The sequence below is a fragment of the Stutzerimonas stutzeri genome (assembly GCF_024448935.1).
Taxonomy (GTDB): Bacteria; Pseudomonadota; Gammaproteobacteria; order Pseudomonadales; family Pseudomonadaceae; genus Stutzerimonas; species Stutzerimonas stutzeri_AO.
Window position 1 is genome coordinate 1 of the sequence record NZ_JAMOIE010000028.1, and the last position, 50,614, is coordinate 50,614.

The 50,614-nt window shown below is 62.8% G+C and carries 53 protein-coding genes and 4 pseudogenes; 43 read left to right on the forward strand and 14 right to left on the reverse strand.

Annotation, left to right across the window (positions count from 1 at the left end; translation table 11 throughout):
• Positions 1-193 precede the first annotated feature (193 nt).
• From NA637_RS10215 to thiI, 3 genes and pseudogenes are all read right to left on the reverse strand, one after another.
• Positions 194-1,090 (reverse strand): annotated as a pseudogene (locus NA637_RS10215) (IS4 family transposase); the annotation flags it as partial.
• A gap of 194 nt (positions 1,091-1,284) precedes the next feature.
• The gene (gene typA / locus NA637_RS10220) at positions 1,285-3,105 is read right to left on the reverse strand and encodes a translational GTPase TypA (protein WP_256072150.1); all 1,821 of its coding nucleotides are present in this window, start codon (positions 3,103-3,105) and stop codon (positions 1,285-1,287) included.
• Between the two features lie 168 nt (positions 3,106-3,273).
• Entirely contained in the window at positions 3,274-4,728 is a 1,455-nt protein-coding gene (thiI, locus tag NA637_RS10225) for a tRNA uracil 4-sulfurtransferase ThiI (protein ID WP_256072151.1), read from the reverse strand.
• Positions 4,729-5,073: 345 nt separating this feature from the next.
• Here thiI and glnA point away from each other — a divergent pair, with 345 nt between their 5' ends.
• The 5 genes from glnA (at position 5,074) to ntrC (ending at position 10,501) form a co-directional block, all read left to right on the forward strand.
• Positions 5,074-6,480: a glutamate--ammonia ligase gene (gene glnA, locus NA637_RS10230; protein WP_256072152.1), complete on the forward strand. Its 1,407-nt coding sequence runs from the start codon at positions 5,074-5,076 to the stop codon at positions 6,478-6,480.
• Positions 6,481-6,664: 184 nt separating this feature from the next.
• Positions 6,665-7,192 (forward strand): DUF4124 domain-containing protein, encoded by a 528-nt coding sequence (locus NA637_RS10235; protein WP_256072153.1) that lies wholly within the window; start codon positions 6,665-6,667, stop codon positions 7,190-7,192.
• Entirely contained in the window at positions 7,189-7,821 is a 633-nt protein-coding gene (locus tag NA637_RS10240) for a DUF4124 domain-containing protein (RefSeq protein ID WP_256072154.1), read from the forward strand. Before NA637_RS10235 ends, NA637_RS10240 begins: the two co-directional genes overlap by 4 nt.
• A 167-nt stretch (positions 7,822-7,988) precedes the next feature.
• Positions 7,989-9,071 carry a nitrogen regulation protein NR(II) gene (gene glnL, locus NA637_RS10245; RefSeq protein ID WP_256072155.1) on the forward strand — a complete coding sequence of 361 codons (1,083 nt, stop codon included), beginning with the start codon at positions 7,989-7,991 and terminating at the stop codon, positions 9,069-9,071.
• On the forward strand, positions 9,068-10,501 hold the full coding sequence (ntrC, locus tag NA637_RS10250; RefSeq protein WP_256072156.1) for a nitrogen regulation protein NR(I): 1,434 nt from the start codon (positions 9,068-9,070) through the stop codon (positions 10,499-10,501). The genes glnL and ntrC overlap by 4 nt, the downstream gene beginning before the upstream one ends.
• A gap of 29 nt (positions 10,502-10,530) precedes the next feature.
• Here ntrC and NA637_RS10255 read toward each other — a convergent pair whose 3' ends face one another.
• Positions 10,531-10,986 (reverse strand): hypothetical protein, encoded by a 456-nt coding sequence (locus tag NA637_RS10255; RefSeq protein WP_256072157.1) that lies wholly within the window; start codon positions 10,984-10,986, stop codon positions 10,531-10,533.
• Between NA637_RS10255 and trmL the strand changes: the two genes are divergently transcribed.
• From trmL to NA637_RS10325, 14 genes are all read left to right on the forward strand, one after another.
• On the forward strand, positions 10,985-11,446 hold the full coding sequence (trmL, locus tag NA637_RS10260) for a tRNA (uridine(34)/cytosine(34)/5-carboxymethylaminomethyluridine(34)-2'-O)-methyltransferase TrmL (protein WP_256072158.1): 462 nt from the start codon (positions 10,985-10,987) through the stop codon (positions 11,444-11,446). The genes NA637_RS10255 and trmL overlap by 2 nt on opposite strands.
• A gap of 204 nt (positions 11,447-11,650) precedes the next feature.
• Positions 11,651-12,187 (forward strand): ATP-dependent protease subunit HslV, encoded by a 537-nt coding sequence (gene hslV, locus NA637_RS10265; protein WP_256072159.1) that lies wholly within the window; start codon positions 11,651-11,653, stop codon positions 12,185-12,187.
• A 28-nt stretch (positions 12,188-12,215) separates the two neighbouring features.
• Positions 12,216-13,562 (forward strand): ATP-dependent protease ATPase subunit HslU, encoded by a 1,347-nt coding sequence (gene hslU / locus NA637_RS10270; protein ID WP_256072160.1) that lies wholly within the window; start codon positions 12,216-12,218, stop codon positions 13,560-13,562.
• Positions 13,563-13,670: 108 nt separating this feature from the next.
• Entirely contained in the window at positions 13,671-14,045 is a 375-nt protein-coding gene (locus NA637_RS10275; protein ID WP_256072162.1) for a gamma-butyrobetaine hydroxylase-like domain-containing protein, read from the forward strand.
• A gap of 134 nt (positions 14,046-14,179) precedes the next feature.
• Positions 14,180-14,950: a bifunctional demethylmenaquinone methyltransferase/2-methoxy-6-polyprenyl-1,4-benzoquinol methylase UbiE gene (ubiE, locus tag NA637_RS10280; protein ID WP_256072163.1), complete on the forward strand. Its 771-nt coding sequence runs from the start codon at positions 14,180-14,182 to the stop codon at positions 14,948-14,950.
• Entirely contained in the window at positions 14,950-15,573 is a 624-nt protein-coding gene (locus tag NA637_RS10285) for a ubiquinone biosynthesis accessory factor UbiJ (RefSeq protein ID WP_256072164.1), read from the forward strand. The genes ubiE and NA637_RS10285 overlap by 1 nt, the downstream gene beginning before the upstream one ends.
• Positions 15,570-17,180: a ubiquinone biosynthesis regulatory protein kinase UbiB gene (gene ubiB / locus NA637_RS10290; protein ID WP_256072165.1), complete on the forward strand. Its 1,611-nt coding sequence runs from the start codon at positions 15,570-15,572 to the stop codon at positions 17,178-17,180. The genes NA637_RS10285 and ubiB overlap by 4 nt, the downstream gene beginning before the upstream one ends.
• 49 nt (positions 17,181-17,229) lie before the next feature.
• On the forward strand, positions 17,230-17,625 hold the full coding sequence (gene hisI / locus NA637_RS10295; protein ID WP_256072166.1) for a phosphoribosyl-AMP cyclohydrolase: 396 nt from the start codon (positions 17,230-17,232) through the stop codon (positions 17,623-17,625).
• On the forward strand, positions 17,618-17,950 hold the full coding sequence (locus tag NA637_RS10300; protein ID WP_256072167.1) for a phosphoribosyl-ATP diphosphatase: 333 nt from the start codon (positions 17,618-17,620) through the stop codon (positions 17,948-17,950). The genes hisI and NA637_RS10300 overlap by 8 nt, the downstream gene beginning before the upstream one ends.
• Before the next feature lie 24 nt (positions 17,951-17,974).
• A complete protein-coding gene (gene tatA / locus NA637_RS10305; RefSeq protein WP_256072169.1) occupies positions 17,975-18,205 on the forward strand; it encodes a twin-arginine translocase TatA/TatE family subunit in 231 nt (76 codons plus the stop codon).
• Between the two features lie 6 nt (positions 18,206-18,211).
• Entirely contained in the window at positions 18,212-18,601 is a 390-nt protein-coding gene (tatB, locus tag NA637_RS10310; protein ID WP_256072170.1) for a Sec-independent protein translocase protein TatB, read from the forward strand.
• Positions 18,598-19,401, forward strand: a complete 804-nt coding sequence (gene tatC / locus NA637_RS10315) for a twin-arginine translocase subunit TatC (protein WP_256072171.1) — start codon at positions 18,598-18,600, stop codon at positions 19,399-19,401. The genes tatB and tatC overlap by 4 nt, the downstream gene beginning before the upstream one ends.
• Entirely contained in the window at positions 19,398-20,105 is a 708-nt protein-coding gene (locus tag NA637_RS10320; protein WP_256072173.1) for a 16S rRNA (uracil(1498)-N(3))-methyltransferase, read from the forward strand. The genes tatC and NA637_RS10320 overlap by 4 nt, the downstream gene beginning before the upstream one ends.
• A 101-nt stretch (positions 20,106-20,206) precedes the next feature.
• Positions 20,207-20,626 carry a UPF0158 family protein gene (locus NA637_RS10325; protein ID WP_256072174.1) on the forward strand — a complete coding sequence of 140 codons (420 nt, stop codon included), beginning with the start codon at positions 20,207-20,209 and terminating at the stop codon, positions 20,624-20,626.
• Between the two features lie 21 nt (positions 20,627-20,647).
• On the opposite strand, the gene dtd is transcribed toward NA637_RS10325, so the two are convergent.
• The 7 genes and pseudogenes from dtd to NA637_RS10360 form a co-directional block, all read right to left on the reverse strand.
• Positions 20,648-21,085: a D-aminoacyl-tRNA deacylase gene (gene dtd / locus NA637_RS10330; RefSeq protein ID WP_256072175.1), complete on the reverse strand. Its 438-nt coding sequence runs from the start codon at positions 21,083-21,085 to the stop codon at positions 20,648-20,650.
• Positions 21,085-22,056, reverse strand: coding sequence for a prolyl aminopeptidase (pip, locus tag NA637_RS10335; RefSeq protein WP_256072176.1), 972 nt, complete (start codon positions 22,054-22,056; stop codon positions 21,085-21,087). The genes dtd and pip overlap by 1 nt, the downstream gene beginning before the upstream one ends.
• Before the next feature lie 274 nt (positions 22,057-22,330).
• Positions 22,331-22,718, reverse strand: a pseudogene (locus NA637_RS10340) (lipocalin family protein); the annotation flags it as partial.
• A 15-nt stretch (positions 22,719-22,733) separates the two neighbouring features.
• Complete coding sequence (bamE, locus tag NA637_RS10345) at positions 22,734-22,988, reverse strand: outer membrane protein assembly factor BamE domain-containing protein (protein WP_256072177.1); 255 nt, start codon at positions 22,986-22,988, stop codon at positions 22,734-22,736.
• Positions 22,989-23,082: 94 nt separating this feature from the next.
• A complete protein-coding gene (locus NA637_RS10350; protein WP_256072178.1) occupies positions 23,083-23,685 on the reverse strand; it encodes a DUF924 family protein in 603 nt (200 codons plus the stop codon).
• A gap of 3 nt (positions 23,686-23,688) precedes the next feature.
• A complete protein-coding gene (locus tag NA637_RS10355; protein ID WP_256072179.1) occupies positions 23,689-24,699 on the reverse strand; it encodes a class 1 fructose-bisphosphatase in 1,011 nt (336 codons plus the stop codon).
• 206 nt (positions 24,700-24,905) lie between these two features.
• On the reverse strand, positions 24,906-27,365 hold the full coding sequence (locus NA637_RS10360) for a glycogen/starch/alpha-glucan phosphorylase (protein WP_256072180.1): 2,460 nt from the start codon (positions 27,363-27,365) through the stop codon (positions 24,906-24,908).
• 204 nt (positions 27,366-27,569) lie between these two features.
• Between NA637_RS10360 and NA637_RS10365 the strand changes: the two are divergent.
• The 3 genes and pseudogenes from NA637_RS10365 to NA637_RS10375 all read left to right on the forward strand — a co-directional run bounded on the left by NA637_RS10365 (position 27,570) and on the right by NA637_RS10375 (position 29,627).
• A pseudogene (locus NA637_RS10365) lies at positions 27,570-27,968 on the forward strand (YkgJ family cysteine cluster protein).
• A gap of 149 nt (positions 27,969-28,117) precedes the next feature.
• Positions 28,118-28,570 carry a thioesterase domain-containing protein gene (locus NA637_RS10370; protein WP_256072201.1) on the forward strand — a complete coding sequence of 151 codons (453 nt, stop codon included), beginning with the start codon at positions 28,118-28,120 and terminating at the stop codon, positions 28,568-28,570.
• 268 nt (positions 28,571-28,838) lie between these two features.
• Positions 28,839-29,627, forward strand: coding sequence for a substrate-binding periplasmic protein (locus NA637_RS10375; RefSeq protein WP_256072181.1), 789 nt, complete (start codon positions 28,839-28,841; stop codon positions 29,625-29,627).
• A gap of 22 nt (positions 29,628-29,649) precedes the next feature.
• Here NA637_RS10375 and NA637_RS10380 read toward each other — a convergent pair whose 3' ends face one another.
• Positions 29,650-30,345 (reverse strand): carbonic anhydrase, encoded by a 696-nt coding sequence (locus NA637_RS10380; RefSeq protein ID WP_256072182.1) that lies wholly within the window; start codon positions 30,343-30,345, stop codon positions 29,650-29,652.
• A gap of 129 nt (positions 30,346-30,474) precedes the next feature.
• Positions 30,475-30,892: pseudogene (locus NA637_RS10385) on the reverse strand (glutaminase); the annotation flags it as partial.
• 104 nt (positions 30,893-30,996) lie between these two features.
• Between NA637_RS10385 and trxC the strand changes: the two are divergent.
• The 21 genes from trxC (at position 30,997) to NA637_RS10490 (ending at position 49,290) form a co-directional block, all read left to right on the forward strand.
• A complete protein-coding gene (trxC, locus tag NA637_RS10390; RefSeq protein WP_256072183.1) occupies positions 30,997-31,428 on the forward strand; it encodes a thioredoxin TrxC in 432 nt (143 codons plus the stop codon).
• A gap of 314 nt (positions 31,429-31,742) precedes the next feature.
• Positions 31,743-32,462, forward strand: coding sequence for a beta-ketoacyl synthase chain length factor (locus tag NA637_RS10395; protein ID WP_256072184.1), 720 nt, complete (start codon positions 31,743-31,745; stop codon positions 32,460-32,462).
• Entirely contained in the window at positions 32,438-33,247 is an 810-nt protein-coding gene (locus NA637_RS10400; protein WP_256072185.1) for a lysophospholipid acyltransferase family protein, read from the forward strand. The genes NA637_RS10395 and NA637_RS10400 overlap by 25 nt, the downstream gene beginning before the upstream one ends.
• Entirely contained in the window at positions 33,228-33,509 is a 282-nt protein-coding gene (locus NA637_RS10405) for a phosphopantetheine-binding protein (RefSeq protein ID WP_256072186.1), read from the forward strand. The genes NA637_RS10400 and NA637_RS10405 overlap by 20 nt, the downstream gene beginning before the upstream one ends.
• On the forward strand, positions 33,506-33,763 hold the full coding sequence (locus tag NA637_RS10410) for an acyl carrier protein (RefSeq protein ID WP_168426121.1): 258 nt from the start codon (positions 33,506-33,508) through the stop codon (positions 33,761-33,763). The genes NA637_RS10405 and NA637_RS10410 overlap by 4 nt, the downstream gene beginning before the upstream one ends.
• Positions 33,764-33,848: 85 nt before the next feature.
• Positions 33,849-34,427 (forward strand): hypothetical protein, encoded by a 579-nt coding sequence (locus NA637_RS10415; RefSeq protein WP_256072187.1) that lies wholly within the window; start codon positions 33,849-33,851, stop codon positions 34,425-34,427.
• On the forward strand, positions 34,424-36,103 hold the full coding sequence (locus NA637_RS10420) for an acyl-CoA synthetase family protein (protein ID WP_256072188.1): 1,680 nt from the start codon (positions 34,424-34,426) through the stop codon (positions 36,101-36,103). Before NA637_RS10415 ends, NA637_RS10420 begins: the two co-directional genes overlap by 4 nt.
• Positions 36,100-36,927 carry a glycosyltransferase family 2 protein gene (locus NA637_RS10425; protein WP_423836719.1) on the forward strand — a complete coding sequence of 276 codons (828 nt, stop codon included), beginning with the start codon at positions 36,100-36,102 and terminating at the stop codon, positions 36,925-36,927. The genes NA637_RS10420 and NA637_RS10425 overlap by 4 nt, the downstream gene beginning before the upstream one ends.
• Positions 36,924-37,865 carry a glycosyl transferase gene (locus tag NA637_RS10430; RefSeq protein ID WP_256072189.1) on the forward strand — a complete coding sequence of 314 codons (942 nt, stop codon included), beginning with the start codon at positions 36,924-36,926 and terminating at the stop codon, positions 37,863-37,865. The genes NA637_RS10425 and NA637_RS10430 overlap by 4 nt, the downstream gene beginning before the upstream one ends.
• Entirely contained in the window at positions 37,852-39,531 is a 1,680-nt protein-coding gene (locus NA637_RS10435; protein ID WP_256072190.1) for an HAL/PAL/TAL family ammonia-lyase, read from the forward strand. Before NA637_RS10430 ends, NA637_RS10435 begins: the two co-directional genes overlap by 14 nt.
• Positions 39,524-39,949, forward strand: coding sequence for an acyl-CoA thioesterase (locus NA637_RS10440; RefSeq protein ID WP_256072191.1), 426 nt, complete (start codon positions 39,524-39,526; stop codon positions 39,947-39,949). The genes NA637_RS10435 and NA637_RS10440 overlap by 8 nt, the downstream gene beginning before the upstream one ends.
• Positions 39,950-39,978: 29 nt before the next feature.
• On the forward strand, positions 39,979-40,566 hold the full coding sequence (locus NA637_RS10445) for an outer membrane lipoprotein carrier protein LolA (protein WP_256072203.1): 588 nt from the start codon (positions 39,979-39,981) through the stop codon (positions 40,564-40,566).
• Positions 40,550-42,889, forward strand: coding sequence for an MMPL family transporter (locus tag NA637_RS10450; RefSeq protein WP_256072204.1), 2,340 nt, complete (start codon positions 40,550-40,552; stop codon positions 42,887-42,889). Before NA637_RS10445 ends, NA637_RS10450 begins: the two co-directional genes overlap by 17 nt.
• Before the next feature lie 127 nt (positions 42,890-43,016).
• Positions 43,017-44,258, forward strand: a complete 1,242-nt coding sequence (locus NA637_RS10455; RefSeq protein ID WP_256072192.1) for an NAD(P)/FAD-dependent oxidoreductase — start codon at positions 43,017-43,019, stop codon at positions 44,256-44,258.
• Between the two features lie 10 nt (positions 44,259-44,268).
• A complete protein-coding gene (locus NA637_RS10460; protein WP_256072193.1) occupies positions 44,269-44,790 on the forward strand; it encodes a DUF3261 domain-containing protein in 522 nt (173 codons plus the stop codon).
• Complete coding sequence (locus NA637_RS10465; protein WP_256072194.1) at positions 44,787-45,974, forward strand: beta-ketoacyl-[acyl-carrier-protein] synthase family protein; 1,188 nt, start codon at positions 44,787-44,789, stop codon at positions 45,972-45,974. The genes NA637_RS10460 and NA637_RS10465 overlap by 4 nt, the downstream gene beginning before the upstream one ends.
• A complete protein-coding gene (locus tag NA637_RS10470; RefSeq protein ID WP_256072195.1) occupies positions 45,971-46,423 on the forward strand; it encodes a hotdog family protein in 453 nt (150 codons plus the stop codon). The genes NA637_RS10465 and NA637_RS10470 overlap by 4 nt, the downstream gene beginning before the upstream one ends.
• Complete coding sequence (gene fabG, locus NA637_RS10475; protein WP_256072196.1) at positions 46,420-47,148, forward strand: 3-oxoacyl-ACP reductase FabG; 729 nt, start codon at positions 46,420-46,422, stop codon at positions 47,146-47,148. The genes NA637_RS10470 and fabG overlap by 4 nt, the downstream gene beginning before the upstream one ends.
• The gene (locus NA637_RS10480) at positions 47,148-48,374 is read left to right on the forward strand and encodes a beta-ketoacyl-ACP synthase (protein WP_256072197.1); all 1,227 of its coding nucleotides are present in this window, start codon (positions 47,148-47,150) and stop codon (positions 48,372-48,374) included. The genes fabG and NA637_RS10480 overlap by 1 nt, the downstream gene beginning before the upstream one ends.
• 29 nt (positions 48,375-48,403) lie before the next feature.
• The gene (locus tag NA637_RS10485) at positions 48,404-48,844 is read left to right on the forward strand and encodes an excinuclease (protein ID WP_256072198.1); all 441 of its coding nucleotides are present in this window, start codon (positions 48,404-48,406) and stop codon (positions 48,842-48,844) included.
• A gap of 152 nt (positions 48,845-48,996) precedes the next feature.
• Complete coding sequence (locus NA637_RS10490; protein ID WP_256072199.1) at positions 48,997-49,290, forward strand: hypothetical protein; 294 nt, start codon at positions 48,997-48,999, stop codon at positions 49,288-49,290.
• A gap of 125 nt (positions 49,291-49,415) precedes the next feature.
• Here the strand turns inward: NA637_RS10490 and hemE are convergent, their stop codons facing one another.
• Positions 49,416-50,498: a uroporphyrinogen decarboxylase gene (gene hemE, locus NA637_RS10495; protein ID WP_256072200.1), complete on the reverse strand. Its 1,083-nt coding sequence runs from the start codon at positions 50,496-50,498 to the stop codon at positions 49,416-49,418.
• Positions 50,499-50,614: the final 116 nt, after the last annotated feature.

The following is a 50,614-nucleotide window of genomic DNA, read 5'->3' on the forward strand; positions in this document are numbered from 1 at the left end:
GGAATGAAAAAGGTCAGCGGCGAATGGACGCTGGTGTGCCTGGCATGGAACCTGAAACGCATGGCCGTATTACGCCTGCAAATCGGAAATTGAGCAAAAAACAGGCATAAATCCGGGGAATTGGCAAAAAATGCCTGTTTTCCGGAAAATCCAGTGTTCTATCTGCCTGCGGGGCTCAAGTCCGACAGGCTGCTAGTCTCTCGGGAACTTGTTCATAGTGCTCCAGGCTCATCCATGCCGGGCACTTCTGGGGCTTGTCCAGGCCAATCAGGTGATCGCGCGCGCCCAAGCGTTTACCGCGCCGGAAATCGGTATTGCGTCGACGCGCGCCATATTGCTCGAACACACCATCAATGCCTCTACGCTGCAATTCGTACAGCAAAAACCAGGTCGCGTAGCAGGCATCCCCACCAGCACATCGCCGACGTTCAACGTGTCGAGCATTGACCGCAGCAGGGTTTGTTCATCGCCACCCTTACCCCGAAAACGCCCCAACGCGGCGTTCAGTACCGCCCCACTGGACAGGCAGACAATTCCAACCAGCCGGCAGATCGGAAAACCTAAGCCAGGTTTTTGCCCACGCGATTGCGGATAACCCGCCTGATTGGCTGCCGTATCCGGCATCGACACCGTCGTGCCATCCACGAGCCGCACCGGTCTCCCCATTCCATTTTCAGGCCTTGGCTGAGTAAGCACTGATCATAGTGCCGGTACTCCGCACCAAGCTGGAAACCATCTCAACAGGCAACCGCTGGCGGGCTCGGCAGCAGCCACCAGTATGTGTACTGCAAGGTTTCAAGCCGCCGAGCAGTTGCTTGACGGCCATGTCATTGACGGCCTTCTGACAGGAGCGATCAGCACTTAACGCTTGAGCCATGAACATGGAGAGCGTCTACGTGGGTGGAAAAAGCCGCTCCCGATGATCCGGCAGCAGTGACTCGACGCAATCGAATAATTCGGGGCTGGTCAGCAGGTTGAGGAAGACGTAGGCATCGGTATTCAAAGCTTCTCGGCGGGCACGCTGCTGTTGATGAATGACGGCTTGGCGCCTGTGGGCTGCTCCTTGGGCTCGATGTGTGTTCGCAACTATCACCGTAGGCCAAGAGCAGACTTTCTTTTTCCAATCAACCACTAAGCATTAAGTAAATGCCATTCGGGGCAGGTGATTTGTTGACTGTATTCCCGCCTGAATAAGCTTTCCACCGCCTGATCGATTGTAAGGAGGATGTAATGGAAGCATCAAAAAAGGCGCCCTAAGGCGCCTTTTTTGCAACTAAGCCCGAATCAAGCCTTGGCTTTTTTCGCAGCGCGGTTGCGCTCACCTTCGTCGAGGATCTTCTTGCGCAGACGGATCGACTTCGGGGTGACTTCGCACAGCTCGTCGTCCTGGATGAATTCCAGCGCCTGTTCCAGCGTGAACTTCACCGGCGGAACCAGGGCGATGGTTTCGTCCTTGCCCGAAGCGCGCATGTTGTCGAGCTTCTTGCCCTTGGTAGGGTTGACGCCCATGTCGTTGTCACGGCTGTTCAGGCCGACGATCTGACCGTTGTAGATTTCCTGGCCATGCTCGACGAACAGCTTGCCGCGCGCCTGCAGGGTTTCCAGGGAGTAAGTCAGTGCCTTGCCGGTCTCGACCGATACCAGCACGCCGTTCTGACGACCGGACATCTGACCGGACTTCATCACGTCGTAGCGGTCGAAGATGGAAGTCAGGATGCCCGCACCGTTGGTGATGGTCAGGAAGTGGTTACGGAAACCGATCAGGCCACGGGCCGGGATATTGTATTCAAGGCGCACGCGGCCCTTGCCATCCGGCACCATATTGCTCAGGTCGCCCTTACGCAGACCCATCTCTTCCATGACCTTGCCCTGGGCTTCTTCCGGAATATCGATGGTGACGTTCTCGAACGGCTCGTGCTTGGCGCCGTCGACTTCACGAATGATCACTTCCGGACGGCCTACGGCCATTTCGAAGCCTTCGCGACGCATGTTCTCGATCAGGACCGACAGGTGCAGCTCACCACGACCGGAGACCTTGAACTTGTCGGCCGAGTCGCCTTCTTCGACGCGCAGGGCCACGTTGTACAGCAGCTCCTTGTCCAGACGGTCCTTGATGTTACGGCTGGTGACGAACTTGCCTTCCTTGCCGCAGAACGGCGAATCGTTGACCTGGAAGGTCATGGAAACGGTCGGCTCGTCAACGGTCAGCGGCTTCATCGCTTCGACGTGGTTCTGGTCGCACAGGGTGTCAGAGATGAACAATTCATCCATACCGCTGACGCAGACGATGTCGCCAGCGGTGGCTTCTTCGACGTCGACACGGTGCAGACCATGGTGACCCATCAGCTTGAGGATACGGCCGTTACGCTTCTTGCCGTGCATGTCGATGGCAGTGACCGGGGTGTTCGGCCTGACCCGACCGCGGGCGATACGGCCGACACCGATGATGCCGAGGAAGCTGTTGTAGTCCAGCGCCGAGATCTGCATCTGGAACGGGCCGTCCATGTCGACCTTCGGGGCCGGTACGTGGTCGACGATGGCCTGGTACAGCGGGGTCATGTCGTCGGCCATGTCGGCGTGATCCAGACCGGCAATGCCGTTCAGAGCCGAGGCGTAGACGACCTGGAAGTCCAACTGCTCTTCGGTGGCGCCGAGGTTGTCGAACAGGTCGAAGATCTGGTCCAGCACCCAATCAGGACGCGCGCCCGGACGGTCGACCTTGTTGATCACCACGATCGGACGCAGGCCGGCTTCGAAGGCCTTCTTGGTCACAAAGCGGGTTTGCGGCATCGGGCCGTCCTGGGCATCGACCAGCAACAGCACGGAGTCGACCATCGACATCACGCGCTCGACTTCACCGCCGAAATCGGCGTGGCCGGGGGTATCGACGATATTGATGCGGTAGTCGTTCCAACGGATCGCAGTGTTCTTGGCGAGAATGGTGATGCCACGCTCTTTTTCCTGGTCGTTCGAATCCATCACGCGCTCGTCGTTGAGCTCGCCGCGCTCCAGGGTGCCGGACTGACGCAGGAGCTTGTCGACCAGGGTGGTTTTGCCATGGTCAACGTGAGCGATGATGGCGATGTTGCGAAGGTTGTCGATCACAGTAGTGGTCTCGTAGTTGGGTTGGGCTACTCGGCAAATGCTTCAAGCTGCCCAACGCGAAAAAATTGGATAAAGGGAGGCGATCGTTAGCGACGTGTTGCGGCGATTCAGCCGCAAAGCGGGTCGGGAGGGCGGTGGCGGATACTGCCGCCCAGCAGGCCGGGCTGTTTAGCTCGGACGATAAACGCGCACATTGACATGCCCCTCGCTCAGCAAATGATAAGCATGCAGGCGGCTCATGACACCTTTATCGCAATACAGCAGGTACTGGCGATTGTCGTCCAGTTCCTTGAAGCGGTTGTTCAGTGCATAGAACGGCAGTGTTCGTACTTCGATGCCCTGCAGTTGCAGAGGTTCGTCCTCGGCAAGGTCGGGATGGCGAATGTCGATTACCACCTGCCCGGCACTCGCCTCGACGACTTCTTCAACCTGCAAATCCTGGCCCAGCTCGTCGATGACCCTGTCGATCGCAACCTGCCGAGCATTCGCCAGCGCACGCTCGAGGATGGCCATGTCGAACTGCCTCTCTTCGTGCTCGACCCGATAGCGCTTGGCTTTGGTCGTCGGGTTCACCGATATCACACCGCAATACTCCGGCATGTGCTTGGCGAACTCGGCGGTGCCGATCTCGGAAGCGGTGTCGATGATGTCCTGTTTGTGGCTGGCGATCAGCGGGCGCAGCACCAGCATATCGGTGGCCGAATCGATAACCGACAAATTCGGCAGCGTCTGGCTCGAGACCTGAGAGATCGCTTCACCGGTGACCAGCGCGTCGATATGCAAACGTTCGGCGATCTGGGTCGAGACGCGCAGCATCATGCGTTTCAACACCACGCCCATCTGGCTGTTATCGACCTTTTCCAGGATCTCGCCGACCACTTCTTCGAACGGCACGCTGATAAACAGTACGCGATGGGAGCTGCCGTACTTCTTCCATAAATAGTGGGCCACTTCCATCACGCCCAGCTCATGGGCGCGGCCACCCAGGTTGAAGAAGCAGAAATGGGTCATCAACCCGCGGCGCATCATCTGGTAGGCCGCCACGGTCGAGTCGAAACCGCCGGACATCAGCACCAGGGTTTGCTCCAACGCGCCCAGCGGGTAACCGCCAATACCGTCGTGCTGTGCGTGCACGACAAACAGGCGCTGGTCGCGGATCTCCATGCGCACTTCGACTTCCGGTGCCTTCAGCGAGATGCCAGCTGCGCCGCACTGTTGGCGCAGCTGGCTGCCGACATGGCGCTCCACATCCATCGAGCTGAATGGGTGCTTGCCTGCCCGCTTGCAGCGCACGGCGAAGAGCTTGCCCGGCAGACGGTCGGCATAGTGCGCCTTGCACTTGGCGACAATGTCATCCAGATCGCCTAGCGGGTACTCGTGCACTTCCAGGCAATGCGCGATGCCCGGCGTGCAGCGCAGGCGCTCGATCATCTGGTGCAAGGCTTTCGGATCACTGAGCGCAGTTTCCACCCCAACGTTGTCCCACACGCCCTCCACCCGCAGTTCGGGATCGAGGTCGCGCAACACGGTACGGATGTTCTTCGCCAACTGGCGAATGAAGCCCTTGCGTACCGGTGGGCTCTTGATGGTGATTTCGGGAAAGACCTTGACGATCAGCTTCATGGAAACAGCACAGCGCCAGCATGGCGTGAAAAGAGGGGGGCGGAGTATATCCGAATCTGGTCAAGCTTTAGGCAGTTTTATTGGAAAGCCCAACGTGCACCCTAATGGAACAAGATTATCATTTTCCGCACCAGTTTAGAGCGCATCTAGGCGAGCACAGCAGCACTAAACGGCAGCGAATACGCCAGGCCGGCTTAACAAGGGTGCCCGGACCCATCTCGGAGCACTGGCATGTAATTTGCTCCCTTGTGAGGCAGGTCGCCTTGACGGAGTATCGCCCGCTCGGCTTCACCCCCTAGATTCCGGAAGCATATCTGTCAACGCTTCCACCACCTGGAGAGCACCATGTCGAAGTCGCTTCAACTGATCAAAGATTACGATGTGAAGTGGATTGATCTGCGCTTCACCGACACCAAGGGCAAGCAGCACCACGTGACCGTTCCGGCGCGCGATGCTCAGGACGAAGACTTCTTCGAGCAAGGCAAAATGTTCGACGGCTCGTCCATCCATGGCTGGAAGGGCATCGAAGCCTCCGACATGATCCTGATGCCGGTCGATGAAACTGCCGTACTGGATCCGTTCACCGAAGAGCCGACCCTGATCCTGGTCTGCGACATCGTCGAGCCAAGCACCATGCAGGGCTACGACCGTGACCCGCGCTCCATCGCCAAGCGCGCCGAGGAATTCCTCAGGTCCACCGGCATCGGTGACTCCGTATTCGTCGGCCCGGAGCCTGAGTTCTTCATCTTCGACCAGGTGAAGTTCAAGTCCGACATCTCCGGCTCGATGTTCAAGATCTACTCCGAGCAAGGCTCCTGGATGACCGACCAGGATGTCGAAGGCGGCAACAAGGGCCATCGTCCGGCCGTGAAGGGCGGTTACTTCCCGGTTCCGCCGTGCGACCACGACCATGAAATCCGTACTGCCATGTGTAACGCGATGGAAGAGATGGGTCTGGTTGTCGAAGTCCATCACCACGAAGTGGCGACTGCCGGTCAGAACGAAATCGGCGTCAAGTTCAACACCCTGGTCAACAAGGCTGACGAAGTTCAGACCCTGAAGTACTGCGTGCACAACGTGGCCGATGTTTACGGCAAGACCGCGACCTTCATGCCGAAGCCGCTGTATGGCGACAACGGTTCGGGCATGCACGTACACATGTCGATCTCCAAAGACGGCAAGAATACCTTCGCTGGCGAAGGCTATGCCGGCCTGTCCGAGACCGCTCTGTACTTCATCGGCGGCATCATCAAGCACGGCAAGGCGCTGAACGGCTTCACCAACCCGGCCACCAACTCCTACAAGCGTCTGGTTCCGGGCTTCGAGGCCCCAGTCATGCTGGCCTACTCGGCTCGTAACCGTTCCGCCTCGATCCGTATTCCGTACGTTTCCAGCCCGAAAGCCCGCCGTATCGAAGCGCGCTTCCCGGACCCGGCTGCCAACCCCTACCTGTGCTTCGCTGCACTGCTGATGGCTGGCCTGGACGGCATCCAGAACAAGATCCACCCCGGCGATGCGGCTGACAAGAACCTGTACGATCTGCCGCCGGAAGAAGGCAAGCTGATCCCGCAGGTCTGCGGCAGCCTGAAAGAAGCCCTGGAAGAACTCGACAAGGGCCGTGCGTTCCTGACCAAGGGCGGCGTGTTCTCCGACGACTTCATCGATGCCTACATCGAGCTGAAGTCCGAGGAAGAGATCAAGGTGCGCACCTTCGTGCACCCGCTGGAATACGACCTGTACTACAGCGTCTAAGCCAATACGCGTGACAGAAAAGCCTCCTTCGGGAGGCTTTTCCGTTTCTGCGATGTCATTAGTCGCTGATACCGACGTTTTGGCAAACGACCGGAGTGGCGTCGATCCCAAATCGCAACGGTCGCGCTTGCCTCGCCGCCGGCACGGTGCAAGGCTTCTCGCCACCCCTACCGCGGAGCTTCCCATGCGCATTGCATTGTTCAGCCTGCTACTTGCTGTCATGGCCCCCGCCATGGCGCAGATTTACAAATACACCGACGACAAGGGCAACACGGTCTACACCAACCAGCCGCCGGAGGGTGTCACGGCAGACACCGTAGACCTGCCGCCGGCCAATACGGTGAATATCAAGACGCCAGAGCCACCACCGCCGCTGCCAAACGAGCAAAGTGGTCAAGGTCAGCAGCAGTCTTACCGCAGCTTGTCCATCGGAGGCATTCCGGATGAGCAAGCGCTGCGCGCGAACAACGGAACCTTCGTGGTCAATGCGCAACTGGATCCGCCCCTGAGGCAGGGCCATCAGGTTCGCTTTCTGCTGGATGGCGAGCCACAGGGCAAACCGAGCAGCGGCACAGTCATGCAGTTGAACAACGTCGACCGCGGCACGCACGTTCTTGAAGTTGAAGTGCTCGATGGAGACCAAGTCGTGCTACGCGCTCAGGAGCAGTTCACCGTTCAGCGCGTCCACACCTCCAGCCCGGCTCGTCGATGAGCCACGCCCTGCGCTTGGGAGTGTTTGGGCTTCTGCTCGCTCTCACCCTTCCCTCAACCGCTGCGATCTATAGCTACACCGACGCCGATGGCAATCGGGTTTTCACCGATCGCCCCGGCGGCCGCGCGGCGGAGCCGGTCGATACCAAACCGTCCAACAGCATGCCCGCCCAGCCGGTGCCGCTCGCGCCGAGCCGAGTAAAGGTCATAAAAGCCCCAACGCCGGGCTATGTATCGCTCGCCATCGTTCAGCCCGAGCCCGAAGCCACTATCCGCAACAATGCTGGGGAGCTGACCGTAAGCATAACCAGTAACCCGCCGCTGCATCCTGGGCATCAGTACCGCTTGCTTATGGACGGCACGGCCGCAGGCGAGCCTGGCGCAAATACGACCATAGCCCTCGGGAATGTGGATCGCGGCAGCCATCAGCTGGTGGTCGAGGTGATCGACAATGCAGACGTGACGGTGCACAGCAGCGCACCAATAACCGTCCATATGAAGCGCACTTCGCTGGCTCAGCGGCGCATGGTCAATCCCTGCAAGAAGGCCGATTACGGCGTTCGCCCCGAATGCCCGATAAAGGACAAGCCAAAGGAAAAGAGGGATATTCCTTTCGTGCCCTTTCTGTGACCATCTAGCGCACCTGATTGGTGCATTGGTGTAGTCTTCCCGCTCCAGACCTCTTTTTTCTTTCGACGCCCTGCTCTGGAGCGCTAGTGCCCGCGGCGCCGCGCCGAAAAGGAGCGCCTTGGTTTGCTTCTTGCATTTCCCGACGTACACCCCGGATGCAGACTGCCATGATCAACGAAGCCCTACAGCGCCTGCTGATCGAGAATCTCACCACCGCCACCCTTTTGCTTGATTCTCGGTTGCGCCTGGAATACATGAACCCCGCTGCCGAGATGCTGCTGGCCGTCAGCGGCCAGCGCAGCCACGGCCAGTTCATCAGCGAACTGTTCACCGAGTCCTCCGAAGCCCTGGCGGCATTGCGCCTGGCCGTCGAAGAAGCCCATCCCTTCACCAAGCGGGAAGCAACGCTCACCTCGGCCAGCGGGCAGTCGCTGACCGTCGACTACGCCGTGACGCCGGTACTGACGAAGCTGGAGACGATGCTGCTGCTGGAAGTGCTGCCACGCGACCGACTGCTGCGCATCACCAAGGAAGAGGCGCAGCTGTCCAAGCAGGAAACCACCAAGATGCTGGTTCGTGGCCTTGCCCATGAAATCAAGAACCCGCTTGGCGGAATACGCGGCGCCGCCCAACTGCTGGCCCGCGAGCTGCCCGAAGAACACCTCAAGGACTACACCGAAGTCATCATCGAAGAGGCCGACCGCCTGCGCAACCTGGTCGATCGGATGCTCGGCTCAAACAAGTTGCCATCGCTGGTGATGACCAACATTCACGAGGTGCTCGAACATGTCGCCAGCCTGATCGAAGCCGAATGCCAAGGCAGCCTCATTTTGGTGCGTGATTACGACCCCAGTATTCCCGAGGTTCTGATGGACCACGAGCAGATGATTCAGGCCGTGCTCAACATCATGCGTAACGCCATGCAGGCGCTGGCCGGGCAAACCGGACTGGGGCTGGGCCGCCTGACGCTCCGTACTCGCACGCTGCGCCAGTTCACCATTGGCCATATCCGTCATCGGCTGGTCGCCCGGATCGAAATCATCGACAACGGGCCAGGCATTCCCGCCGAATTGCAGAATACGCTTTTCTACCCGATGGTCAGCGGCCGCCCCGATGGCACCGGCCTCGGCCTGGCCATTACCCAGAACATCATCAGCCAGCACCAGGGCCTGATCGAATGCGAGAGCCATCCCGGGCATACCGCGTTTTCGATCTTCCTGCCGCTGGAACAAGGAGTATCCACCCCATGAGCCGCAGCGAAACTGTCTGGATTGTCGACGATGACCGCTCCATCCGCTGGGTCCTGGAGAAAGCGCTGCAACAGGAAGGCATGACCACCCAAAGCTTCGAAAGCGCTGATGGTGTACTGGCGAAACTCGCACGGCAGCAGCCCGATGTGATCATTTCCGACATCCGCATGCCGGGTGTGAGCGGTCTCGACATGCTGGCGCAGATCCGCGACCTCTACCCGCGTCTGCCGGTGATCATCATGACCGCGCATTCGGACCTCGACAGCGCGGTGGCTTCCTATCAGGGCGGCGCGTTCGAATACCTGCCCAAGCCCTTCGATGTGGATGAGGCGGTATCGCTGGTCAAGCGCGCCAACCAGCACGCCCAAGAGCAGCAAGGGCACAAGGCACCCGCCGACCAACGCCACACGGCGGAAATCATCGGCGAAGCACCGGCGATGCAGGAGGTGTTCCGCGCCATTGGCCGCCTCTCCCATTCAAACATTACGGTGTTGATCAACGGGGAGTCCGGCACCGGCAAGGAGCTGGTCGCTCATGCCTTGCACCGGCATAGCCCACGTTCGGCTTCCTCCTTTATTGCGCTGAACATGGCCGCGATTCCAAAGGATCTGATGGAATCGGAGCTGTTCGGCCACGAGAAAGGGGCCTTCACCGGTGCTGCCAACCAGCGTCGCGGCCGCTTCGAGCAGGCCGATGGCGGCACGCTGTTCCTCGACGAGATCGGCGACATGCCCGCCGACACCCAGACCCGCCTCCTGCGCGTACTGGCTGACGGCGAGTTCTATCGGGTCGGCGGTCACACACCGGTCAAGGTCGACGTGCGCATCATTGCCGCTACCCACCAGGACCTGGAAACCCTGGTTCAGGCCGGCAAGTTTCGCGAAGACCTGTTTCATCGGTTGAATGTCATCCGCATCCATATCCCACGGCTGTCCGACCGCCGCGAAGACATCCCGACGCTGGCCTCACATTTTCTTGCCAGTGCCGCCACCGAGCTGGCAGTCGAGACCAAACTGCTCAAGCCCGAAACCGAGGAATACCTGCAAAACCTGTCGTGGCCGGGCAACGTGCGCCAACTGGAGAACACCTGCCGCTGGATCACGGTGATGGCATCCGGGCGCGAAGTGCATGTCAGCGACCTGCCCCCGGAACTGCTCAATCAGCCAGCCGATGCCATGCCATCGAACAACTGGGAGCAGGCGCTACGCCAGTGGGCCGACCTGGCGCTGGCTCGCGGCCAATCGAATCTGCTCGACGAGGCGATACCGGCTTTCGAGCGCATCATGATCGAGACTGCACTCAAGCACACCGCCGGCCGCCGCCGGGATGCGGCCCTGCTACTGGGCTGGGGACGGAACACGCTGACGCGCAAGATCAAGGACCTGGGAATGGGCGACAGCGCGGACGAGGATGAGGGCGACCAAGCCTGACCCGGAGCGGCGCAGCCGGCGGCGGCGCCTTAGCGCGGCCTGACCTCGACCCGCAAGCGCCACTCGCCACCGATTTTTTCAGCCGACCAGCTGGCTACGAGCGGTCGGGTCGCCACGAAATGCAGCAACAACCCCTTCTCTGTCGTCTGCACGCGCCAGCCAGCACTGGTGCTCCCAACCGCTACACGCCCGGCATCGGCGCTGCCCTTGGACTGAAACAGCATGCCCACGGCGCCTTCGACGTCCTGGCTGTAGAGCTCCGGCTCGCGGTTGAACCATAGCTGCAGCCCACTGGCTACAGGCTCGATACGCAACAGCTCGACCGGTCCAGGCCGAAAGACGTAGCCGAGAAAAGAGCCGAACAACAGCCCGAGCAGCACCAACGAGCCGAAAAAGCGCCGGCGTAGGCGAGGTAGCGGATCGTCAGCCGCAGGGTCGCCTGCCGCAGTAGAATGCCGGTCGTTTTCTGAGTCGGTGCCGCGCATGTTTCATGTAATCCTTTTTCAACCGGAGATTCCGCCGAATACCGGCAACATTATCAGGCTCTGCGCCAATGCCGGTTGCAGCCTGCACCTGATCGAACCGCTGGGCTTTGAGCTGGATGACAAACGATTGCGCCGCGCCGGGCTGGATTATCACGAGTACGCGCCGCTCAAGCGACACGCCGATCTCGATAATTGCCTGGAGAGCCTCGGCCGCCCTCGCCTGTTCGCCTTTACCACCAAAGGCTCGCAGCCCTTTCATGAGGTTCGGTTTCAGCGCGGCGATGCCTTCCTGTTCGGCCCTGAAAGTCGCGGTTTACCGCCGCAGATCCGCGACGCGCTGCCCAACGAGCAGCGCCTGCGCCTGCCGATGCGTCCAGACAGCCGCAGTCTGAACCTCTCCAACACCGTGGCCATCGCCGTCTACGAGGCCTGGCGACAGCTGGACTTCGCGCTGCAATAGCGCTGCCTCGCCAACAGCGGGCCGTGGGTGTCGCTTGGCGATCGGTAACGCCCAGCCCTGTCTGCACGGCGAGCCGCCTGCGTCACGTCGGCAGGGTCATAAGGGGCGAGACGCGATTCCCTCGCATCGGTTGAAATGCGCGGCAGCGTCCCCCATATCAAGCCCATTCGGGCGTTCATCGCCCCGCTGCGTGGAGATTTTCCTTTGACCACCATCGTTTCAGTACGCCGCAACGGCAAAGTCGTCATGGGCGGCGACGGCCAGGTTTCCCTCGGCAATACCGTCATGAAAGGCAACGCCAAGAAAGTCCGGCGTCTCTATCACGGCCAGGTCCTGGCGGGCTTCGCTGGCGCCACCGCCGATGCTTTCACCCTGTTCGAGCGTTTCGAAGGTCAACTGGAAAAACACCAGGGTCATTTGGTTCGGGCGGCCGTTGAGCTGGCCAAAGACTGGCGGACCGATCGCTCACTGAGCCGCTTGGAAGCCATGCTGGCGGTAGCCAACAAGGACGCCTCGCTGATCATCACCGGCAACGGCGACGTGGTGCAGCCGGAGAACGACCTGATCGCCATGGGCTCCGGCGGCGGCTTCGCCCAGGCCGCCGCCATGGCACTGATGCAGAAAGGTGACCAGGGCATGTCCGCCCAGGAGATCACCGAAACCGCGTTGAACATTGCCGGCACCATCTGTGTCTTTACCAACCAGAATCTCACCATCGAGGAGCTCGACAGCGCCATCTGATCGCCCTCGAGCCCCGGAGTACCGCACCATGTCCATGACGCCCCGCGAGATCGTCCACGAACTCAACCGCCATATCGTCGGCCAGGACGACGCCAAGCGTGCCGTCGCCATTGCCCTGCGCAACCGCTGGCGGCGAATGCAGCTCTCCGCCGAGCTGCGCGCGGAAGTGACGCCGAAGAATATCCTGATGATCGGCCCCACTGGCGTAGGCAAGACCGAGATCGCCCGGCGCCTGGCGAAGCTGGCCAACGCGCCGTTCATCAAGGTAGAGGCGACCAAGTTCACCGAAGTGGGTTATGTCGGCCGTGATGTCGAGTCGATCATCCGCGACCTCGCCGACGCCGCACTGAAGATGCTCCGCGAGCAGGAAGTAGTGAAGATGCGCCATCGCGCCGAAGATGCCGCCGAAGAGCGCATCCTCGACGCGCTGCTACCTCAGGCGCGCCCGGCCGGCTTCAATGACGAGCAACCGGTGCAGGGCACGGATTCCAATACGCGCCAGCTGTTCCGCAAGCGCCTGCGTGAGGGCCAGCTCGACGACAAGGAAATCGATATCGAAGTGGCCGAGAGCCCAGCCGGCGTCGAGATCATGGCTCCCCCAGGCATGGAGGAGATGACCAATCAGCTACAGAACCTTTTCTCCAACATGGGGAAAGGCAAGAAGAAGAGCCGCAAGCTGAAGATCAAGGACGCACTCAAACTGGTCCGCGATGAAGAAGCCGCGCGCCTGGTCAATGAAGAAGAGCTCAAAGCCCGCGCACTGGAAGCGGTGGAGCAGCACGGCATCGTCTTCATCGACGAGATCGACAAGGTCGCCAAGCGCGGCAACACCAGCGGCGCCGATGTCTCCCGCGAGGGCGTTCAGCGCGACTTGCTGCCGTTGATCGAAGGCAGCACGGTCAACACCAAGCTGGGCATGGTCAAAACCGATCACATCCTGTTCATTGCCTCGGGTGCATTCCACCTGTCCAAGCCCAGCGATCTGGTGCCGGAGCTGCAGGGTCGTCTGCCGATTCGCGTCGAGCTCAAGGCGCTGTCCCCGGAAGACTTCGAGCGCATCCTCACCGAGCCACATGCCTCGCTGACCGAGCAGTATCGTGAGCTGCTGAAGACCGAAGGGCTGGGCATCGAGTTCACCGAGGACGGCATCAAGCGCCTGGCGCAGATCGCCTGGCAGGTCAACGAGAAGACCGAGAACATCGGTGCTCGCCGCCTGCACACGCTGCTTGAGCGCCTGCTGGAAGAGGTCTCGTTCAGCGCTGGCGACCTGGCCGGACAGCAGAATGGCGAGCCGATCCGCATCGATACCGCTTACGTCAACAGCCACCTCGGTGAGCTGGCCGAAGACGAAGACCTGTCGCGCTATATCCTTTAATAACGCAGCCGGAAGCTGGAAGCTTTAAGCCGAAAGTCGAAGCCCTGGCTTCAAGCTTCAAGCTTCAAGCTTCAAGCTTCAAGCTTCAAGCTCATACGGAGTATGCCCATGCGTATCCCCACCGCGATCAAGCTGCACAAAAAGTCGAAAACGCTGGAGTTGGAATATGGCGCCGAGCAGCGCTACGTCCTGCCGGCCGAATTCCTGAGGGTGCACTCCCCATCCGCCGAGGTGCAGGGTCACGGCAATCCGATCCTGCAGACCGGCAAGATCAATGTCGCGCTCGAGGGAATCGAGCCAGCCGGTCAATACGCGCTGAAGTTGACCTTCAGCGACGGCCACGACAGCGGGCTTTTTAGCTGGGATTACCTGTATCAACTGGCCAGCGATCGGCAACGGCTCTGGGACGAGTACCTCGGCGCGCTGGAGAAAGCCGGCAAATCGCGTGACCCGGACATCTCCCCGGTCAAGTTGATGCTTTGAGCGTTTCTCGAAACTGACTGCTCGCCGCTCTGCTCGCAGCTGCTTTTGCGTCCAGCCTCCTGCCTCCCGCGCTCTTATCGGCTATTCAGCTTTTTAGGTTTAGAATGCCGGCACATTCTTCCGGTGACAGTGACATGACCGATCCCCGCAAAGAGCGTGACGCAGAAGCCACCACCCACTTCGGCTACAAGAACGTGCCGGAAAGCGAAAAAGCGCAGAAGGTGGCCGAAGTATTCCATTCCGTAGCCGCCAAGTACGACCTCATGAACGACCTGATGTCCGGCGGCGTGCATCGCCTCTGGAAGCGCTTCACCATCGAGCTGTCCGCTGTCCGCCACGGCAACCGGGTGTTGGACATCGCCGGCGGCACCGGCGATCTGGCGCGCCAGTTCTCACGCATCGTCGGGCCGACCGGCGAAGTGGTGCTGGCCGATATCAACGCGTCCATGCTCAAGGTCGGTCGTGACCGCCTGCTCGACAAGGGCGTAGCCGGCAACGTGAAGTTCGTTCAGGCCGACGCCGAGAAACTGCCGTTCCCGGACAACCACTTCGATGTGGTTACCATCGCCTTCGGCCTGCGCAACGTGACGCACAAGGAAGACGCCATCGCGTCCATGCTGCGGGTACTCAAGCCCGGCGGTCGGCTGCTGGTTCTGGAGTTTTCCAAACCGACCAACCCGCTGTTTTCCAAGGCCTACGACGCCTACTCGTTCAGCCTGCTGCCGATGATGGGCAAGCTGATCACCAACGACTCCGAGAGCTACCGCTACCTGGCCGAGTCGATCCGCATGCATCCGGATCAGGAAACCCTCAAGGGCATGATGGCCAACGCCGGCTTCGAGCGCGTCACCTACCACAACATGACCGGCGGCATCGTCGCCCTGCACCGCGGCATCAAGCCCTGATGCTGCGCGCTGCCCTGCTGGCCGGCGCCGAGCGCGGGCTCAACCGCGTACTGCGCCTGGACCCAACGGCCCTGCCGCGGCTGGCCAGGCTCAGCAGTCGGATCATCGAAGTCGACTGCTCGGCTCCCGCTTGGCGGCTGTTCATCCTCGCCGATGAAGATGGTCTACGGTTGGCCGAGCACTGGGGCTGCGAGCCGGATTGCCGCCTGCGCGCTTCCGCCACGGATCTGCTGCGCCTGGCGACCAGCCGCAACAAGACCGCCATCCTGCATGGCCCGGACGTCGAGATCCAGGGTGACAGCGCAGTACTGATGAGCCTCGCCGAGGTGCTGCAGGATCTCGAGCTGGATTGGGAATATGAGCTCTCGCACTGGCTGGGTCCGGTCGGTGCGCATCTGCTCGGCTCCGGCGTTCGGCGTCAATCCGCCTGGTTGCGACAGACTACCGACAGCCTGCAGCAGAACCTGGCCGAATACCTCAACGAAGAATCACGCACGCTGGTCGGCATAGCCGAGGCTGAAACGCGCTTCGCTGAACTCGACCGCCTCAAGCTCGATCTCGACCGACTCGAAGCCCGCGTCGAGCGGCTTATCCAATTTTTGAAACCAGACCGACCCGAATGAAGCTGTTCGCCGCGGCTCGCCGCCTGTTGCGCATCCTGCTGGTGGTGATCCGCTACCGCCTGGACGACATCATTCTCGACCTGCCGATGCCGTGGTGGCTGCGCGCGACCAGTTACCTGCTGCCATGGCGTTGGCTGCCACGCCGGCGCACCGAACTCTCTCGAGGGGCGCGCCTGCGCCTGGCGCTGGAAGGGCTGGGCCCAGTTTTCATCAAGTTCGGCCAGATCCTCTCGACCCGACGCGACCTCCTGCCGCTCGACATCGCCGAAGAGCTGGCCATGCTTCAGGATCGGGTACCGCCGTTCGACTCGGCAGTCGCCACAGCGCTCATCGAACGTGAGCTGGGCGCGCCAGTGGGCGAAGTGTTCGCCCGGTTCGACAGCAAGCCGTTGGCGTCCGCCTCGGTCGCCCAGGTGCATGCGGCCAAATTGCGCAGCGGCGAAGAGGTGGTGGTCAAGGTAGTGCGACCGCACCTGCGACCGATCATCAGCCAGGACATTGCCTGGTTGTTCCTGCTGGCGAAAACCGCCGAACGCGCCTCCAACGAGGCCCGCCGTCTGCACTTGGTGGAAGTGGTCGACGACTACGCCAGGACCATCTACGACGAACTCGACCTGCTGCGCGAAGCGGCCAACGCCAGCCAACTCAAGCGCAACTTCCAGGGCTCGCCGCTGCTCTACGTTCCTCAGGTTTACTGGGACTACTGCCGTCCGCAGGTACTCGTGATGGAGCGTATCTACGGCGTGCCAGTGACCGACATGAAGCGCCTGGCCGAGCAGCGCACCGACATGAAACAGCTGGCCGAGCGCGGCGTGGAGATCTTCTTCACCCAGGTCTTCCGCGACAGCTTCTTCCATGCCGACATGCACCCCGGCAACATCTTCGTCAGCACGCACCAGCCATGGAACCCGCAGTACATCGCGGTCGACTTCGGCATCGTCGGCAGTCTCACCCCCGAGGATCAGGACTATCTCGCACGCAACTTGATGGCATTCTTCCGACGCGACTACCGCAAGGTGGCACAACTGCACATCGACTCGGGCTGGGTGCCGGCCGAAACCAAGGTCAATGAGTTCGAGGCGGCAATCCGTACCGTCTGCGAGCCAATCTTCGAAAAACCGCTAAAGGACATCTCCTTCGGCCAGCTGCTGGTGCGCCTGTTCCAGGTCGCGCACCGCTTTAACATGGAGGTCCAGCCGCAGCTGGTCCTGCTCCAGAAGACGCTGCTCAACATCGAAGGCCTGGGCCGCGAGCTCTATCCGGAACTGGATCTGTGGGCCACGGGCCAGCCTTACCTCGAGCGCTGGATGCGTGAACGCATGAGCCCGAAACAGCTGTTGAAGAACGCCCAGACGCAGATCGAACAGCTGCCGCACCTGGCGGGCATGACGCGCAAGCTGCTCGAGCGCATGTCGGGGCCCCATGCGAACAACCTGCCCCCACCCTGGCGCGAACATCATCGTGACTGGCCATTGCGTCTGGTCGGCGCCGCGTTGCTAGCCGGAGGCGCCACGCTGGCGGCGGCGGCCGAGAGCAGTTCCGCGCTGGCGACCTGGCCCGCCTGGCTGATGCTGGCGGCCGGCATCTACATCGTGGTGCGCCGATAGCCAGCGGTCGGGCAGGCTGGCACACTGAGCGTACAGAGTGGAGAATCCGATGAACTGGCTGGATCAAATCAACTGGAACGAAGACGGGCTGGTACCGGCGATCGCCCAAGACCATCAAACCGGGCGCATCCTGATGATGGCCTGGATGAATCGCGAAGCGCTGGAGCTGACCACTGCAGAGAACCGCGCCGTCTATTGGTCGCGTTCGCGTGGCAAGCTGTGGCGCAAGGGGGAGGAATCGGGCCACGTGCAGAAGCTGCACGAGCTGCGCCTGGACTGCGATGCCGATGTCATCGTGCTGATGGTCGAGCAGATCGGCGGCATCGCCTGTCATACCGGACGCGAGAGTTGCTTCTACCGCGTCTTCGAGAACGGTGATTGGAAGACTGTCGAGCCGGTCCTCAAGGACCCGCACGCGATATACGCGGAGCACGCACATGAGTGATACCTTTTCCCGTCTGGCCGAGGTGCTGGAAGCCCGCAAGGGCGCCGCGGCGGACAGTTCCTATGTGGCCAGCCTCTACCACAAGGGACTCAACAAGATTCTCGAGAAGGTCGGCGAGGAGTCGGTGGAAACCATACTGGCAGCAAAGGATGCTGCAGCCAGCGGTGACGCCAGCGACCTGATCCACGAAACCGCCGACCTCTGGTTTCACAGTTTGGTGATGCTGGCCGCACTGGATCAGCATCCACAGGCGGTTCTGGACGAACTCGACCGGCGATTCGGTCTCTCCGGGCATGCGGAAAAAGCCGCGCGCCCACATTCCTGATAGACAACTTCGGAGTACTGCAGCATGGGTTTTGGTGGAATCAGCGTCTGGCAACTCCTGATCGTTCTGCTCATCGTGGTCATGCTTTTCGGCACCAAGCGCCTCAAGGGCCTGGGCTCGGACCTTGGCGATGCGATCAAGGGCTTCCGCAAGTCCATGGGCACCGACGAGGAAAAGCCCGGTGTCGATGAGAAACAAAACCATACCATCGATGCCGAGGCCCGCAAGGTCGAAGAACCGACAAAGAAGAACTGAGGCGCCATGTTCGATATCGGTTTCACCGAACTGCTGCTGATCGGCCTGGTTGCGCTGTTCGTTCTCGGCCCTGAGCGCTTGCCTGGTGCGGTGCGCACCGCAGGACTCTGGATTGGGCGCGCCAAGCGAAGCTTTGCCAACATCAAGTCCGAGGTCGAGCGCGAAATTGGCGCCGACGAGATTCGCCGCCAGTTGCACAACGAGCGCATCCTCGACCTTGAGCGGGAAATGAAGCAGAGCATCATGCCCAGCTCGCCCGGCGCCAACAGCACGCCATCCCCGCAATCGGCCACGCCGCCACCGGATGCCGGCCAGCTCGAAGAGGCAGCGTCCACAGAAGCCAAACCCGCCGACACGGCCCCCATACCTCGCCCGGACAAATCGCCTGAGCCATGAGTAATACCTCCATCGACGATCAGGAAATGCCGCTGATTGCCCACCTGACCGAATTGCGCAAGCGGCTACTGCGCTGCGTGGTGGCGATACTGCTGCTGTTTGGCGGATTGTTTTACTTCTCCCAGCAGATTTACGCGCTGGTGGCCGCACCGCTGCGGGCCTACCTGCCCGAAGGCGCGACGATGATCGCCACAGGCGTGGCCTCGCCGTTCCTGACACCGTTCAAGCTGACGATGATGGTGGCGCTGTTCCTGTCGATGCCGGTCATCCTGCATCAGATCTGGAGCTTTATTGCGCCCGGTCTGTACAAGCATGAAAAGCGCGTCGCGGTGCCGTTGCTGATCTCCAGCATCTTCCTCTTCTACGGCGGCATGGCTTTCGCCTACTTCGTGGTCTTCCCGATCATGTTCGGCTTCTTTGCCAGCGTGACGCCCGAAGGCGTGGCGATGATGACCGACATCGGTCAGTACCTCGACTTCGTGCTGACATTGTTCTTCGCCTTTGGCGTGGCATTCGAAATCCCGGTAGCGACCTTCCTGCTGATCTGGGTGGGCATCGTCGACGTAGCCACCCTGCGCAAAAGCCGTCCCTACGTTGTGGTCGGCTGCTTCGTCGTTGGCATGGTGTTGACGCCGCCCGACGTGTTCTCCCAGGCATTGCTCGCTGTGCCTATGTGGATACTGTTCGAGGCCGGTCTGATCTGCGGTCGTATGGTGAAGAAGCGCGAAGAGGAATTTCGCGGTGACGCAGACGGCAGCAAGCCCCACCCCGGCGATCAACCACCCGTTGCACGTCCGTGAATCTGTTGCTGCTGGAGGCAGCCGACTTTGTCGCCACCGATCGGGTAATCCTGCGTGACCGCCGCCTGACACACCTCCACGAGGTTCACCGCGCCGAGGCGGGTGAGTCCCTGCGGGTCGGACTGCTAGGCGGCCAAATGGGCCAGGGACACCTGCTGCGTCTGGACGCCAAGGAGGCCGAACTCGAGATCGAACTGCAGCAAACCCCGCCAGCCAAACTGCCCGTTACTCTGCTATTGGCCTTGCCCCGGCCAAAGATGCTGCGCCGCGTGCTGCAGACGGCAGCCAGCATGGGCGTGCCTAGGCTTGTATTGCTTAACAGCTACCGTGTTGAAAAAAGCTTCTGGCAGACCCCCTTCCTCGAGCCGCAGGCCATCCGCGAACAGCTGCTACTTGGATTGGAGCAGGCACGCGACACCCTGTTGCCTGAGGTCACCATCGAGAAGCGCTTCAAACCCTTCGTAGAAGACCGCCTGCCACAGCTGGCGGCCGGTACCCGCGGCCTGGTAGGCCACCCAGGCGACTACCCGGCCTGCCCTCGTGCACTGAGCGAACCGGTGACGCTGGCCATTGGTCCCGAAGGCGGCTGGATACCCTACGAAGTGGCGAAACTGATCGAGGCCGGGCTTCAGCCAGTGCAGCTTGGGGATCGTATTCTGCGAGTTGAGACCGCCGTCAGCGCCCTGCTGGCGCGCTTGTTCTGAAGATTCATTTAGCCGAGACACGACACGGTACCGATGAACGTAGTGCACGCAAGCGCTGCGCACGGGTCAGAGTCTGTGAACCCCTCAATCACAGTGTAGCCATGCGACCCTTGACCATAGATCTTCACCGCCTGAAATACGCCCTGGAAAACCGCGACGCCAGCGAGCATTACCTGGACCTCGAGTCCGGCCAGATTCAGGCGGTTTTCCCCGGAGAAGCCGCTCCGGGTGCCGATGAAAAATATGACGTGCAAGCAGATCGCTACTTGCACATCGAGCCTCTCGGGCTGGCGCAGTCGATCGCGATGCGAGAAGCGTTCCTGTTCACCCAGCACGACCCCAACGCCCATGCCGTCCTTGCCCATGCCTTGCAGGGACGCAAGCCACTGCGAACGTTCGATTTCAAATTGGAAGACTTTCCGGATGTTCGCCAGGCCTGGCTGGACTATCAGGCGGTGCAGTTGCGTGAATACGCTATAACCTGGCTGCACGAAAACGGGCTCGAATCGTCGAAACGCTGACCTGTCCCCGCCGCCTTATCCTCAGCTTTCCAACAGGAAGGTCACCGGCCCGTCGTGCTGAAGATAGACCTGCATATCGGCACCGAAACGGCCGCAGGCCACATTCGGATACTGCAGACGCGCCTGACCGACCAGGTAATTGTAGAGTTCTTCGCCCAGCCCTGGGGGCGCGGCAGTTGAGAAGCTCGGCCGTAGGCCACTGCTCGTGTCCGCCGCCAGGGTGAATTGAGAAACCAGCAACAGGCCACCGCCGACGTCAGAAAGTGAGCGGTTCATCTTGTCGTTCTCGTCGCTGAACACTCGGTATCGCAGGAGCTTGTGCAGGAGCTTATCGGCACACGCACGATCGTCCTCCCGCTCGACCCCGACCAGCACCAGCAGGCCCTGATCGATCGAGCCGATCACCTCGCCAGCCACCTCGACCCGCGCCTGCCGCACGCGCTGGATCAATGCCTTCATCAGGCTTCCTCTGGCGGTAAATCGAGCAGGCGCTTGGCCACGTCCGCAGCGGCCCGCACCAGGGCATCGCAGATGCCGGGTTCCGACGCTGAATGGCCCGCCTCGCGAATGATCTGCAGCTCGCTGTTGGGCCAGGCCTCATGCAGCGCCCACGCATTGTCCAGCGGGCAGACCGCATCATAACGGCCATGCACGATGATGCCCGGCAGGTGTGCAATCCTGTGCATGTCGCGCAGTATCTGGTTCGGCTCAAGAAATGCCTGGTTGACGAAGTAATGGCACTCGATACGCGCCATTGCCAGCGCACGATGAGTATCGGCGAAACGATCAACTACCTGGGTATTGGGCCGCAGCGTGGCCGTGCGCCCCTCCCAGCAGGACCAGGCCTTGGCCGCATGCATCTGGGCGATCTGGTCGGTACCGGTCAGACGCTTGTAGAACGCCTGCATTAGGTCGCCACGTTCTTCTGGCGGAATCGGAGCGATGAAGTCCTGCCAATAATCCGGAAACAGGCGGCTAGCGCCTTCCTGATAGAACCAGTGGAAGTCCTCCGGCCGACACAGAAAGATGCCCCGCAGGATGAGCGCATGGACACGCTCAGGAAAGGTCTGGGCATACGCGAGCGACAGCGTCGAACCCCAGGAGCCGCCAAACAGCACCCACTTGTCGATGCCGAGAAATTCGCGGATGTGCTCCATGTCCGCGATCAGGTGCGCCGTGGTGTTGTTTTCGAGTCTTGCATGGGGGCTGGAACGACCGCAGCCACGCTGATCGAACGTGATGATTCGGTAAAGGTTGGGGTCGAAGAAGCGACGACTCAGCGCATCACAACCACCGCCTGGGCCACCGTGAACGAACACAACAGACAGGCCCTCCGGCGACCCACTCTCGTCGACGTAAAGCACATGCGGCGCTTCGACCGCCAGCTCATGCCGGACGTAGGGTTTGATCTCCGGATACAAGGTCTGCATGGCACACTCCATGATCGGTACGCGGGTTAGGACCGCCTGACGTTTCCGGCATCATAACGAGGTTCGAGAGGTTAGGCATGCCCGTATGGAAATTAGCCGTCGCGTTCAGGGCGGTAGCGCTGATGCTGGCCGGATGTGGTCGCGATAATCCAGAGGCTGCGCTGCGGGCGGCTGTTGAATCGCTGCAGGACAGCATTGAAAGCAAGGACACCTGCCGGCTCATGGACCTCGTTCACCACGAGTTCAGCGCCAACCGAGAGGCGGGCGGATCGGGACTGTAGTCACCGGCACGATAAAGGATCCAGCACTGTCCCTTGGTCAGGCCCGGGAAGAGATCGCTGGACCAGTTGTCGAAGCGAACCCACAGCTTGTCCGTCTGACCCTGCTGCTGCAGTACCGCCTCCCCCGTGGCCTCCAGCTGTTCGCCATCTTCGGTTTCGCAGCGATTGGTCACCGCCACGCTGCCGTCATCCTGCAGCCGGTAATTCGCCTGCGAGCGCATGCAGTTGCGCTGAAAAAAACATCGGCAGGCGCGCCTGCTCGTACCAGGTGCCTTGATAGCGTTCCAGATCCACCTGCCCGGCGGTCTCAGGCCCGTTCACGTTACGGCCGGAAGCTGCACATCCGGCGACCGGTAGTGCAGTGAAAAGCGCAACGAACAGGCGCGTACGAGCTCCTTATTTCAGACCTTGGCCGGAAAACATCATGACTTTGTCACCCGCAAACTGGATGCTGATAAAGCGATTTTTCTGCCCCCAGGTGCAGCTCGACATGCCCAGCGCGCCGGCGCACTCGCCTGGCTTGCCCAAGAGCTTTTCGACCTCTGCACGGGACATCCCCGCCTGCAGTTTGGCGAAGTTTTCCTGCGTCACCGGACTGCACGCAGCCAACAGCACGACAGCGACGATCAGCGATACATAGCGCAACGACATGTCGGATTCCTTTTTTTCGAGTCAACAGCTGGCCTTGCTTGGCCTTGTGGTAACAGATAGAAAACAAGCCGCCCAGGATGGTTCCGGAGCAGGCCTAGAAGCCTGAGCCAGGCCCGGCGAGAAACGTCTGTTCAGCCTCGCTCGAGCTGCGACCCAGGATGGCATTGCGATGAGGAAAGCGGCCGAAGCGAGCAATGACCTGCCGATGGCGTTCAGCAAAGTCGAGGAAATCGGCAAACAGCTTTTGCTCGCCCGCATCGGCAATCCCGAGGAGCTGCTCGAACTGCTGCACGGCCTGATCCTGCACGCTGAGATTTTCCGCGTGTTCCAGCACAAAATAGATGAATACACGCTGTATAGGCGTCAGCAGGACGTCGCCGCCGTGGGCCATGCCGTCCCGCACAAGCTGCAGCGCGCGTTCATCGCCGGCGAATGCCTTCGGTGTGCCGCGATAGATCATGCGCGGAAGCTGATCGAGGAGAAGGACAAGCGCGAGCCAGCCATGTGGCGACCCGGCCCACTCGTTCAGCTCGCCTGCGAGCGCGCGCTCGGTGAGATCACCGAAACGCTCGCGGGCTTCTGCATCCTGTTCGGGTTTGTAGCCGAACCAGACACCATTCTTTGCACCCGCTATCTCAGTAGCGGTAGTGCCCTCACCGAACCACCAGTTCAGCAATTCCTGGGAGGGCGAGGTCATCTTTCAGGCCCTGTGGTAACCAGTGACGCGCTCGACTTCTTCCTTCGATCCCAGGAACACTGGCACACGCTGGTGCAGCGACTCGGGTTGAACGTCGAGAATGCGCTGAGTGCCGGTGGTTGCCGCGCCGCCGGCCTGCTCGATGATAAAGGACATGGGGTTGGCTTCGTACATCAGCCGCAGCTTGCCGGCCTTGCCAGGCCCGCGCGAATCGCGTGGGTACATGAACATGCCGCCGCGGGTCAGGATGCGGTGCACGTCGGCGACCATCGAAGCGATCCAGCGCATGTTGTAGTTCTTGTTCAGCGGGCCTTCATCGCCGGCCAGCAATTCGCTGACGTAGCGCTGTACCGGTGCTTCCCAGTGGCGCTGATTGGACATGTTGATAGCGAACTCAGCGGTGCTTTCCGGCACGCGGACGTTTTCATGAGTCAGCACGAAGCTACCCAGTTCGCGGTCCAGGGTGAAGCCCATGACACCGTTGCCGAGCGTCAGCATCAGCATGGTTTGCGGGCCATAGATCGCGTAACCCGCGGCGACCTGCTTGGTGCCCGGCTGAAGGAACGCTTCTTCACCGAGCGCGTCGTTCTGGGTGAAGCATTCACCCGGGCAGCGCAGTACGGAGAAGATGGTGCCGACCGACACGTTGACATCGATATTGCTGGAGCCGTCCAGCGGGTCGAAGACCAGCAGGTAGGCGCCTTTCGGATACTTGCCAGGAATCTGGTAGGCGTTGTCCATTTCTTCCGAGGCCATACCGGCCAGGTGGCCGCCCCACTCGTTGGCTTCGAGCAGGATCTCGTTGGACAGGACGTCGAGTTTCTTCTGCACTTCGCCCTGGATGTTCTCGGTTTCGGTCGCCCCGAGAATACCGCCCAGCGCGCCCTTGGAGACGGCGTGGCTGATCTCCTTGCACGCTCGAGCCACTACTTCGATAAGGAAGCGCAGATCTGCAGGGGTGTTGTTGCTGCGGGTCTGCTCAATCAAGTAGCGACTCAGGGTTACGCGTGACATGGAATGGCTCCGGAGGGATGGATAAGCCCGCGCAGTTTAGCAGGCCTCTGAGGAAACTGACCCTCCTCAGACCTGTCGACAGGGCACAGAGTTCAGCAAAGCGGCAAAGTGCCTGCACCAGCCATATCATCCGCCTACGCGCTCCCGTCATGCGGAAGCGGCGGCGGTCCGATCCATCAACCCGCCAAGCCGCTCCACCTAAGCCATCAGAGCACCTTCCAGATCTCCTGGGCATATTCGCGAATGGTACGGTCCGACGAGAACCAGCCGGTGCGTGCCGTGTTGAGCACCGCCGAGCGCCACCAGCTGTCCGCATCGCACCAGCGCGCCTCGACTTCCAGCTGCGCCTGCCAATAGGCCTCGAAGTCGGCACACACCATGAAGATATCGTGCCATTTCAAGCCGTCGATCAAGGCGGTGTAGCGACCCGTATCTTCAGGCGAGAAGGCACCATCGCGGATCGCCATCAGCACCTCGTTGAGCCGCGGCGAGCCGATGATGGTGGCTTCGGCGTTGTATTCGTTGGCCTGTTTGCGCGCCTCGACCTCCTGCGCAGTCATGCCGAAGATGAACATATGCTCGGCACCGATCTGCTCGCACATTTCGACGTTGGCGCCATCCAGCGTGCCGATAGTCAGCGCGCCGTTCAGGGCAAATTTCATGTTGCTGGTGCCCGACGCCTCGAGCCCGGCCGTGGATATCTGCTCGGACAGGTCGGCGGCCGGGATGATGCGTTCGGCCAGACTGACGTTGTAGTTCGGCAGGAACACGACCTTCAGCAGCCCACGCACGGTCGGATCGTCGTTGATGGTCCGGGCGATATCGTTGGTCAGCTTGATGATCAGTTTGGCCGTGTGATAACTGGCCGCCGCCTTGCCGGCGAAGATCTTCACACGCGGGACCCAAGTGCCGCCCGGGTCGGAGCGAATCGCCTGGTACAGCGCGACGGTATGCAGCAGGTTCAGCAATTGACGCTTGTATTCGTGGATGCGTTTGACGTGCACATCGAACAACGCATTCGAATCGACGCTGATCCCCAGTCGCTCCTGAATCATGCGCGCCAGCAACTGCTTGTTGCCCTGGCGCTGGGCGGCGAAGCGGGCGCGGAAATCCGGCTGATCGGCGAAAGGCTCCAGCTGGCGCAGCAGCGTCTCCGGTGAATCAAGCAGTTCTTCACCCACATGATCGACCAGCAGGCGGGTCAGCTGCGGGTTGGCCTGATACAGCCAACGGCGGAAAGTGATACCGTTGGTCTTGTTGCTGATCCGCTTGGGATAGAGCGAATGCAGGTCGGTAAACACCGTCTCGCGCATCAGACCGGTGTGCAGTGCTGAAACACCGTTAACACAGTGCGAACCGAGAAACGCGAGGTTGCCCATGCGTACGCGGCGGCCGTGGCCTTCCTCGATCAGGGACACCGAGCGCAGCAGGTTGACGTCGTGGATACCCCGCTCCCGCAACGCATCGAGGTGCTGGGCATTGATCAGGTAGATGATCTGCATGTGCCGCGGCAACAGGCGTTCCATCAGCCCTACGGGCCAGGTTTCAAGCGCCTCGGGCAGCAGCGTGTGGTTGGTGTAGGACAGGGTGCCGACGGTCAGCTCCCAGGCCTTGCGCCACGGCACTTCATGCACGTCCACCAGCAGGCGCATCAACTCGGCAACGGCGATGGCCGGGTGCGTGTCGTTGAGCTGGATGGCGGCGAATTCCGGCAGGTTCAGCAGCGTGCCGCGCTGATCCAGATGCCGGCGCAGCAGGTCCTGCAAGGACGCCGCGACGAAGAAATACTCCTGGCGCAGGCGCAATTCGTGCCCTGCTTCGGTGCTATCGGCGGGATACAGAACACGGGAGATACTTTCGGCGCGCGCTTCCTCGGCGACCGCACCGACGTGGTCACCCGCATTGAAGCGCTCCAGATGGAAGTCCGCCTCAGCCCGCGCACGCCACAGGCGCAGCGTATTGACGCTCGCACCGCGCCAGCCCACCACTGGCGTGTCGTAGGCAATCGCACGAACCACTTCGGCCCAGTGCCAGAAATGCTTGGGCTGAGCAGAGCTGCTGCCATCCGACGGCATCGCCGCCACGCTGCCGCCGAAACCGATCAGGTAGCTGACTTCGGGTCGCTCGAATTCCCAAGGATTGCCGAAATTCAACCAGGTCTCGGTCTGCTCGTGCTGCCAGCCATCGACGATCGCCTGGCGGAACAGGCCGTGATCGTAGCGGATGCCATAGCCATGCGCGGCCACACCGAGGGTCGCCATGCTTTCCATGAAACAGGCCGCCAGTCGTCCCAGGCCGCCATTACCCAGTGCAGCGTCAGGCTCGAGCACGCGAATGCGCTCGAAGTCGACATCTATGCTGGCCAGCGCCTCGCGTGCCACATCGAGCAGGCCCAGGTTGCTGAGGCTGTCGGTGAGCAGACGGCCTATGAGGAATTCCAGCGAGAGGTAATAGACCCGCTTCTTGCCTTCGCGATAACCCTGTCGAGTACGGTCCATCCACTGGTCGATCATACGGTCACGCGTGGCCAGCGCCACCGCCTCGAACCAATCATGGTCGGCGGCATGCTCGCGGTCCTTACCGATCGAATAGGTCAGCTTGCTGATTACGTTTTCACGAAAAGCTGCGACCTCATCGGCGTTGGGAGCAGTCGTTTTTTGCGTCATGGGCAGACCTCGTGCAGCGGGTGAAAGGATACGAAGCATTCATGGCGGCGCCAGGCCGCCTCGAAAAATACGGTAATACAGACAAGCTTGCAGGTTTCAGCAGCATCTGCGCGACCGTGCGTCCGGCGTTCGACTCGTCGGCTTCGCTGGAAATTCCACCCCGTGTCGCCAGGATCGCGCGCCGCCATTACCGATATCGCCGCCGTGCACCCGCGTTCGATCGCTTCTGCCGACCCCGAGCGCCTGGAAACCTGGGCGCGATACAGCAACGGCCCGTGCCGAGACTGCCACGCCACGTGTTGCACTTTGCCGGTCGAGGTGCCGATCGATGACTTGATCCGCCTCGAAGTGGCCGATGCCTTCGAGCATGACGAGCCGCTCAAGGGCATTGCCAAACGCCTGGGCAAAGAAGGCCTTGATGAACATTTCGATCAGAAGCACGGCATCTTCACCCTGCCCCGACAGGCCAATGGAAACTGTCTTTACCTCGATCGCAGAACACGCTTGTGCACGGTCTGTGCCAAGCGCCCCGAGACCTGCCGCAACCACCCGATGTCGGCCCAAGGCCTGGCTATTGCCTATCAGAAGAAGACCGCCCAGTAGAAGACCGCAGCGCGCTAACGCCGCCTTCCCACCCAACCGAAACGGCGGGGAATGGCCGCAATAAATGCCGCGGAAACTGGCAATATCGTGACTCAGCAGTCATGCTTGACGTCTGCCTGTATCCGCACACGTTTAGGAATCCACCCGGCATGAGCCGCGATAGCCGCTACCTGGAAGCCATTCTGCACCACGACATCCCACTGACCCGCGCGATGGGCCTGCGCGTCGAGCATTGGGAAAATCATGAGCTGCGCCTGACGGTCCCGCTGCAAGCGAACATCAACCACAAAAGCAGCATGTTCGGTGGCAGCCTCTACTGCGCCTCGGTGCTGGCGGGCTGGGGCTGGCTGCACCTGCGCCTGCGCGAGGCCGGGATCGACGAGGGCCATATCGTCATTCAGGAGGGCCTGATCGACTATCCGCTGCCCGTGATGGATGACGCCACCGCGGTCTGCTCGGCCCCGGACGATAGCGCCTGGGAGCGATTCGAGATGATCTACCGTCGCCGTGGCCGTTCGCGCCTGACCCTGCGCAGTCGCGTTCTGGCTGCGGACGGCCGGGACGCAGTGCGTTTCACCGGCCAATTCGTGCTGCATAAGTAAACGCAGCCGCGCCCTCTGCCCTGCCAGGGTGCACCGGGCCGCTACAGCCCCCGCGCACCGTTGATCGCTGACGGCCCAAAGGCCCGCGCAAGCCACTGCGAAGCGGCGGGCAGCGGCCGGCTGTTCGGCCCCGGCCTATCGTCAGCCATTTCCCCCCGGATCCAGACGCCACCGCGCTCACCTGCTACCGCTGCAGGCTGGCATGCGCGCGCACGACGGACTACGCTGCAACGGCCAACAATAAAAACAGCGTCAAGGAGCCGATGCCATGGGCCTGTCCCGTAATGTCATTCTATTGTTCAGTGTTCTACTCGCCCTCAGCGGTGGCGCGCGCGCCGAGTTACCGAAGAACTATCAGATCATCCTGCAGACCGACAACTTTCCACCCTTCAACATGGGGCCGAGCCACAAGCGCTTCGCCCGCGGCGACGAGGTGCAAGGCATCGCCACCGACACCGTGCGGGAGATCTTCAAACGTGCCGGCATCGGCTACAACCTGACGCTGCGCTCGCCCTGGGACCGCATCTACAACCAGACCCTCACCGACACCGGTCACGGGTTGTTTTCAGTCACCCGTACGGCGCAGAACGAAGGCTTATTCAAGTGGATCGGGCCACTGGCCCGCTACGACAGCGTGCTGCTCGCGGCGCCGGCCAAGCCCATCGATCTCAACTCCCTCACCCAGGCCCAGGGGCTGAAAATCGGCGCGCAGAAAAGCAGCGGCATCAGCCAGTACCTGGAACGGCAAGGATTGCGCCCGATCGACAGCCTCAGCGAAGAGGAAAACCTGCGCAAACTGCTCAGCGGCCGCCTGGATCTGTGGGCCACGGCCGATCCGGTCTGGCGTTACCGCGCCAAAGAACAGGGCGTCGAGGGGTTGCAGCCTGTGCTGAGCTTCCACGCCGAATACCTGTACCTGGCGCTGCACAAGGACACGCCCGACGAAGCCGTCGAGCGTCTGCAGAGCGCGCTCAATGATGTCATTGGCGAGGGCTATGCCGGCTGCAGCAAGACCCCCGACTTCTGTTATCTGATACGCGATCGCAAGGCGCCCTGAGCGCACCGGGGTCGCGAGGCGCTCAGACGTAGCGTGACTTCGGTGTGGCCATCGGCAGTGGGCCGTCGCCGATCAGACGGAACTCGCCCTTGGCCGCATCGTAGGCGCGGATTTCGCTGGTGCCGATGTTGTAAACCCAGCCATGAATGAACAGCTGCCCGCTGGCCAGCCGCGCCGCCACCGAGGGGTGCGTACGTAGATGGTCGAGCTGGGCCAGCACGTTCTCCTCGGTCAGCACGCCAAGGGTGTTGTGGTCGGCGCAGCCGCAGTTCTCCTCGACCACCGTCCTGGCCACTTCGGCGTGTCGCAGCCAGCTCCGTACGGTCGGCATCCCGTCGAGGCTCGAGGGATTCAGCACCGCTTTCATCGCGCCACAATCGGAATGGCCGCAGACGATGATGTGATGCACGCCAAGCGCCATCACCGCGAACTCGATGGCGGTCGACACGCCGCCATTCATGATCCCGTAGGGCGGCACGATATTGCCGACATTGCGCGTCACGAACAGGTCGCCCGGCGAGCTCTGGGTGATCAGCTCGGGCAGGATTCGCGAGTCCGCACAGGTGATGAACATGGCCCGCGGCGTCTGCTCGTGGGCCAGCTTGTTGAACAGCTCACGCTGCTGCGGATAGATGTCTTCACGGAACCGAATGACCCCCGCGATCAGGTTGTCGAGCGCCTCCTGCGCTGTTTCGGTCGTCTTGTCAGCGAGACTCATAGCACGATCTCTCTTAGGGTTTGGTTAGGTACGACGTTGCACACGTCCGGCCGGACACTGCACAGCTGTGACAGACCGTAACAAACGCCGGGCGCGAGCCCCGACGTGATGAATCTGTATCAGTGTTCTTTAGAAGGTAGACCAACCGATGCGCTGCGAGAGCTTCGCCAGTGCGCCATGCCGATCAGCGAATTGCCGGCCTGGTTCAATTCAGGCGACCAGACGCAGACCGTGAAGCGCCCCGGCACCACCGCCACGATACCGCCACCCACGCCGCTCTTGCCGGGCAACAGTGCCGGCACGGCAAGGCGCGACTGGCTGATGTCGCAAATCACCAGCGCCCCGGCACTGATGAACGGGTTGCGCGGTATGCCACGCTCGAACGCCAGCGGTACCGGCGAGTACAACGGCGGCCCGGACGGTTCGTGTCCTGGCGCGCCCACAACGACTCGCCGCAATGCTGAATCGCCTGCACCAGGCTAAAAGACCCTGGAATGCTCTGGATCGAAAACGGCGTCTTCGCATTACCGGCGTAGTAGAGCTCACCCCTTAGCCAGGGGCGGAGGGCTGTAGTAGGCTGCATGGCAAATCCGATATACGCCAAGCGCATGACAAAGAACACAATAGTCGCCATGTCACCGGAGATTTTCCATGAGCGCCCTCGTCGTTCCCTGCGCGCACTGCGCCGGGCTCAACCGCATCCCAGCCGACCGATTGGCCGCGGGTCCGCGCTGCGGCCGTTGCAAATCTGCGGTACTGACCGATACACCGTTCGAACTGAGCCGGGCGAGCTTCGCCAATCAGGTCAAGGGCGACTTGCCGTTACTGGTGGACGTTTGGGCGAGTTGGTGCGGGCCGTGCCGCAGCTTTGCGCCGATCTTCGAGCAGGCGGCTGCGCAGCTGCAGGGTCGCTGTCGGCTGGCCAAGCTGGACAGCGAAGCCAACCCGCAGCTGTCGAGCCAGCTCGGTATTCGCTCGATTCCGAGCCTGATCCTGTTCAAGGATGGAAGCGAGACTGCGCGCCAGAGCGGGGCAATGCCGTTGCCGCAATTGCTGGCATGGCTCCAGCAGCAGGGGGTATGACGGGCGCTGGCCCGCCTGAACGCTTTTTGTAACGAGACGAGGTCGCGCGTGGAGGTACACGCCTCGAATCGGTCTTCTCCCCGGAGCGAAAGCCCCTGTAAGTGCGAAAAAACCAATAAAAGACCGTGCGTTTCGCTTCTGGTTCCGCGAAGCACGCGTACCTCTTATCCGGATATTTCAAGCAACGTTTGCCTCAGCCGGATCGCGATTGGATAATGCCGCCACTTTCACGGCGGATAATTTACCGATAGTCGCTGCACAGGGACGTCGACACGCCAATAACAAGGCTCGCGGACGAGCCGGTGAGTTCACGCGTGATTCAATTCGATATCGATCAATGGCAGGCCTGGGCTCCAGGTCTGGCACTCGCTGATGACTGGGCGATTTGGGCTCGGCATCCATACGACCTCAAAAACAGCGACGCGCAGCCGGACGTCAGCTTCCTGCCCGCCATGCAACGCCGACGGCTCAGCCGGTTGGCGCGTATGGTATTCGCCGTGGCTGCGCCACTGGCTGCCGGGCAGTCGCCGATGCCCATGGTGTATGCCTCGCGCCATGGAGAAACCGCACGCACCTTTGCCATCCTCAATGATCTGGCAGATGGCGAGCCCCTTTCGCCGACTCAATTCAGCCTGTCGGTGCATAACGCGATCATCGGCCTCTGGTCGATTCAGCAGCAAGACACCAGCGAGATGACCGCGCTGGCCGCCGAAGGCGATGGCCTGGAGCATGCCGTGCTCGAGGCGTCCATGCTGCTCGGCGAAGGCGCGCCGGCCGTGCTGGTGGTGATTGCCGAAGACCAGCCCCCCGCCGTCTATGCGCCCTGGATCAGCGACGTCAGCTTTCCTTATGCCGTAGCGCTGTTGCTCAAGCCGGGCCACTCCTGGCAATTGAGCCTCGAAGCCGCCGATGAAGACGCCACCCCGCCACCTCGCCCACACGCGATCGGGCTGGTTTGCGCGCTGCTCAACGGCACATCCGGCTGTCAGCATCGATGGAAGAGACGCCAATGGAACTGGCAGCAGACTCATTGAACAATCGGCCCAGCGCGCCATGGCTGTGGCGCCTGATCGCGACCGGTCTGTCGTTTACCCTGTTTGGCCTCGGCGGGCTTTGTCTGCGGCTGCTGGTCTTCCCCTTGCTTGGCCTGCTGCCTGGCGATCACGCCGCGCGCCGCCGTCGGGCACGCCAGACCGTGAGCCGACTGTTCTGGCTGTTCGTCCAGTTCATGTATCGCAGCGGCGTGCTGACCTACGAAGTCGAAGGCGCCGAGCGCCTCGGCCGCCCTGGCCAGTTGGTGATCGCCAACCATCCTTCCCTCATCGATGTCGTAGTACTGATCGCATTGATCCGCGACACCAACTGCGTGGTCAAGCAGAGTCTTTTGGACAACCCGTTCACTCGAGGGCCGATCCGCGCGGCGCAATACATCAGCAACAACGGCAGCGCCGAGATGCTCGATGAAACTGCCGACGCGCTGCAGCAGGGCCAGACGCTGATCATCTTTCCGGAAGGTACTCGCACCACGCCCGGCCAGGCACCGCAGTTTCATCGCGGCGCGGCGGCCATTGCCCTGCGCGGCGCGCGCCTGGTGACACCGGTGGTGATCAGCGTGACGCCGAGCACCCTGACCAAGGCCGAGCCCTGGTACCGCATCCCGGCAAGACGTTTCCATTTTCATCTGCGCGTTGGGGAGGATATCGACCCGCAGACATTTGCCGCACGGGGAGCGGCACCCATCGCCTCGCGGCGACTCAATGACCATCTGCACCGACACTTCATAAAGGAGCTCGCACTCGATGAGCCAACTGCAGCGTGAAATCAAGCAACTGATCATCGACGCCCTGGGTCTGGAAGACCTCGGCCCGGATGACATCGCGACCGACCAGCCGTTGTTCGGCGAAGGCCTCGGGCTGGACTCGGTCGACGCGCTGGAACTGGGCCTGGCGATTCAGAAGCGCTTCGGCATCAAGATCGACGCCGATGCCAAGGACACCCGCAAGCATTTCGCCAGTGTCGACAGCCTGGCCGCCTACGTTAGCGCCAACCGCGCCGCCGCCTGCGGAGGCCCCCAAACGTGAACAGTCGCAACGAGATCTTCCAGACCCTGCGCGACGCGCTGGTCGAACTCTTCGAACTCGACCCCGAGCGCATCAGCCTCGACGCCAACCTGTATCAGGACCTGGAGATCGACAGCATCGACGCCGTCGACCTGATCGACCACATCAAGCGCCAGACCGGCAAGAAGATCGCCGCCGAGGAGTTCAAGTCGGTCCGTACCGTGGGCGACGTCGTCGAGGCGGTGTACCGCCTGGTGAACCCGCAAACGGCCTGAGCCGCACAGATCAAGAAAAGCCAGACATCGTCCGGCCATCCACCGGACGACGCCTGCGTCATGCACTTCAAATGGCTAACACGCGATGCAAGCACCCGCACCACCAGGCAAGGCGAACGCCAGCCGGCTGATTGCTCTCGGCCTGTTGCTGGCTGGCCTCGCCTACCCGTTCGCCGTTTACCTGGGCCTGGAGCACCTGTCGCCCCGGCTGTTCGCCCTGCTGCTCGGTGCGCTCTGGCTGGCACGGATGTTCAGCGGCAAACAAACACAGCTGAGCCGCACGGTGGCAGCCGCGGCCTTGCTGTTCTGCCTGCTGCTCGGGTTGATGGGCGAGCCTGCGCTGCTGCGCTGGTATCCGGTGCTGATCAGCCTGGCGCTGCTCGGGCTGTTTGCCGGCAGCCTGTGCTCAGGCATGCCGATCATCGAGCGCCTGGCACGTCTGAGCGAGCCCGAGCTGCCCGCCGCGGCGGTGCGCTACACGCGACGGGTGACCTGGGTCTGGGTGGGTTATTTCATCGTCAACGCCGGCATCGCCAGTGGCCTCGCGCTGTGGGCGCCGCTGAGCTGGTGGATGCTGTACACCGGGTTGATCGCCTATCTGCTGATGGGATTGCTATTTGCCGGCGAGTGGCTGGTGCGCCAGCGAGTCAGGAACGCTAAATGAACTGGATTTCCCTGGAACACCTGCTCGATCAGACGCCCAACTCGCGGCCGGTCACGCTGGCCCCCGACCTGGAGCACGCCGAGCTGCGCCAGCAAGCGTTGCGCCTGGCCGCCGGGCTGCGCAATCGCGGTGTCGCCCGCCTCGCGGTTCATCTGGAAGATGCGGGTGAGCTGGCCATCGCGCTGCTTGGCGCCTGGCGAGCCGGCGTAACGGTGTTGCTACCGGCCGATCTGCAGCCCGCGAACCGCGCGCGACTGGCCCACCAGGCCGACCTCTGGCTGACGGACCAGGACGGCGACGTGCGGATCGCGGACCTCATGGCCGAGCCGCTCGCGGGGGCGAAGCTGGACCTGGACCAGTGCCGACTGCTGCTCTGCACCTCCGGTTCCAGCGGCGAACCGAAACTGATCGACAAGCGCCTGCGCCAGTTGGCGAACGAAGTGGAAACGCTCGAGGCCTGCTGGGGGGCCGATCTCGGCGATGCCTGCATGATCGCCAGCGTTGCCGCGCAGCACATCTACGGACTGCTGTTCCGCGTGCTCTGGCCACTGTGCGCCGGCCGTCCCTTTCTGCGCCGTGCCCAGCCTTTTCCCGAGGACATCCAACTGGCCAGTCGTCAGCACCCGAGCTTTTGCTGGGTGGCCAGCCCGGCACTGCTCAAGCGAATGGGCAACAACCTCGACTGGCCAGCTCTGCGCAACGTGCGCCGGATTTTTTCCTCCGGCGGCCCCCTCGATACGCTGGCAGCGCAGCGACTGGAACAGCGCCTGGGCCAGCTACCGACGGAAATCTACGGCAGCTCGGAAACCGGCGGCATCGCCTGGCGTCAGGGTGGCAACCTGTGGCAGCCATTCCCCGCCGTGCAGCTGAGCCTTGATGAACAAGGCGCGCTGCGCATCGCCTCACCTTGCCTGCCGCCAAGCCATGTCGAGCAGACGGCCGACGCGGCGCGTATCGAGGCCGACGGGCGCTTCGAGCTGCTCGGCCGGCTGGACCGCATCGTCAAACTGGAAGAGAAACGCATCTCCCTGCCGATGCTGGAAGCGGCCTTGGTCGCTCACCCTTTCGTCAGCGAAGCACGCCTCGGCGTGATCGTCGACAACCGCGCCTACCTCGCGGCCCTGGTTGCCCTCAGCGAGGCCGGGCTGCATGCGCTGCGCAACGGCGGCCGACGCGCCTTGACCGAAACACTGCGCAACCACCTGGCGAATCACTGCGAGGCGCTGGCCTTACCGCGTCGCTGGCGACTGGTGCGACAACTGCCTCACAATACCCAGGGCAAGCTGCCCCAGGCGCAACTTGAAACGCTGCTGCAGGCGCCTCGCCCGCTGCAACCCGAACGCCTCGGCGCCTCCCGGCACGATGACCAGTGGCACATCGAGCTGAGCATCCCGCTGGACCTGGCACATTTCACCGGTCATTTCCCGCAAGCACCGGTGCTACCCGGCGTCGTGCAGATCGACTGGGCCATTGGCCTCGCTCGCGAGCTGATCGATGATCTGCCGCCACGTTTCCACGGCATGGAAGTCCTCAAGTTTCAACAGCTCGCCCGAGCAGGCGACCAGTTGCAGCTGACCCTGCGTTTCGACCGCGAGCGCAGCAAGCTGTACTTCGCTTACCGCAACGGCGATGCGCCCTGCTCGTCCGGGCGCATTCTGCTGGGAGAAACACTGTGACCACCCTTGCTCCAATTGCATCTGCCACTGACGCCTCGCCCACGCAGCCGAGCGTCCGTCAACAGCTGTCGCTGGCCATCGATGAAGACTGGTTCAAACCCTGTGCGGTGATCCCGGTCTACAACCACGAGCGCAGCTTGCCGTCAGTCGTTCGCGCGCTGCTCGCCGAAGACCTGCACTGCGTGCTCATCGACGATGCCTGCCGCCCCGCCGCGGCGCAGGTCATCGATGCGCTGGCGCAGCATCCGTCGGTGCACCTGCTCCGGCACGGCGAAAACCTGGGCAAGGGCGCGGCGGTGGCCTCCGGGCTGCGCGAGGCGTTCCGCCTGGGCTTCAGCCATGCGCTGCAGGTCGACGCCGACGGTCAGCACGATCTCACCCGTGTGCCGTTGTTTCTCGATCGCGCCAGCCAGGCACCGCAGGCGCTGATCTGCGGCTACCCCGAGTACGACTCGAGCGTGCCGAAAAGCCGGCTCTATGGACGCTACCTGACCCATGTGTGGGTCTGGATCAACACCCTGTCGCTGTCGATCCGCGACTCCATGTGCGGTTTTCGCGTCTACCCGCTGCCCCCCACCCTGGCCCTGCTCGATTCGACGACACTGGGCCAGCGCATGGATTTCGATACGGAAATCTTGGTGCGCCTGCACTGGCGCGAGCAACCGATGGTCTGGCTGCCGACGCGCGTGCATTACCCGGCCGATGGCGTCTCGCATTTCCGCCTCTGGCGCGACAACCTGTTGATCTCCGCGCTGCACGCCCGGCTGTTCGGCGGCATGCTGCTGCGGGCGCCTGCCCTGCTTCGGCGTCGGTGGCGCGGATGAGCGGAAAGGCCGCGTCCGGCGTGCACTGGGCAGCGCACCGCGAGCGCGGCAGCTTCGTCTTGATGAAGCTCACCGCCAGCGCCGTGCGCCTGCTCGGCCGCCGTGCCATGGCGCCGCTGCTGTACCTGATCGTGCTGTATTTCTACCTGTTCGGCCGCAGCGCCCGTCAGAGCGCCTGGGCCTATCAACGCCATCTCGCCGACTGGAGCGGCCGCGGTGAGCTGGTGCCCAGCTGGCGCTCGGTCTATCGCCAGTTCATGGGCTTCGCCGACGCCTTGCTGGACAAACTCGACGCCTGGGGTGGCCGGCTCGAACTCGACCGGCTGGTGCTGCACGACAGCAAGCATTTGCATGCGGAGCTTGAAGCATCGCGAGGTCAGTTGCTGGTCGGCTCGCACCTGGGCAATCTGGAAATCTGTCGAGCGCTGGCCGAGATGGGCCGCAAGGTGAAGATGAACGTGCTGGTGCATACGCGCCACGCCGAACGTTTCAACCGGCTGCTCGACCAACCCGGCGCGAGCAATTTGCGCCTGATCCAGGTCAGCGAGCTGGACCCGGCCATCATGATGGAACTGTCGCGGCGGCTGGATGCCGGTGAATGGCTGGCGATCGCCGGCGACCGGGTGCCGCTGCATGGCGCGCGCATCGCGACTGCCGACTTCCTGGGCCAGCCGGCGAATTTCCCCCAGGGCCCCTGGCTGCTGGCGGGGTTGCTGCAATGCCCGGCCAATCTGCTGTTCTGCCTGAAACAGGGCAAGCAGTTTCATGTCCACCTGGAGCCCTTCGCCGAACGTATTCAATGGCGCCGCGGCGAGCGCGATGCGGTGGTGCAGCAGTGGGTGCAGCGCTATGCCGACCGCCTGGCGACCCGCTGCCTGGACGCCCCTTTGCAATGGTTCAACTTCTACCCTTTCTGGAACACCCATGACCAACGCTGAGCCCGTGATCTTTGGCGAAAGCCCCCTGCGCATCGAGGATCTGCTGGCCGTGGCCCAGCGCCGTGCGCCGGCCCAGCTGCAGGCGGACGAAGCCTTTCGCAGCCGCATCGCCCGCGGCGCGCAGTTTCTCGACACCCTGCTCGACCGCGAAGGCGTGATCTACGGCGTGACCACCGGCTATGGCGATTCGTGCGTGGTGGCGGTGCCGCTGCATCAGGTCGAGGCGCTGCCGCAGCACCTGTTCACCTTTCATGGCTGCGGCCTCGGCAAGCGGCTCGACGCCGAAGCCACTCGCGCGGTGCTGGCCGCCCGCTTGCGTTCGCTGACACACGGCATGTCCGGCGTACGCATCGAGCTGCTCGACCGCCTGCAGGCGTTCCTCGAATACGACGTCCTGCCGCTGATTCCGGAGGAAGGCTCGGTGGGCGCCAGCGGCGATCTGACGCCGCTGTCCTACGTCGCCGCGGCGCTGGCCGGCGAGCGCGAAGTCATGTTCCGCGGCGAGCGCCGCAGCGCCATCGAGGTGCATCGCCAGCTGGGCTGGACGCCGCTGACCCTGCGCCCGAAGGAAGCCCTGGCACTGATGAATGGCACTGCGGTGATGACCGGCCTGGCCTGCCTCGCCTATGCCCGTGCCGATTACCTGCTGAAACTGGCCACGCGCATCACCGCGCTCAACGTTGTCGCCCTGGAAGGCAATCCCGAGCATTTCGACGAACGCCTGTTCGCCGCCAAGCCGCACCCGGGGCAAATGCAAGTAGCCGCCTGGATTCGTCAGGATCTGGCCATCGAGGCACCAACCGCACCCAAGGCTGCTGGAAGCGTCGCGAGCGACGGCGCGGCGAGGCGAGAGACGGCGAGGCCGCGGAGTTTACAAGCAGTAAATGAGCAGGCCGAACCGGCTCTCAAGGCAGCCGCACCTAGCGCAGCAGCTTCCAGCGGTCTTGGCCTGCATCGCCTGCAAGACCGCTACTCCATCCGCTGCGCGCCGCACGTGCTGGGCGTTCTGGCCGACAGCCTGGGTCTGCTGCGGCAGTTCATCGAGACCGAACTGAACAGTGCCAACGACAACCCGATCATCGACGCGGACAACGAGCGGGTGCTGCACGGCGGGCACTTCTACGGCGGCCATATCGCCTTCGCCATGGACAGCCTGAAGAACCTGGTGGCCAACGTCGCCGATCTGCTCGACCGCCAGCTCGCGCTGCTGGTCGACAGTCGTTACAACCACGGCCTGCCGAGCAACCTGTCCGGTGCGCCGGCCGCCACCGCGATGATCAATCATGGCTTCAAGGCGGTGCAGATCGGCACCAGCGCCTGGGCCGCCGAAGCGCTGAAGAACAGCATGCCGGCCAGCGTCTTCTCGCGCTCCACCGAGTGCCACAACCAGGACAAGGTGAGCATGGGCACCATCGCCGCGCGCGATGCGCTGCGCAGCCTGGAACTGACCGAGCAGGTCGCCGCCGCCACGCTGCTCGCCGCCAACCAGGGTGTCTGGCTGCGCCAGCAGGCCCGGTCCGCACGACCCCTTCCGGTGCCGTTGCAAACCATGCACGCCGCGCTGGGTGAGGATTTCCCGCCACTGATCGAGGACCGCGCTCTGGAAGGCGAACTGCGCCTGTGTCTGCAACGCATCCGTGCGCAACACTGGGGGCTGTATGCGTAAGGGCGGCGTGCTGCAGGCAAAGGTCGAGGTGCTGGTGCCCTTTTTCGACGTCGACTCCATGGCCGTGGTCTGGCACGGCCATTACATCAAGTACTTCGAAGTCGCACGCTGCGCGCTGCTGGAACGGATCGGGCACAACTACACGCAGATGCGCGATGCCGGCTACGCCTGGCCGATCATCGACGTGCAACTGCGCTACATACGTGGCGCCCGCTTCAATCAGCGCATCGTCGTTCGTGCCGATCTGGTCGAGTGGGAGAACCGCCTGAAGATCCATTACCTGATCAGCGACGCCGAGACCGGCGAGCGCATGACCCGTGGCAGCACCGTGCAGGTCGCGGTGGAGATCGCCAGTCGCGAGATGCTGCTGGCGTCGCCCAGCGTCTTTGTCGACGCCGTGGAGCGAGCCCTATCGTGAGCCGACTGCCCAAGCGCCTTGCGGCACCGATGTTGCTGGTGATGAGTCTGCTGCTGACGATAGCCGGGCGCGCCGACACCTTCGACCTGACGCAACTGAGCCGCCAGTTGAGCGAACCCGAGGTCATTCGCGGCAACTTTACCCAGGAAAAGTATTTGCGCGCGTTGCCCCAGCCGCTCCTCAGTACTGGAACCTTCGTCCTGGCGCGCGACCACGGCCTGCTCTGGTTCCTGCGCGAACCGCTGCAACAGGACTACCGCATCAGCGCATCGGGAATCGCCCGACGTGACGCCAGCGGCTGGCAGCCGACCCATCAGCAGGGCGCCGCGGCGCGCCAGAACGCCCTGTTCCTCGCCGTGCTGCGCGGCGACACCGAGGTGCTGAAACGCGATTTCGAACTGGCGCTCAGCGGCACCGCGGAGAACTGGGCGTTGAGCCTGACCCCACGATCGAAACTGCTCGGGCAGATCTTCACCCGCATTCTCATTCAGGGCGGCTCGACGGCCGAGCGCATCGAACTGATCGAAACCCAGGGCGACAGCACGCTGCTGTTGCTGACCGACAGCCAGATCGACGAACAGCTGAGCCCCAGCGAACGCCATAATTTCGCCGACTGACCAAGCGCTCAGGCTGCCGGCCTGGCTTTCCTGGTTGTTCTTCGTCGCACTGCTCGGGCTGGTGGCGCTGACCGCCTGGCAATGGCGCGACGGCCCGCCGGTCACCGCCAACCTGCTGAAACTGCTGCCCAGCGGCGCGCCGGGTGAGCTGGAGCAACTCGCCGAGCAGCGGGTACAGCAACCGCTGAATCGCGATCTGATGCTGCTGGTTCATCACGAGGATGAAGCGAAGGCCTTCGCGCTGGCCGACGAAATTACCGACAACTTGCGAGGCAGCGGCCTGTTCGCCGAGGTCCGCCGCTCGGTGCAAGCCGAGCTGCCTGCGGTGCGCCAGCAGTTGCTCGATCAGCGCCTGGCACTGCTCGACCGGGCGAGTCGAGAAGCCCTTGTTGCCTCGCCCGAGGACTTCGTTCAACAGCGTCTACAACGCCTTTACAGCCCGTTCGAAAATACCGGCCTGGTGCCGATCGAGCAGGACTGGTTCGGTTTCGCCGATCTGGCGCAGCGACACCTGCCGCAACCGGGCCATGTCCATCCGCGTCTCGATGGTCTATGGGTGGCCGAGCATGCCGGCCAGCGCTGGGCGGTGATCCATGCACACACCCACGGCGATGCCTTCGACGACCAGTTGCCGCTGCTGGTGGACGACCAGGTTCGCGCGGCACGCCATCAGGTAGAGGCCGAACAGGGCGAGTTGCTCGCCGCTGGAGGCATCTTGCATGCCGCTTATGGCCAGCGACAGGCACGCGAGGAAGCCAGCCTGATCGGCAGCGTCTCGCTCGTCGCGACACTGGCATTGCTGCACCTGGTGTTTCGTACGCCGCGTGTCCTGCTGGTGGCGCTGCCCGTGGTGGTCGGTGCGCTGAGCGGTGCCGCCGCCTGTATCGCATTGTTCGGTCAGATCCATGTGCTGACGCTGGTACTCGGCGCCAGCCTGGTCGGGGTCAGCATCGATTTCCCGCTGCACTACCTCTCCAAGAGCTGGACCCTGCAGCCGTGGCATGCCTATAAGGCGCTGCGCTTGACGTTTCCTGGCCTGGCGCTGGCGCTGGCGACCAATGTCATCGGCTACCTGGCCATGGGCTTCACCCCGTTCCCGGCGCTGAGTCAGGTGGCGGTGTTTTCCGCGGCGGGCCTGTTCGGCGCCTTCGCCTGTGCCACTTGCCTGCTGCCTGCGCTGCTGAACGCGCCGCTGCAAGCCTGGGCCGCGCCGCTGGGCTGGGCCCAGCGCGGACTGACGCTACGCCGCGCAGTGCTGCGCCGGGTCCCCACGACCTGGTTGCTGGTCGGGTTCTTGCTGTTCTGCATCGGCGGCATCAGCCAGCTGTCCTTCAAGGACGATCTGCGCCAGTGGGTCGCCCGTGCGCCCGGGCTGCAGCAGCAAGCCGAACGCATCGGCGCAATCACGGGGTTCGAGCCGACCAGCCAGTATTTTCTGGTTCGCGCGGCGACGCCCGACGAGCTGCTGGAGCGCCAGGACGAACTTGCCGCGCGTCTCGATGACCTGGTGGCGGCGCAGAAGCTGCACGGCTATCTCGCGCTGAGCCAGCTGGTCGCCCCGACGACCGTCCAGGGAAGCCTGCATCTCGCGCTGCCGCGTTTGCTGGAGGCCAGCCAGCCCCTGCTGAACCTCGGTGTCAGCGCCGACCGACTGGAAAAGGAAGTTGCCGATCTACTGGCACAACCCATGACCAGCCTCGAGGATGTGCTGGCCGGACCGCTCGCTGAACCTTGGCGCCCCTTGTGGCTGGGTGTCCGAAGCGATGGTTCGGTCGCCGGTCTGGTCAGCCTGCAGGGCCTCCGCGACAGCGCCGCGCTGCACGGTCTGGCCGAGGGTATCGGCGGGACCCGTCTCATCGATCGGCCTGCCGAGCTGAATCGCCTGTTTGCCGAGACCCAGCGCCAGGCTGCGTTGCTCAAGCTTTTCGCCGCTGTGCTCATTTTCGCCCTGCTGTGCCTGCCCTTCGGCTGGCGTGGCGCGTTGCGCTGCCTGGCCGTGCCACTGCTGGCGGCGCTCGGCAGCCTGGCGTGCCTGGGCTGGCTGGGTCAGCCGTTGACCCTGTTCGGCCTGTTCGGCCTGTTGCTGGTCACCGCGATCGGCGTGGATTACGCCATCCTCATGCGTGAACGAATCGGCGGTGCCGCGGTAAGCCTGGTCGGCACCCTGCTGGCGGCCGTGACCACCTGGCTGTCGTTCGGCTTGCTGGCCCTGTCGAGCACGCCTGCGGTGAGCAACTTCGGTCTGGCGGTGGGGCTCGGCCTGGTGTTTGCCTTCGCGCTGGCGCCCTGGGCGGCCGAACCGGACGCGGAGGACCGATGCTGAGCGTTGCGGCGCGGGCGCCTGAACGGTCTGGCCGCGGCCCCAACTCCCTGGTAATGGATGTTCCCTGCTGGCTACCGGCCGCGCCTGCTAACCGTCAATCTGGTCGAGTCGCACAAGGAAGGCTTACGTGAATTCAGGACACCGTAGCGTCGTCATCATCGGCGCGGGGCCTTCCGGCGCAATCGCCGCCGCCCTGCTCAAGCGCAAGGGCCATGACGTCTTGATCATCGAGCGGCAGCGGTTTCCGCGTTTCTCCATCGGCGAAAGCCTGCTGTCGCATTGCCTGGATTTCATCGAAGAAGCCGGCATGCTCGAAGCGGTACGGGCCGCCGGGTTTCAAACCAAGCATGGCGCGGCCTTCGGCTGGGGCGAGCGCTACACCGAGTTCGACTTCCGTGACAAATTCACCGTGGGCCACGACAGCACCTGTCAGGTTCAGCGCGCCGATTTCGACAAGCTGCTGGCCGACCAGGCCGAGTCGCAGGGCGTGGAGATTCGCTACGAAGAGGAAGTCACCGCCGCAGACTTCGACCGTTCGCGTCCGCGCCTGCAGATTCGCCGGCCGGACGCCTGCGAATACGCCATCGAGGCGGATTTCGTCCTCGACGCCAGCGGCTATGGCCGCGTGCTGCCGCGTCTGCTCGAGTTGGAGGCGCCGTCGAGCTTTCCGCTGCGGCGTGCCGTGTTCACCCATCTCCAGGACAACATCGACGATCCGCGCTTCGACCGGGAAAAAATCCTCATCACCACCCATCCCGAGTTGCGCGACGTCTGGTACTGGACCATCCCGTTCAGTAACGGCCGCTGTTCCCTGGGTGTCGTCGCCAGCGCCGAACGCTACGAAGGGCGACCGCTGGATCTGGACGTATGCCTGAGAGAGTTCGTGCTGGAGGCGCCCAACCTCAAGCGCATCCTCCAGCACGCCGAGTGGGACACCCCGGCGCGGCTGATCGGCGGCTATTCGGCGAACGTCAAAACGTTGCACGGTCCGGGCTTCGCCCTGCTGGGCAATGCGGCGGAATTCCTCGACCCGGTGTTCTCTTCCGGCGTCACCATCGCCATGCGCTCGGCGAGCATGGCCGCCGCCGTGCTGCACCGTCAGCTGACAGGCGAAGTGGTGGACTGGGAGACCGAGTTCGCCGCACCGCTCAAGCGTGGCGTGGACACCTTCCGAGCCTACGTCGAGGGCTGGTACGACGGCAGTTTTCAGAACGTGATCTATTACGAACACGCCCAGCCTGAGATTCGCCGGATGATCAGCTCGATCCTCGCCGGCTACGCCTGGGACAGCGCCAACCCCTATGTCGCCGAGCCCAAGCGCCGCTTGCGGGTGCTGGCCGAGCTGTGCGGCCCCTCGGGGCCGGCATGAGTCGTCCCGCATGAACGCACGTCCCATACCGCGCCTGGTCTGGCTGGCGCTGCTGCTGATGCTCGGCGCCTGCGCCCGGCAGCTGCCGTTGCCGACACACACGTCGCAGCTGACGTTGCCGATGCAGTTGCATATCCAGCGCCGGAGCGCGGGCGAGACACGCGACTGGTTATTGGTCATCCAGCGCGAAGGCACCGCCTTGCGCTGGTCGCTGCTCGATCCGCTGGGCGTCCCGCTGGCGCGCCAGCTGCTGCGCGACGGCCACTGGCGAGCGGACGGCCTGCTGCCACCGAATCCCGAGGCGCGCGAGCTGTTCGCTGCATTGCTGTTCGCGCTGAGCCCGGCCGAGCAGTTGGAGGAGCTCTACGCCGATACGCGCTGGACGCAGCAGCCGGACGGGCGATCGCTGACAGCCGATGGGGCCGCCTGGCAGATCCGCTATCGGGAGAACGGTCGTTTCGAACTCGACGTCGGGCCGACGCTGACCTATGGTGTCGCCCCCATCGCGCCAGCCGGAGCCCGCCAGCAATGACCGTCTACCTGAATGCCCTGGGGTTGATCTGCGCGCTGGGTCGCGGCCAGGCCGAGGTCGCCCGGCGCCTGCTGGACGGTGACGGCTCGGGCATGCAGCCCTATCCGCAAGCGGTCGCCGGCCGCCAGCTGCCGGTCGGCGCGGTCACGGACGAGCTGCCCACGCTTGGCAATGCGCCGCTGCGCCACGCCACGCGCAACAATCAGCTGCTGCTGGCTGCGGTCGAGCAGATCGAAGCCGAGCTGCATCAGACCATTGCCCGCTTCGGTCCATCCCGCATCGGCGTGGTGATGGGCACCAGCACCACCGGCATCCAGGAAGCCACTCAGGGCATCGCCGACCTGGTGCGTCACGGGCAGCTACCGGCCAGCTATCACTACGGTCATCAGGAGCTTTGCGCCCCCGCCAGCTTTCTCAGCGAGCGGCTAGCGCTCAGCGGTCCAAGCTATTCGATCTCCACCGCCTGCACCTCGAGCGCTCGCGCGTTGCTCAGTGCCAAGCGGCTGTTGGATGCGGGCATTTGCGACGCGGTGATCTGCGGCGGCGTGGATAGCCTTTGCGATCTGACGCTGCAAGGGTTCAGCGCCCTGGAGGCGACCAGCGAGCGCATCTGCAATCCGTTCTCGACCAACCGCGACGGTATCAATATCGGCGAGGCGGCCGCGCTCTTCCTGATGAGCCGCGACGAGGCGCCCATCGCCCTGCTCGGCGGTGGCGCCAGTTCCGATGCCCACCACATTTCCGCCCCAGACCCGCAGGGCCTGGGCGCCATCGAGGCGATGCGCAAGGCGCTCGTCGGCGCAGCAACCCAGGCGGAGCAGATCAGCTATCTGAATCTTCACGGCACCGCCACCTGGCACAATGACGCCATGGAAAGCCTGGCGGTCGCCGCGGTGTTTCCGGCCGGGGTGGCCTGTTCGTCGAGCAAGCCGCTGACCGGGCACACCCTGGGCGCCGCCGGTGCGCTGGAAGCCGCGTTCTGCTGGCTCGCCCTGTCCGAGCACAACCCTGCCCAACGGCTGCCACCGCATCGCTGGGACGGCCAGCAAGATGCCGACCTGCCACGCCTGGATCTGATCGCCGCCGGCACGACAATGGCGGCGGCCGGTCCACGTCGCCTGATGAGCAACTCCTTCGCCTTCGGCGGCAACAACATCAGCCTGATCCTGGGAGACGCGCCATGATCGATTGGCCAGTAGCCGAACTGGTACCCCATGCCGGAGACACGATCCTGCTCGATGCGGTCGAGGCATTCGACGCGGACAGCATCGATGCTCACTTGAAGGTAAGGCCCGGCGGGCTGTACAACCTGCCCGACGGCAGCCTGCCGGCCTGGGTCGGTGTCGAGATCATGGCGCAGACGGTCGCCGCGTTCGCCGGTTGCCAGGCACGTCAGGCCGGGCTGCCGGTGGAGCTGGGCTTTCTGCTCGGCACCCGCCGCTTTCAATGCGATGTCGAGCGCTTCCCCGTTGGCGCCGCGCTACGCATTCGCGCGCTGCGCTCGCTGCAGGACGACAACGGCATGGGCGTGTTCGAATGCCATCTCGACGGGCCCGGCATCCATGCCGAGGCGCGTCTCACCGTGTTCCGCCCGCCTGAAGTGGCGAGCTATCTGCAAGAGCCCAGCCCATGAGCAACAGCATTCTCGTCACCGGCTCCAGCCGTGGCATTGGCCGCGCCATCGCCTTGCGCCTGGCCCACAGCGGCCACGACATCATCCTGCATTGCCGCACCCGGCGGGACGAGGCCGAGGCCGTCCAGGCACAGATCCAGGAGCTGGGCCGCCAGGCGCGCATCCTGCAGTTCGATATCGCCGATCGCGCGCAATGCCGCACGCAGCTGGAAGCCGATATCGACGCGCACGGTGCCTATTACGGTGTGGTCTGCAACGCCGGCCTCACCCGCGACGGCGCCTTTCCGGCGCTGACCGAGGATGACTGGGACCTGGTCATGCGCACCAACCTGGATGGCTTCTACAATGTCCTGCAGCCGCTGACGATGCCGATGATTCGCCGTCGCCAACCGGGGCGAATCGTCTGCATGACCTCGGTCTCGGGGCTGATCGGCAATCGCGGCCAGGTCAACTACAGCGCCTCCAAGGCCGGCGTGATCGGCGCCGCCAAGGCGCTCGCCGTCGAGCTCGGTAAACGACGTATCACCGTCAACTGCGTCGCACCAGGACTGATCGACACGGATATGCTCAACGACGATCTGCCTATCGAGGAAATGCTCAAGATGATTCCCGCTCAACGCATGGGCACAGCCGAAGAAGTCGCCGGTGCGGTCAACTTTCTGATGTCCGAAGAAGCCAGCTACATCACCCGCCAGGTTCTGGCGGTCAACGGCGGGTTGTGCTGATGAAACGCGTCGTCGTCACCGGCATGGCCGGCATCACGTCGCTGGGCAGCGACTGGGCATCCATCGAAGCCAACTTCAGCGGCAACCGCAGTGGCATCCGCTACATGCACGAGTGGGATCGTTTCACCGAACTCAACACCCGCCTGGCCGGGCCGGTGGATGATTTCGTCGTCCCCAGGCACTGGACGCGCAAACAGCTACGCAGCATGGGCCGAGTCTCACGGTTGTCGGTGAAGGCCGCCGAGCAGGCACTCGAACACGCCGGCCTGCTTGATGATTCGTCGATCCGCGACGGCCGCATGGGCGTCGCCTGCGGCTCATCCACCGGCAGCACCGAGGAGATCAAGGCCTTCGGCAACATGCTGCTCAATTCCGTGGCCGACGGCCTGAACGCCAACTCTTACATTCGCATGATGCCGCACACCACAGCGGCCAATATCAGCATCTTCTTCGGTCTCACCGGCCGGGTAATCCCCACCTCCAGCGCCTGTACCAGTGGCAGCCAGGGCATCGGCTATGCCTATGAGGCGATCAAGTTCGGCCGCCTGCCGATGATGCTCGCCGGTGGCGCCGAGGAGCTGTGCGCGACCGAAGCCATGGTATTCGACGCGCTCTACGCAACCAGCCTGAAGAACGATGCGCCGCACACCACGCCCCGGCCTTATGACGCCGGCCGCGACGGCCTGGTGATTGGCGAGGGCGCCGGCATGCTGGTGCTCGAAGAGCTCGAACACGCACTCGCTCGCGGTGCCACCATCCATGCCGAACTGGTCGGCTTCGGCAGCAATGCCGACGGTCAGCACGCCACCAAACCCGAACAGGTCACCATGCGTCGCGCCATGGAACTGGCCCTGGAAGATGCCAACTTGAGACCCGAAGCCATTGGCTACGTCAACGGCCATGGCACCGCTACCGAACAGGGCGACATCGCCGAGACCCTGGCGACGCAAGCCCTGTTCGGTTCAGCCATGCCAATCAGCTCGCAAAAGAGTTCCTTCGGTCACACCCTGGGTGCCTGCGGCGCGCTGGAGTCCTGGCTCAGCATCGAAATGATGAATCGCGACCGCTATATCCATACGCTCAATCTCGATAGCATCGATCCGCGCTGCGGCGAGTTGGACTACCTTGTCGGCGCGCCGCGTTCGATGCAGCACGAATTCGTCATGAACAACAATTTCGCCTTTGGCGGCATCAACACTTCGTTGATTTTCCGCCGCTGGGCCTGAATCCCTCACAACACCGCAAGGAGCATGCAATGAAGAAAAACACATGGATCGGCGTTGCACTGGTGCTCTGTGCTTTGCCAGGAATCAGCCAGGCTCGCGACACCACCCATTACCTGCCATTCGATCAGGTGGTGGCCGAAGCCACCGCCTCCGGCAGGCTGGACGGCAGCGTGGAGTTCTACCTCGCCGGCAAGACCCCCAAGGGCGCGCAGATCATTCGCAGCGGCGTGACCACCAGCAAGAAGACCAATGCCTTCAACAAGACTGACGAAGGCGCGTGCAGCTGGGCCCTGCAATCGGCGCTGATCGGCATGCAGCAGGCGGCCAAGGCGGCCGGCGCCAACGCCGTGGTGGACATCGCCAGCAACTACAAGCACGTCGAGTACAAGGACAGCCAGAATTATGAGTGCCACGCCGGCGCGATCATGGCGGGCGTGGCCATCAAGGGCAATCTCGCCAAGCTCAAGTAAGTCTGCAGCGCCCGTGCCGTTGCGACGGCAACGGGTGCCATCGCCCTCCTCCGTAGCATTCCGACCGTCGGCCTGCCGTCGGTGCCTGTCGAACGAATAACTGGACCGGCGAGTCAACAGAGCAGACCCTTTGGCTATTCAAGGAGCTGCCCATGTTCGGCAAGTCGTCGCACAAGTTCGAAGTCAACTACATCTTCCAGAATGACCCGCGTGTTCAGATCATCGAGTCGGAAGAGGACCGCATGTCCCAGGGTAGCGCCGCTCGGCACCTGATCGAGCTGCACAACGGCGATGCCGAAAACAGCCTGGTGATGCCGGATGCGGACGCCGACGAGGCCAAGCTGCTGGAGCAGGCCGAGGTCATCGGCATCACCGACATCCGGGTGACCAAGCTGGTCCACGAACACGAGCCAGGTACCACGCCCGGGCATTACCAACAGCCTTGAAGCAGCTGCAAGCTGCAAGCTGCAAGCTGGAAGCTGGAAGCTGGAAGCTGGAAGCGAATCAGCCTTGCTGACAGCGCAATGCCGTCAAGCTTCTGCTTTTACTTGAAGCTTACGGCTTTACGGCTTTACGGCTTATGGCTGCTTCTACCGTGATACTTGGCCGACAGCTCGTGCACCGACTCGATGAAGGCGCCAGCGTGGGCTGGATCGACTTCTGGCGTGATGCCATGGCCCAAGTTGAAGACGTGACCTTCGCCATGACCGAAACTCGCAAGAATGCGGCCAACCTCGGCACGGATCGCCTCCGGCTTGGCGAACAGTACGCTCGGATCCATATTGCCCTGTAGCGCGACCTTGTCGCCCACTCGCGCCCGCGCGTTGCCGATATCGCAGGTCCAGTCGAGGCCCAGCGCTTCGGCTCCGGTTCCTGCCATGGATTCCAGCCACAACCCACCGCCCTTGGTGAACAGGATCACCGGTACACGGCGACCGTCCTGTACACGGATCAGCCCATCGATGATCTTCTGCATATAGGCCAGGGAGAATTCCTGATAGGCCGCCGCGGACAGGCTGCCGCCCCATGAATCGAAGATCTGCACGGCCTGGGCACCGGCGAGAATCTGCCCGTTGAGGTAGCGGGTCACCGACTGCGCCAGCTTGTCGAGCAGCGCATGCATCGCCTGCGGATGTTCGTAGAGCATCGCCTTGGACTTGCGAAAGTCCTTCGACGAACCGCCCTCGACCATATAGGTTGCCAGGGTCCAGGGGCTGCCGGAAAAGCCGATCAGCGGTACGCGGCCGTTAAGCTCGCGGCGAATGGTGCGTACCGCGTCCATCACGTAACCCAGGTCCTTTTCCGGGTCTGGTATCGGTAGCGCCTCGATGTCGGCCATGCTGCTGACGACTTTCTTGAACCGTGGGCCTTCGCCGGTCTCGAAATACAACCCCAGGCCCATGGCGTCCGGCACGGTGAGGATGTCAGAGAACAGGATCGCCGCATCCAGCGGGTAACGCTCAAGCGGTTGGAGGGTGACCTCGCAGGCCAGCTCCGGGTTCATGCACAGGCTCATGAAGTCGCCTGCCTTGCTGCGGCTGGCCCGATACTCGGGCAGGTAGCGTCCGGCCTGTCGCATCATCCACACCGGGGTGACGTCGACCGGTTGCTTGAGCAAGGCGCGGAGAAAGCGATCATTCTTCAAGGCAGTCATGTCTGGGTTCCAGCGAAAAAGTGGCGGCATTGTCGCAAAGCAGAAAACAAAAGGCACGGCGGGCGCCGTGCCTTTTATCCATGGGCTTGATTCTGGTCAGGCACTGCAAGCTGCAA

Bases quoted from the DNA above. Each gene is read 5' to 3' on its own strand.
- NA637_RS10440 (WP_256072191.1), top strand. From the start codon at position 39,524: ATGCGTAAGGGCGGCGTGCTGCAGGCAAAGGTCGAGGTGCTGGTGCCC.
- NA637_RS10445 (WP_256072203.1), top strand. From the start codon at position 39,979: ATGTTGCTGGTGATGAGTCTGCTGCTGACGATAGCCGGGCGCGCCGAC.
- glnA (WP_256072152.1), top strand. From the start codon at position 5,074: ATGTCGAAGTCGCTTCAACTGATCAAAGATTACGATGTGAAGTGGATT.
- NA637_RS10360 (WP_256072180.1), bottom strand. From the start codon at position 27,365: ATGACGCAAAAAACGACTGCTCCCAACGCCGATGAGGTCGCAGCTTTT.
- NA637_RS10235 (WP_256072153.1), top strand. From the start codon at position 6,665: ATGCGCATTGCATTGTTCAGCCTGCTACTTGCTGTCATGGCCCCCGCC.
- hslU (WP_256072160.1), top strand. From the start codon at position 12,216: ATGTCCATGACGCCCCGCGAGATCGTCCACGAACTCAACCGCCATATC.
- NA637_RS10255 (WP_256072157.1), bottom strand. From the start codon at position 10,986: ATGCGCGGCACCGACTCAGAAAACGACCGGCATTCTACTGCGGCAGGC.
- NA637_RS10380 (WP_256072182.1), bottom strand. From the start codon at position 30,345: ATGAGTCTCGCTGACAAGACGACCGAAACAGCGCAGGAGGCGCTCGAC.
- hisI (WP_256072166.1), top strand. From the start codon at position 17,230: ATGAACTGGCTGGATCAAATCAACTGGAACGAAGACGGGCTGGTACCG.
- NA637_RS10485 (WP_256072198.1), top strand. From the start codon at position 48,404: ATGAAGAAAAACACATGGATCGGCGTTGCACTGGTGCTCTGTGCTTTG.
- NA637_RS10375 (WP_256072181.1), top strand. From the start codon at position 28,839: ATGGGCCTGTCCCGTAATGTCATTCTATTGTTCAGTGTTCTACTCGCC.
- NA637_RS10415 (WP_256072187.1), top strand. From the start codon at position 33,849: ATGCAAGCACCCGCACCACCAGGCAAGGCGAACGCCAGCCGGCTGATT.
- NA637_RS10480 (WP_256072197.1), top strand. From the start codon at position 47,148: ATGAAACGCGTCGTCGTCACCGGCATGGCCGGCATCACGTCGCTGGGC.
- NA637_RS10285 (WP_256072164.1), top strand. From the start codon at position 14,950: ATGCTGCGCGCTGCCCTGCTGGCCGGCGCCGAGCGCGGGCTCAACCGC.
- tatB (WP_256072170.1), top strand. From the start codon at position 18,212: ATGTTCGATATCGGTTTCACCGAACTGCTGCTGATCGGCCTGGTTGCG.
- fabG (WP_256072196.1), top strand. From the start codon at position 46,420: ATGAGCAACAGCATTCTCGTCACCGGCTCCAGCCGTGGCATTGGCCGC.
- glnL (WP_256072155.1), top strand. From the start codon at position 7,989: ATGATCAACGAAGCCCTACAGCGCCTGCTGATCGAGAATCTCACCACC.
- NA637_RS10465 (WP_256072194.1), top strand. From the start codon at position 44,787: ATGACCGTCTACCTGAATGCCCTGGGGTTGATCTGCGCGCTGGGTCGC.
- NA637_RS10350 (WP_256072178.1), bottom strand. From the start codon at position 23,685: ATGACCTCGCCCTCCCAGGAATTGCTGAACTGGTGGTTCGGTGAGGGC.
- hemE (WP_256072200.1), bottom strand. From the start codon at position 50,498: ATGACTGCCTTGAAGAATGATCGCTTTCTCCGCGCCTTGCTCAAGCAA.
- ntrC (WP_256072156.1), top strand. From the start codon at position 9,068: ATGAGCCGCAGCGAAACTGTCTGGATTGTCGACGATGACCGCTCCATC.
- NA637_RS10370 (WP_256072201.1), top strand. From the start codon at position 28,118: ATGAGCCGCGATAGCCGCTACCTGGAAGCCATTCTGCACCACGACATC.
- NA637_RS10490 (WP_256072199.1), top strand. From the start codon at position 48,997: ATGTTCGGCAAGTCGTCGCACAAGTTCGAAGTCAACTACATCTTCCAG.
- NA637_RS10275 (WP_256072162.1), top strand. From the start codon at position 13,671: ATGCGTATCCCCACCGCGATCAAGCTGCACAAAAAGTCGAAAACGCTG.
- NA637_RS10420 (WP_256072188.1), top strand. From the start codon at position 34,424: ATGAACTGGATTTCCCTGGAACACCTGCTCGATCAGACGCCCAACTCG.
- ubiB (WP_256072165.1), top strand. From the start codon at position 15,570: ATGAAGCTGTTCGCCGCGGCTCGCCGCCTGTTGCGCATCCTGCTGGTG.
- bamE (WP_256072177.1), bottom strand. From the start codon at position 22,988: ATGTCGTTGCGCTATGTATCGCTGATCGTCGCTGTCGTGCTGTTGGCT.
- NA637_RS10470 (WP_256072195.1), top strand. From the start codon at position 45,971: ATGATCGATTGGCCAGTAGCCGAACTGGTACCCCATGCCGGAGACACG.
- trxC (WP_256072183.1), top strand. From the start codon at position 30,997: ATGAGCGCCCTCGTCGTTCCCTGCGCGCACTGCGCCGGGCTCAACCGC.
- tatC (WP_256072171.1), top strand. From the start codon at position 18,598: ATGAGTAATACCTCCATCGACGATCAGGAAATGCCGCTGATTGCCCAC.
- ubiE (WP_256072163.1), top strand. From the start codon at position 14,180: ATGACCGATCCCCGCAAAGAGCGTGACGCAGAAGCCACCACCCACTTC.
- trmL (WP_256072158.1), top strand. From the start codon at position 10,985: ATGTTTCATGTAATCCTTTTTCAACCGGAGATTCCGCCGAATACCGGC.
- NA637_RS10430 (WP_256072189.1), top strand. From the start codon at position 36,924: ATGAGCGGAAAGGCCGCGTCCGGCGTGCACTGGGCAGCGCACCGCGAG.
- NA637_RS10400 (WP_256072185.1), top strand. From the start codon at position 32,438: ATGGAACTGGCAGCAGACTCATTGAACAATCGGCCCAGCGCGCCATGG.
- NA637_RS10355 (WP_256072179.1), bottom strand. From the start codon at position 24,699: ATGTCACGCGTAACCCTGAGTCGCTACTTGATTGAGCAGACCCGCAGC.
- NA637_RS10460 (WP_256072193.1), top strand. From the start codon at position 44,269: ATGAACGCACGTCCCATACCGCGCCTGGTCTGGCTGGCGCTGCTGCTG.
- tatA (WP_256072169.1), top strand. From the start codon at position 17,975: ATGGGTTTTGGTGGAATCAGCGTCTGGCAACTCCTGATCGTTCTGCTC.
- pip (WP_256072176.1), bottom strand. From the start codon at position 22,056: ATGCAGACCTTGTATCCGGAGATCAAACCCTACGTCCGGCATGAGCTG.
- NA637_RS10300 (WP_256072167.1), top strand. From the start codon at position 17,618: ATGAGTGATACCTTTTCCCGTCTGGCCGAGGTGCTGGAAGCCCGCAAG.
- NA637_RS10405 (WP_256072186.1), top strand. From the start codon at position 33,228: ATGAGCCAACTGCAGCGTGAAATCAAGCAACTGATCATCGACGCCCTG.
- dtd (WP_256072175.1), bottom strand. From the start codon at position 21,085: ATGAAGGCATTGATCCAGCGCGTGCGGCAGGCGCGGGTCGAGGTGGCT.
- NA637_RS10240 (WP_256072154.1), top strand. From the start codon at position 7,189: ATGAGCCACGCCCTGCGCTTGGGAGTGTTTGGGCTTCTGCTCGCTCTC.
- thiI (WP_256072151.1), bottom strand. From the start codon at position 4,728: ATGAAGCTGATCGTCAAGGTCTTTCCCGAAATCACCATCAAGAGCCCA.
- NA637_RS10435 (WP_256072190.1), top strand. From the start codon at position 37,852: ATGACCAACGCTGAGCCCGTGATCTTTGGCGAAAGCCCCCTGCGCATC.
- NA637_RS10325 (WP_256072174.1), top strand. From the start codon at position 20,207: ATGCGACCCTTGACCATAGATCTTCACCGCCTGAAATACGCCCTGGAA.